Source organism: Vulgatibacter sp., from assembly GCF_041687135.1.
Classification (GTDB): Bacteria; Myxococcota; Myxococcia; order Myxococcales; family Vulgatibacteraceae; genus JAWLCN01.
On sequence record NZ_JAWLCN010000001.1, the window covers coordinates 732,662 to 788,798 of the forward strand.

Here is a 56,137-nt window from a genome sequence, read left to right on the forward strand (position 1 = left end):
CTCTCCTCAGCCCGGCGGCTGCGCCGCGTCCTGCTGCCGCTTCTCGATCCGCGGCAGCGCCGCCTGCCGGCGCAGCTCGGGCGGCGGCCCCACCTGGACGTGGGGCTGGAGCCGCAGCGCCAGGCCGGCCAGATCGAGGGGCTTGGAGAGCACCGCCGCCGCCCCTGCGGCTTCGCCCTCCGGCCTGGCGAGGGAGAGCGGCAGCGCGGTGGTGAGGAAGACCGGCACCGCCGCCTCCTGCCGCAGGACCCTGCAGATGGTGGGTCCGTCGAGCCAGGGCAGCGCCACGTCGAGGATGACGGCTGCAGGCCGTTGCCGCGCCGCAGCTGCCACCGCCGACATTCCGTCGCGAAATGCGCTGGTGGGGACGCCGCGGCTCTCCAGGTATTCCGCCAGCAGCTCCGCCTGATCGGTGTCGTCGTCCACCACGAAGACCCGGTTGCTGCGCATGCGCTCCACGCCGCCGCTTCGCGTGTGTCCTTCCCAGAGGACCAGCAGCCAGGCGAGAGCGAGGGCGAAGAAGGCCCGGATGGCGAGGAGGAGCCCGGCGCCGTCCTCGCCAGGTGCAGCGCTGGCGGCGAGGTTCTGCCGCACCGGCTGCCACGCAGGGGCCCGCGACGCCTCCCGCTCCACTGCCCGTTCGACCACGGCGGGGCTGCGCTGCTTCCAGCGCCGCTGGCGGCGCAGTGCGCGGCGGACCTGCGGCTCGAGGCGGAGGGCCTCGGTCCTGCAACAATCGAGCATCGCCTTCGGTCCGCCGTCGAAGAAGGCGGCTGCCATCGCCTGGGCGAGGCCTGCTGCGTGGGCGAGGCGCCACGGCTCGGGCGCGCCGCCCAGCGCGTCGCCGATCACCGGAAGCGCCGGGCGGGCCACCCCCGCAGGCAGGAAGATCCGGCGCGGGTTGCGCAGCCGCATCGGCGGCAGCCTGCCCGCCGCCACCGCCGCGAGCAGCCCCTCCGCCAGGGCGGCGGGGCCTGCGTCCTCGCCCACCGCCACCGCCTGCTCGTCGCCCTCCGCGGAGACGAGCCAGAGATCGGGGAGGCCGTTTCTGCCGTGGACCCGCGTGGCCCAGGGGCCGAGCCCCGGTTCCTCCGGGTCGACCTCGAGATCCGCGGCGCAGGCCCGCCAGACCGGCGGCGGCTGGTGGCCCTCGACCCTGGCGGCGAGGGGCGAGCCGGCGCCGCAGGCGAGGGCCACCGCCTCGGCGCGCAGCGAGGCGCCGGAGGCGCGCACGGTCCACCCGCCGTCGCCGGCAGGGCAGATCGCCTCCACCGCGCGGTTGTGGAGCTGGGCGCCGCGGGCGATCGCAGCCGCCCGCAGGTAGGCGACGAAGTCGCCGCTGCCGCCGTCGCCTCGGGGCGCCGCGAAGATGGGCAGCGAGGTCCGCGCCGAGGCAGCGCCGAAGACCGATTGCACGCCCTGCAGCGGGACGATCGCCGCGTCCGGCAGCGGCAGCCCCGCCGAGGCGAGGCGCGCCAGCGCCGCGGGGTCGACGAGCATGCGGCCGCGCCGCCCCTCGCCTCCGTCGAAGAGGACCACCTGCAGCGGTTGCCTCCGGGCCTTCGCCGCGTCGAGCAGCGCGATCGCGAGGAGGCAGCCCGCCGGGCCCGCGCCCACGATCGCCACCCGCGCTCCCTCCGGCAGCAACCGGAACCTGTCGTCCACTCCCACGCCGCCTCCCGTCCGTCGCCCTTGCATCTTGTCCATTCGGCCCCGCTGGGCGCCTGTATCTTGCCCACTCGGCCCCGCTGGCGCGGGACCAGCCGGGCAAGAGGCGCGCTGCGCGCGCAAATTGCTTTGGAGCGCCCTGGCGGGCGCTCAGGCCCCTTCGGTTGCCTCCATCCTCGTCCCCTCCTCGCCGGCGACGCAGACCCGGTCGCGCCCGGAGCGTTTGGCCCGGTAGAGCGCCGCGTCGGCTGCGCGGATGAGCGCGTCGGCGCTCGCCTCGGTGCCGGCGGCGAGGGCCGCGACGCCGAGGGAGGCGCGGAGCGGCATCTTCGTGCCGTCGACCTCCACCTTGCGGATCGCGCGGCGCAGGCGGTCTGCCAGGGCGCGCGCCTCCGCTGCGGTGGTGTGGGGGAGGAGGATGACGAATTCGTCGCCGCCGTAGCGGGCGGCGAAGTCGGTCTCGCGTAGCTGGGCCACCACCGTCTCCGCGAGGGCGACGATCGCGCGGTTGCCCGCAGCGTGGCCGAGCTGGTCGTTGATCGGTTTGAGGTTGTCGAGATCGATCATCACCGCCGCGAGCGGCGTCTGGTAGCGCCGGGCCCGCTTCAGCTCCTCGTCGAGGCGGAGGCGGAAGGCGCGGTAGTTGGGCAGGCCGGTGAGGGCGTCGGTCTGGGCGATGGCCCGCAGCTGCTCCTGCTGCCGCGCCGCCCGGAGGGTGCGGGCGATCCGCGCCCGGAGCTCCACCGCGGAGAAGGGCTTCACCACGAAGTCGGCGGCGCCCAGCTCGAGGCCGCGGACCCGGGTGGCTTCGTCGCGCTCGGCGGAGAGGAAGAGCACGGGGATCTCGGCGGTGCGGGGATCGCGCTTGAGCTCCTCCAGGGCTCCGAAGCCGTCGAGCTTCGGGAGGAAGAGATCCATCAACACCACGTCCGGCAGCTCCTCGCGGGCGAGGCGGACCCCTTCCTCGCCGTCCTCCGCCTCGATCACCTCGTGATCGTCCGAGAGCAGATCGGCCAGGAGCATCCGCACGTCGGGGTCGTCTTCGACGATGAGCACCCGGGGCTCGGTGCGCTCCGCAGGCGACGGTGCCTGCTGCGCCGGCGCTGCTGCAGGGGCGGTGGTGGCGGGGCGCTCCGCTGCAGCGGCGTGGCGGGGCAGCTCCACCACGAAGGTCGAGCCGTGGCCGACCTCGCTCTGGGCGTCGAGCCTGCCGCCGTGGAGCATGGTGATCTCGCGGGCGATGGCGAGCCCGAGGCCGCGGCTCCGGCCCCTGGCGTCGGTCCTGGCCTCGCTGCCCCGGGGAACGGGTGCGCCGCCGATGAGGTTGGCGAGCATCTCCGGCGGGATGCCCGGCCCGCGATCGCTGATGACCACGCGGCCGCCGCCGTCGCCCATCTCCTCCACCCGCACGCTCACCGTCTCGTTCGGCGCCGAGAATTTGATCGCGTTGCCGACGAGATTGGCGATCACCTCGCGGAGCTTCGAGCCGTCGCCGGCGATCCGGGGCCCGAGCTGCGGCGCCCGCACCTCGACCCGCAGGCCGCGCTCCGCCGCCTGGACCCGGAGCGCGTCGCAGACCTCGCGGGTGAGGAGGCCGAGGTCGAGGGGCTGCGCCTTGAGCTCGAGCCGCCCGGTCTCGAGGGCGTGGAGATCGAGGAGATCTTCGATCAGCTCCAGCATCCGCGCGCCCTGCGCGCGCATCGCCTCCACGCTCTCGCGGGCCGGGGCGCGGAGCTCGCCGCGGGATCCGTCGAGGAGCAGGCGCCCATGGCCGAGCAGCGCGTGGAGGGGGAGGCGGAGATCGTGGGCGACGATGCCGAGGAGCTCGTCCTTCTGGTGGGCGAGCTGCCGGAGGCGGTGGTTGGCGTCGAGGAGCTCGCGGTAGCGGTCCGCGTAGGCGCTCTCGAGGCGCTGCCGCTCCCGGGCGGTGGCGTCGTAGGTCCTGGCGTTGAGGAGCGCCCTGGCGGAGAGCGCCGCCGCTGCGCGGACCAGGGCGAGGTCGTCGGTCCGGAGGGGATGGCGGGAGCGGACGAGGAGGGCGCTGTGGGGCTCGCCGCCGTCCCGGAGGGAGAGGGCCACCGCGTCGGACCAGCCCGCGACGAGGAGCGCCTCGCGGCTGCGGAGGAGGGCGGGATCGCGGCTCGCGCGGAGGTGGAGGAAGCGCTCGCCCTCCAGCACCCGCTGGAGCTCGGGGCGCTCGCCCAACTCGGTATGCCCGAAGGCGAGGCTGCTCCCGGGGCCGGGACGGACCAGGCGGATCCTGCCGCCTGCCACCGGGGGCGTGACCACCACCTCGGGCTCGGAGCCGGGAAGGGCGCGCTGCAGCCAGCCGAGGATCGCGCGGAGCACCGCGGTGGGCTCGAGCGTCTCGCCTGCAGCGGCGGCGAGCTCCACCAGCGCGAGCTCGCCGCGCCGCTTCTCGTCGCTGTGCCGCCGCTGCTCGAGGAGCCGCTCGACCCGCAGCAGGAGCTCCTCCGCCGGTGGATCGATCGCCACGTCGGTGGCACCTGCGGCGGAGGCGGCCTGGAGCGCCGTCCACTCCTGCCGATCGGCGACCACGAGGACGGGGCCCGTCTCCGCAGCGAGGCGGGTGGCCTCCCCTGCTGCCTCGGGCCCCATCTCGCACACGTCGAGGACGGTGAGCGCGCAGCCGTGCTGCGGCGTCCCCGCCTCGTGCGGCCGTGCGTCCCAGCCTTCGTCCTGTAACGTGCGGGCCCACGCCTCCCGGCGGGATGGCAGCCCGGACAGCACGGCGATCGAGTCTTCCACGCGCTCCCTCTAAAGGAGGAAGGTACGCAGGAAGACCCCGCCCCGCAGCGGTGCCCCGCCCATCGAGGTCTGTAGGGCGGAGGCGCCGATCAGCGGCGCTGGTAGACCACGCGGCGCCCGCCGCCGGAGAACTCGGGGGGCGGCGCCTCGAGGTGGAACTGGTAGAACTGCGGCGCGAAGGCCCGCATCTTGAGCTTTTTGTTGTTCTGGAGCGCGGTGAGGTTGCTCTTCAGCCGCTCGTCGGACGGGTTCGCTTCCACGCCCCGCGCCAGCACCTGCATCGCCTCGTCCTTGCGGCCGAGCTTCTCGAGGCAGTAGGCGTAGACCGCCCAGACCAGGCCGTCCTTCTTGCCGTGCTTCACCGCGGTCTCGAACGCCTTCTTCATCTCCCCCACGTCCGCGCCCTTCTTGAACAGGTAGGCGCCGAGCATCGCCTTGGCGAGATAGTTGCGGGAGAAGCCCTGCTCGAGGTGGGGACGGGCCGCCTCGAAGTCGCGCTTCACGTAGAGCAGCGTGCCGACGTTGGCGTGGAGGATCGGGCCGACGAGGAACTGGCGCTTCGCCAGGGGGAAGCCCGAGCGGAAGGTATCGAGGGCCCTGTCGAGCTTCTGGGCCATCATCTCCTTCTGCGCCTGCTCGGAGATCCGGCCGATCTCCTTCATCGCCCGCTGCGCGAGCACGACGTAGGTCGCGGCGAAGGCGATCAGGCCCGGAAGGATGGCGGCGAGGGGGGAGAAGATCGCCGTGAAGATTCCGAAGACGCCGAGGCCGACGAGGAGGGAGATACCGAGGTTGATCATCGCGTTCCCGTAGATGGGCGCCGCGGGCGGGCGCCTTTGGCGCGCTTCTATATCTAGCGAACATAGGCATCGCAAGACGCGTCCCGCGGGCGGAAAGCCGTCGGTTCGCACGGGTAGGTGCTTGACGGGGCTGCGGGGGACCGTAGACTGCGCGCCTTCCCGGCCTTGGCCTGCTGGCGAAATTGGTAGACGCACTCGACTCAAAATCGAGCGGGGTAACCCCCCATCCCGGTTCGATTCCGGGGCGGGCCACCACCCATATCTCCCCTTCAGGGGGATTGTTCGATCGCACGAACGGCTTGCCGGCGGGTTGGCAACCGCCTGGCGCGACCCCTTATTGCCCCAAGGGAGGTCGTATGCCGGAACGCAAGACGATCGAGCGCGCGAAGCGCGACAAGAAGCAGGGCAAGGCGCCCACCACGCAGGCGGGCGAGTTCGTTCGCGAGGAGATGGACCACGTCAAGGAGGGCAAGCACGGCGTGCGCAGTCGCAAGCAGGCCGTGGCCATCGGGCTCTCCAAGGCGCGCAAGGCCGGGGTGGATCTGAAGCCCCCGAAGGCAGGCCAGGCGAAGAAGACCACGCGGCGGAGCGCGGCGAGCGCCTACGCCCGTGGGAAGAAGACGGGCGAGGTGGCGAAGGCGCCGAAGGGGCGCACGTCGTCGTCCTCGTCGCGGTCCTCGACCAGGAGCGGCACGGCAGCGCGGCGCGGCAGCACGGGCACTCGCTCGCGCACCGGCACCACCGCGAAGCGCAGCACCGCGGCGGGTCGCAGCTCGACCCGGAGCACCACCGCGAAGCGCACGTCCACGGCGAGCCGCAGCGCTCCGAAGCGCGGCACCGCCGCGAAGCGCAGCACCACGGCGAGCCGCGGCGCCCCGAAGCGCAGCACCGCCGCGAAGCGCACCACCACGGCGAGCCGCAGCGCCCCGAAGCGCAGCACCACCGCGAAGCGCACCACTGCGGCGGGCCGCAGCTCCACCAGGAGAACTGCAGCGAAGCGCAGCACCACTGCCAGCCGCAGCGCCGCGAAGCGCACCAGCCCGGCGAGCCGGAGCTCCACCCGGCGCACGACCGCGAAGCGCACCAGCCCGGCGGGCCGCAGCTCGACGCGGAGCAGCACCGCCAAGCGAAGCAGCACCACGAGCAGCCGCACGCCGCGGCGCACCGCCGCCACCGGCACCAGGCGCGCAACGGCGACCCGCGCGCCCCGCGCCGGCGTCCGCCGCGCCGCAGCAGCGAGCTCCGCCGCCCGCAGGGTCTCGGCGCCGAAGCGCAGCGGCAAGTCGACCACCGGCAGGTCCACGGCCCGCAAGTCGACGAGCAGGAGCACACGCTCCCGCAGCACCAGGCGCTGAAGCGGAGACCACGGGCGCGCCTCCTCCGTGGTAGAAGGCGCCCCGTGGAATCCCGCGAAAAACGCAGCCGCAAGGCAATCCGCGCCACGCTGCTGGCCCTCGACGGCGCCGCGGCGGGCAAGCCGCTCGCCGCCTCCCTCGCGGAGGCGCTGCGCGCCGATCGCGATCTCGGTCCGAAGGAGCGCCGCGCCGCAGCCCGCGCTGCCCGGGCGGCGCTCCGCGAGCTCCGCCGCATCGACGCCGCCCTGGGCGCGGCGTTGCCAGCTGCCGGGCTGAAGTGGCGGGATCTCATCCCGGGGGACCGGAGCCTGCTCCGCTACCTCGCCCTCCGCGTCGCCGTCGAGGGCGAGCCACCTGCGCGTGTGCTGCACGAGCTCGCGCTCCCGGGCCCGCGCAGGCCGCGGGCGATCGCCGACGTCCACCTCGCCGCGGTGGCGGCGGCGCTCCCCCACGTCGACGCGCTGCCGCTCCCCGAGGATCCCGTCCGCGCCGTGGCGCAGCGCCGCTCGGTCCCCGACTTCCTCGCGGCGCAGCTCGCCGAGCAGGAGGGGATCGATCGCGCCGACGCGATCCTCGCCGCCCTCTCCGCGGAGCCGCGCCTCGACCTGCGCGCCAACCGCCTCCTCGCCACGCGGGAGGAGGTGGCGAGGCGCCTCGAGAAGGCTGGCGTCGACGTCCGCCCCGCGCCGCTCGCCCCCGACGGCCTCGTCGCCGCGGATCGCACCGGCCTCTTCGGCGGCGTCCACGCCGCGGGCCTCTTCGAGGTGCAGGACGAGGGCTCGCAGATCCTCTCGCTCCTCTGCGGCGCGCAGCCCGGCGAGACGGCGATCGACTTCTGCGCCGGCAGCGGCGGCAAGAGCCTCGCCCTCGCCGCAGCGGTGGGCAGGACGGGCAGGGTGATCGCCTGCGACGCGGTGGAGAAGCGCCTCGCCGAGCTGCCGCGGCGGGCGCAGCGGGCGAAGGCCGGCGGCATCGTCGAGGTGGCGGGGCCGGAGCCTGCGCCCGGGACCGAGGCCGACGTGGTCCTGGTCGACGCGCCCTGCAGCGGCATCGGTGGCCTGCGCCGCGAGCCCGATCTGCGCTGGCGCCTCCGGCCCGAGAAGCTCGCGGAGCTGCCGGCGCTGCAGCTCTCGATCCTCCTTCGCGCCGCCACCTTCGTGCGCCCTGGCGGCAGGCTGGTCTACGCCACCTGCTCGCCCCTGCGGGCGGAGGACGAGGCGGTGGTCGACGCCTTCCTCGCCGAGGCGAGCGCCTTCCGGCTCGGCGACCCGGCTGCCGTCCTCGGCGAGGGCCTCGCGGGCCGGCTCGTCACCGCCGGCGGCCACGTGCGGCTCTGGCCGGACCTCCACGACACCGGCGCCTTCTACGCAGCGCTCCTCGTCCGCCGCGCCTGATCGCTTCGCCGGCGCCCGGTCGGCAGCAGGTACGACGGGCCAGCCCCCGTCGGTCGCAGGTTGGCGAGACCGTGGTCACGATTCCCCGCAGAGAGTCGAACCAATGGGCCCGGTGCAGCGACGGCCCCAAGCCGCACGCCACGCCGGGGAAGAAGGAGGCCGCATTGACTCCGATCGACACCGCGCTGCACGAGCTCGCAGGCATCCGCTCCGACCGCGACCCGGTCGTCACCCTCTACCTGAACACCCGCTGGGCGGACGAGCACCAGCGCGAACGGGTGCGCCTCTTCGTTCGCGAGCGGATCCGGTGGGCACGGGCGGAGGCCGGCAACGGTACGAACGACGACGCCCTCAACCGCACCCTCGACCGAGTGGAAGCCCACGTCGAGGAGCTCGTCCGGCAGGCCCGCGACACCGACGCCAACGGCGTGGCGGTCTTCGCCTGCGACGGACTCGGGCTCTTCCGCTCGATGACCTTCGGTCAGACCTTCCGGGAGCAGTTCACCGTCTCCGAATCGCCGGCGCTGCTGCAGCTCGCCCGCCTCGCGGACGAGTGGCAGTCGGTGATCGTCGCGATGGTGGACGGCGGCGGCGCCCGGATCTTCGAGAGCGCGTTGGGCGAGGTGATCGGCGAAGCGACGGTGCAGCACACCGCGCCCTCGCGCCACAAGATGGGCGGCTGGTCGCAGCTCCACTGGCAGCGCCACGTCCGCCGGCAGATCGACCGCAACCAGACCGAGGCGGTGGAGTTCGTCGCCTTCCTCTGGGACGAGGATCCGAAGAGCAAGGTGATCCTCGTGGGTCCCGACCGCGTGGTGGCGAGCTTCGAGAAGCTCCTGCCGGACCGCGTGCGCGCCTCGATCCTCTGCAAGCTCCCCAACCCGCGGGAGCGCAACGGCGACGGCCGCGTCCGGGACAAGGTGATGGACGCGGTCCTCGACGAGCTGATCGCCCTCGAGGAGCGGATGGAGAGCAAGGACGTGGAGACGGTGGTGGGCGACGCCCTCGCCGGCGGCCTCGCCGTGCTCGGCCCGCAGGACGTGGTCCTCGCCGCGAACGAGGGACGCGTCCACCGCCTCCTCATCGAGGACGGCTTCGATCAGAGCGGCTGGCGCTGCCGCAACTGCGACGCGATCGGCATGAACGCGATGGCCTCCTGTGGCTACTGCGGCCAGGAGACCACCACCGTGAACCTCGGCGAGGAACTCGCCCGCCGCGTCCTCGAGAGCGAGGGGGAGGTGGAGGTGCTGGAGCCGACGGCGCGGCTGCACCACTACCACGGCATCGCCGCGCAGCTGCGCCACCGCGGCACCCTCTCGGTGCAGCAGGGGATCGGCTACGCGATCGAGCAGCCGGTCTTCTGAGTTCGGCCCCGGCTGGGGTGCGGTCGACCAGCCGGGCCCTTCGAAAGCAGGCGATCGCTCCCTACCTTCCTCCTCGTGCACCTCCGACGGTGCGCGAGGAGGGCGACGATGGTGGTGGACCGGATCCTCGATTGGACCCGCGGGGGCTCCCCCCTGGGCCGGCAGCTCCGCCGGGCGGTGGTGGGCCTCTCCCAGTGGTCGATGCGGCCCGGCGGCCTGCACCGCGCGCTCCTGGTGGAGCGCAGCCTGCGCCGCCAGCTCGTCGACGAGCTGGCGCGGGCGCTCTACTGGCAGCCGATGTTCGCCGCGCAATGCGAGCAGACCGGCGCCAGCTTCCGCCTCGAGATCTGCCCCGACTCGAAGCTGCCCCCGGTGGTCCACTGCCGGCTGCGGCTCGGCGAGGGGGTCCGCCTCTCTGCCCGCACCACCTTCTCCGGCGCCCGCAACGCGCCGGCGCCGGCACCGATCACCATCGGCGACCATACCTACGTCGGCCACCGGGTGGTGATCCGCGCCGGGCTCTCCCTCTCCATCGGCAAGCACTGCTATTTCGCCAGCAACGTCTTCCTCTCCGGCGATCCCGGCCATCCCCTCGACGCTGCGGCGCGGCGGACGGAGCCGGCCCCCCGCGAGGATCTCGGCACCATCGAGATCGGCGACGACGTCTGGATCGCCGAGGGGGCCGCGGTGCTGGGCAACGTCCGGATCGGCGACGGCGCGGTGGTGGCGGCCCGGGCGGTGGTGACGAAGGACGTGCCGCCGCGGGCCCTGGTGGCCGGGGCGCCGGCGAAGGTGATCCGGATCCTCGACGCGCCGGAGCGGCAGAAGGGTCGGACCAACACCGCCGTCCGCCTCGGGCCCGCCGGCGCTTGAGGAGAATCCCGGCAAGTGTCGTATGGTGGGCGCGACCGGAGGTACGCCATGTCCCGCCAGCAGAGGACCATCGACGACGACGTGCGCACGCAGTTGGGGAGCATCTTCTCCCGGGCCCGGGAGGCGCTGGGCGAGGTGAAGGACGCGGTCGTCCGCAACTCGCAGATCGGCAAGATCAAGCTCGACGCGAGCTTCCTGCGCAGGGAGCGCGACGGCTTCGTCCAGGCCCTCGGCGCTGCGCTCTACGAGCGGTCGGAGCGGGGCGATATCGAGCTCCCGGCGGACCTGGGCGAGCTCGTCGGCAGGATCCGCGCCCTCGACGCGCGCCTCGAGGATCAGGAGGCGGAGCTCGCTGCGGTGGAGGCAGAGGCGGAGATGCAGCGGGAGGCAGCCCGCGCTGCTGCTCGCGCCGCCCGGGAGGCGGCGGTGGACCTGGCGCCGGACAAATACGAGCTCCACGCGGCTGCGGCGGAGGAGACCGCCCCGGCGGAAGCCGTGCCTGCTGCCGAGCCCGGGCCGGAGGAGCGTGCCGGGGCGAAGAAATCGTAGCCCCGCGAAAAAAGTTCTTCCCCCGGGGCCGAGTTGTGTTAGGAAAGGCACCACTTCGCGGCGCTGAACGGCGCAGCGAAACGAATGAGAATACGGGGCAGTAGCTCAGCTGGGAGAGCGCCGCAATGGCATTGCGGAGGTCAGGGGTTCGATCCCCCTCTGCTCCACCAAACGGTGGAAACGGGCTGGTCAAATCGACCAGCCCGTTTTCGTTTTAAGCCCCGGGATGCGCCGCCGCGTCCGCAGCGAGCCGCTCCAGCTCCCGCAGCTGGAAGGGGCGGGGCGGCGCCAGCTGCTCGAAGGTGCACGAGGCCGGGTCGCGATCCGGTCGCCAGCGCAGGAAGCGCGCCGCGTGGCGGAAGCGATTCCCCTGGAGCTGGTCGAAGCGCACCTCGCAGACGAGCTTCGCCTCCAGCGCGATCCAGCCGAGGTCGCGCCCCCGCGACCAGCGGCTCGGACCACCCGGCGTCCGTCCCGCGCCGAAGGAGTGCCCGCCCTCGAAGGGCCGCAGCCGCTCGAGCAGCGCCTTGCGCTCCCTTGCCGGGAACGCCGAGGTGTGGCCGACGTAGTGGAGCACGCCGCTCCCGTCGTAGAGACCGAGGAGGAGCGACGCGACCCCTTCGCCCTTCGTGCTCTTCCGGTAGCCCCCGACCACGCACTCGGCGGTGCGCTCGTGCTTGATCTTCCACATCACCCGCTCGCCGGCCACGTAGGGGAGCGAGCGCTTCTTCGCGATCACGCCGTCCAGGCCCGCGCCCTCGAAGCGGGAGAACCAGCGGGCGGCGAGGTGGGGGTCGGCGGTCTGCGGGGTGAGCAGGATGCGGGGGCCGGTGCGGAGCGCGGACGCGAGGCGGCGCCGGCGCTCCTCGAAGGGCAGGGCACGCAGGTCGCGCCCCTGCGCCGCGAGCAGATCGAAGGCGACGAAGGAGGCGGGCGTCTCCCGGGAGAGCTTCTCGATCCGCGAGGCGGCGGGGTGGATGCGCAGCAGCAGCGCGTCGAAATCGAGGGCGGTGGGGCCTCCCACCACGAGCTCGCCGTCGACGACGGCGCCGTCGGGGAGCGCGTCGAGGAGCGGCCCGTGGAGTTCGGGGAAGTAGCGCTCCATCGGCTGCCCGTTGCGCGATTGGAGATGGAGCCGCTCGCCGTCCCGGTAGACGAGGGTGCGGAAGCCGTCCCATTTCGGCTCGTAGACGAGGTCGTCGCCCCTGGGGATCTCCTCCGCCAGCCTGGCGAGCATCGGGTCGATCGGTGGCTGCAGCGCGAAAGCCATGGGCCAAGGATGGGCATCGGCGCCGTTTTCGGCGGGCTTCCACTCTGGGCTACCTCCGTTCGGCTGTGGGCGGGTGGCGCGATTTGCCCACGTTCGCTGCCGGTGAAGAAAAGCCGTGGGATCCCCCGTATTTGGTGGCGATCCGCGGGCGAAATGGCTGCTGCTGAACGGTAGCGCTGCAACTCGGCAGAAGCGCTGCCGATCCTCGGCGCGTTTTTCTAGACCGCCGGTTTCCGTGTGATAGGAGTCCGCTTCGCCGCCGCACAACTTCGCGGCCCGGCTGCGGGCCCCACTTCGGGGCCTTGATCCAGCTGGACGAACTCTTACGGAGGTTTGCTCAGATGCTTCGCATGCTCGCCGCTGCCGCCCTCGCGACCTCGGTCGTCGCCGTCGCCGCCCCTGCCGAGGCGCAGGAGAACACCCGCCGCCCGATGGGCCTTCGTTTCGAGCTCGGCTGGAACGAGAGCTTCAACCTCGCCACCTTCGGCAGCGGGGCGGAGGGCGTCGAGGGTTCCGGCGGCGCCAGCGCCCTCGGTGCTGGCCTCGACCCGACCGGCGACATCAAGATCGGCTACGACATCGGCCAGTTCACCCCGCTGATCGGCCTCTCCTTCCTCAACCGCAGCGTCGGTCCCGAGGACGAGGGCGCGTCGCTCACCGCCTTCGTGATCGACGTCGAGGGCCGCTTCTACCTGGCCCCGCACCGCAAGGGCCTGCAGCCCTTCATCTTCGGTGAGTTCAACACCGGCATCGTCTCCTACTCCACCGACGCCGATGACGACGACGAGCTCGAGGACGCCATCGGCGACGCCCTCGACTGGACCGAGATCAACGCGGGCCTCGGCATGGAGTACAAGTTCGACGGCGCCGCCTTCGCCATCGGCGGCAAGTGGGGCCTCGGTCTCGCCTTCCGCGGTCTCAGCGACGACACCGTGGAGCCGGACGGCTCGGGTGACACCACCATCGGCACCCTCGGCGCCATCTACGCCGCCTGGCGGATCTGATCGCCGGCTGCCGTAGCGCCTGAAACGAAGAGCGCCGTGCGCCTGCGAAGGGGCACGGCGCTTTTTTTGGGCTCAACTGCCATATCCGTGGGCGCACCGGGGGTCAGAACGCCGGCACGTTCTCCTGCATGCTCTCCTCGTAGCCGGCGGCCTCCTCCGGCTCCTCCGCGTGGAGCTCGGCGGCGGCGCCGACGGCGATCGCCATCTTGCCCATGTGTTTGTTCTCGGCCATGTCCTGGTGGGCCCGGGGCGTGTCGTCGAAGGCGTAGGTCGCGTCGAGGTAGGGAACGACCTTGCCCTCGATGATCAGCTGGTTCGCCCGGGTGGCCTCGTAGGCGTTGGCGAAGTGGCTGCCGAGGATCTGCTTCTGCCGCATCCAGAGGTGGCGCACGTCGAAGTCGAGGTGGTAGCCCGAGGTGGCGCCGCAGATGACGATCTTGCCGAAGCGCTTGGCGAGCAGCACCGAGGTGGGGAAGGTCTCCCGCCCCACGTGCTCGAAGACGATGTCGACGTCCTTGCCGCCGGTCATCTCGCGGATCGCCTTGCCGAGGCGCCTGGTCTCCGCGAGCCGGTGCTTCGTCTGCTCCGGCGTCTCGTTCTCCCGCCTGGCGAAGTCGTAGTCCTTCCGGTTGATCGTCCACTTCGCGCCGAGGGACTTCGCCAGCTCCGCCTTCGCCGGGCTCGAGACCACGGCGATGGCGTTGGCGCCCATCACCTTGCAGAGCTGCACCGCGAAGATCCCGAGGCCGCCGGAGGCGCCCCAGACCAGCACGTTGTCGCCGGCCTTCATCTCGGCCTGATCGACGAGCATGCGGTAGGCGGTGAAGTAGGTGAGGCCGTAGCTCGCCGCGTCCATCCAGGAGAGGTGCCTGGGCTTCGGCAGCAGCTGCTGCGCCTGCACCTTGGTGAACTGGGCGAACGATCCCCAATTGGTCTCGTAGCCCCAGATCTTCTGCTCGGCGCAGGCCATCGGATCGAGGCCGTTGCACTCGGGGCACTGGCCGCAGGACTGGTTGCAGTGGACGACCACCTCGTCGCCGACCTTCCAGCGCTTCACGTTGGAGCCGACCTTCCAGACGATGCCGGAGGCGTCGGAGCCGGCGATGTGGAAGTCGTCGCCGGTGCTCTTCATGATCGAGACCGGCTTGCCCCGGGCTGCCCAGACGCCGTTGAAGTTGACGCCGGCGCCCATCACGTAGACCAGCACCTCGTTCGGTCCGATCGCCGGGACGGGCATCTGCTCGTGCTGCATCGCCGTCTGTGGCTCGCCCTCGCGATCCTTGCGGATCACGATGGCGTGCATCGCTTTCGGCACGTGGCCCAGCGGCGGCATTTCGCCGACGTCGTAGATCGCCTTCTCCCTCATGCACCCTCCTGTTGCAGCGCCGCAGGGGTCTGCGGCGCCGCCCACGCCTTCGGCTCCACGAGCCACTGGACGAACTGCACCACCTCCTCGAGGGGCGACTCGGGCCCGAAGACCCGCTTCACCCCGAGCTCTGCGAGGAGGGGCCAATCGGACTGCGGGATCACGCCCCCGAGCAGCACCGGGAGATCCTGCGCGCCGCGCTTCGTCAGCTCCTCGCGAAGCTGCTTGCAGATGGAGAGGTGGGCGCCGGAGAGGATCGAGAGGCCGACGAGATCCACGCCCTCCTGCACCGCAGCCGCAGCGATGGCGGGGACGCTGGCGCGCAGGCCGGTGTAGATCACCTCCATGCCCGCGTCGCGCAGGGCGGAGGCGATCACCTTCGCGCCACGGTCGTGGCCGTCGAGGCCCGGCTTGGCCACGAGGATGCGGGGGGTGTAGCCCAACTCGGTCGCTGCGTGCATGGCTGCTCTCCTAGAAGCGGGACGGGGGCTGGTACTCCCCGAATACCTGCTTGATGCTCTGGGTGATTTCGCCGACGGTCGCGTAGGCGAGCACCGCCTCGCGGATCGAAGGCATCAGGTTCTCCCTGCTGCGTGCGGTCTCCTCCACCCGGCGCAGCGCCTGCCGCACCTGCGCCGGATCGCGCGCCCCGCGCACCCGGGCGAGGGAGCTGCGCTGCCGCTCCTGCGCCTCGGTGGAGAGCGCCTGCTGCTCGATCGCCTGCTCTTCGGCCTCGCTGCGGTGGACGTTGACGCCCACCACCGGGATCTCCCCACTGTCGACGCCGCGCTGCCATTCGTAGGCGCGGCGGCCGATCTGCATCTGGAGCCAGCCGGTCTCGAGGGCCTTCTCCATGCCGCCCTGCGCGTCGATGCGATCGAGCACCGCGCGGATCGCGCCTTCCATCTGGTCGGTGAGGGCCTCTACGAAATAGGAGCCGCCGAGGGGATCGGCGACCTTCGCCACCTCGGTCTCCTTCTCGAGGATCTGCTGCACGCGCAGCGAGGTCCTGGCGGAGAGCTCGGTGGGGATGGCGAAGGCTTCGTCGTAGGCTGCGGTGAAGACCGACTGCAGCCCGGCGCAGGTGACGGCGAAGGCCTCGAGGGTGATCCGGGCGACGTTGTTCAGGGGCTCGGCGCGGGTGAGCGACTGGCCGCCGCAGACGCAGGCGGCCCGGAGCCGCTGGGCGTTCTCGCCGGCGCCGACCTCCTTCATGAAGCGGGCCCAGATCCGCCTGCCCGCGCGGTACTTGGCCACCTCCTCGAAGAAGTTCACGTAGGTGTAGAAGAAGAAGGAGAGGCGCTTGCCGAAGGCGTCTGGATCGAGGCCGCGGTCGAGGAGCCCGCGCACGTAGGCCATGCCGGCGGCGAGGGTGTAGGCCATCTCCTCGGCAGGGTTGGCGCCTGCGTCGCGGTAGTGGCTGGCGATCGAGATCGGGTTGAAGCGGGGCAGCCGCTGCACCGTGTCCTCGATCACGTCGAGGGCGAGCCGCATCGAGGGCTCGATCGGGAAGACCCAGGCGCCGCGGGCGCCGAACTCCTTGAGCAGATCGTTCTGGACGGTGCCGCTGATCCGCTCGGGCGCCACGCCCTGCTGCCGCGCCACGGCTTCGTACATCGCCAGCAGGATCGCGGCGGTGGCGTTGATGGTCATCGAGGTGGAGACGCGGTCGAGGGGGATCTGCGCGAAGACCGTCTCCATGTCCGCCAGCGAGTCGATGGCCACGCCGACCTTGCCCACCTCGCCGGCTGCCATCGGATCGTCCGAGTCGAGGCCGAGCTGGGTGGGCAGATCGAGCGCCAGGGAGAGGCCGGTCTGGCCCGCCTCGAGGAGGAAGCGGAAGCGCTCGTTGGTCTCCTCCGGCGTGCCGAAACCGGCGTATTGGCGCATCGTCCAGACCTTGCCCCGGTACATGTCGGGGAAGATCCCGCGGGTGAAGGGGAACTGGCCCGGCGGGGGCGCGGCCTCGCTCCGCACGTCCTCCGGGCCGTAGAAGGGCTGCAGGGGGATGCCGGAGCGGGTCTCGTAGCGGGGCGCGTGGCGCACGCGCGCCGAGGTGGCGGGACGGGGCGCGCGGATGGCGCCCTCGTCGCGCGCCGGGGCCTCGCCGGTCGAGAGCTCCCGTTCGTCGGCGCCGCGATCGCTCACGCCCGCGCCCCCGCCTGCTGCGTGCCGGCGCCGTCCTTGCGCTCGACGATCCGGTTGTTCTCGTCGAGGATCCCGGCGCGTTTCGCCACCGCGATCTTCTTCCACTCCACCCGCAGTGTGGCGGCGTCGACCATCTCGTCGCCGAAGACGATGGCGCCGACGCCCTGGTCGGTGTCGGCCTTCTGGTAGGCCTCCATGATCGCCAGCGCCCGCTCCAGCTCCTCTCTGGAGGGCGTGTAGACCGAGTTGATGATGTCGATGTGCGAGGGGTGGATCGCCCACTTGCCGTCGAAGCCCATCTTCGCGCCGTATTCCGCGTCCTTGCGGACCTGCTCGAGGTCGCGGAATTGGAGGGTGACGTTGTCGACGACGTCGATGCCGGCTGCGCGGGCGGCGGCGATGGTGTGGGCCTTGGGGTAGTGGTGCACCTGGAACTGCTCGGTGGTCATCTCCTTGGAGCCGATGTCGCCGGCGTAATCGGCGATGCCGAAGATGAGCGAGGCCATGCGCGGCGTGCAGGCGGCGATCTCCTCGGCGTGGAGCATCGCGCGGGCGCTCTCGATCAGCACCTCGAGCTTGATCCGGCCCATCTCGAGGCCCGCGTTCTCCTCGATCTGCGTGATCAGGCGGTCGACGAAGAGCACGTCCTCCGCCCCGTAGACTTTGGGGATCACCACCACGTCGACGTTGCGGCCGGCGGCCTCGAGCACCTCGATCAGATCGCGGTAGAAATACTTCGTGCGGATGTTGTTGGGCCGGATCGCGCGGATCTTGCCCTTGAAGTCGAGGGTGGTGAGCGCCTCCACCAGCGTGCCGCGGGCGGCGATCTTCTGCGAAACGGCGCAGGAATCCTCGAGGTCGAGGATCACCTCGTCGGCGCCGGAATCCGCCGCCTTGCTCATCATCTTGAGCGAGTGGGCGGGGCAGGTGAGCTCGGTGCGCCGCACGTTGAACTCGCGGGCGATGACGAGCTGGTCCCAGGGCCGTGCGTCCTTCTTCTGCTGCGCTGCCTGCTTCTGCATCGGATCTCTCCCGTGGCGGCAGTGGCGGCCGCCGCCGCTTTCGTTTCAGGCCCCGGTGGACCAGTGGCTCTTGCGCTTCACCAGCACCTCGCGGGTGATCTCGAGCACGGTCTGGCCCCGCTGGTTCTTGCCGACGAGGAGGAATTTGACGACGCCGGCGTCCTCGCGTTCGGGGCTCGCGCGCTTCTCCAGCACCGTCGACTCGGCGAAGAGCGTGTCGCCGGCGAAGACCGGGCTCTTGTGGCGGCCCTCGTCGTAGGAGAGCTCGGCCAGCGCGTTCTCGCTGGTCTCCTCGGAGGCGAGCCCCACCAGGAAGGCGAAGACGATCCCGCCGTAGACCACGCGGCGCCCTTCGAAATAGGTGCCGGGCTGCTCGTCGCACATCGCCTGGTTGAAGTGCAGCTGCGCGGTGTTGAGCACGATGTTGGTCAGCGCCATGTGCTCGGTGTCGGCGATGGTGCGGCCGCGCGGGTGGACGATGGTCTCGCCGACCTCGAAGTCCTCCCAGTAGTTGTCGTCGCGGGTGAGCCTGCGTCCCTCGAGGGCCCGGGCCGCGACCCGCTGCAGGAGCGCGCCCTCCTTCAGCTCCTTCTCCTTCATGACCATGCCTCTCTCCCTCAGTCGGCGAGGAGCCGCTTGGCGATGACCTCGTATTGGATCTCGGAGGTGCCTTCGAAGATCCGGAAGACCCGGGCGTCGCGCCAATAGCGCTGCGCCGGGTATTCGCGGCTGTAGCCGTAGCCGCCGAAGACCTGCAGGCATTCGCTGGTGACCCGCTCCGCCATCTCGGCGGCGAAGGCCTTGGCCATGCCCGCCTCGAGGTCGCAGCGCTTGCCCGTGTCCTTCATCTGGCAGGCGTAGTGGGTCAGCTGCCGCGCCGCCTCGATCTCGGTGGCCGCGTGGGCGAGCTTGTGCCGGATGATCTGGAACTCGGCGATCGGCTTGCCGAATTGCTCGCGCTCCTTCGCGTATTGGATCGCGGCGTCGAGGGCTGCCTGCGCCACGCCCACCGCCCGCGCGGCGGTCTGGATCCGCGCGTACTCGTAGGTGGCCATGAGCTGGTAGAAGCCCTTGCCCTCCTCGCCGCCGAGGAGGTTCTCCGCAGGGACCTCGTAGTTGTCGAAGGCGACGTTGTACGAGTTCATCCCCTTGTAGCCGATGGTGGGGATGGGGCTGCCGGAGAGGCGGGGCGGATCGAAGCCGTCGCCGGGCTCCTTCTCGATCAGCAGCATCGAGAGGCCCTTGTGTTTGGGGCGGTCGGGGTTGGTGCGCACCAGCGTGCAGAGGACGTGGGCGCGGTTGGCGAAGGTGCACCAGGCCTTCTCGCCGTTGACCACGTATTTGTCGCCCTGCCGCACCGCGCGGGTCTTCACCCCGGCTGCGTCGGAGCCGACGTCGGGCTCGGTGAAGGCCGCAGCGGCGAGCATCTCGCCGGAGCAGATCTTCGGGAGCCACAGCCGCTTCTGCTCCTCGGTGCCGTTGGCGTGGATGAGCGAGCCGGTGATGATCATCCGGGTCATCACCGAGCCCACCGAAAGCCATGCCCGGGAGAGCTCCTCGGTGACCAGGGCCATCGAGAGGGTGTCGAGACCGCTGCCGCCGTATTCCGCCGGGAAGATCAGGCCGAAGTAGCCGAGCTCCGCCATCTTGCGGATGAGCGGCATCGGGATCTCGGCTGCCTGGTTGTCGAGCTCGCTCGCGATCGGATCGACCTCGGCCCTGGCGAAGTCGCGCACCGACTCCTGGATCATCCGGTGGTCGGCGGAGATCATGCGACCTCCATGGCACCGGGGGCCTTGGTGGGCGCCTCGTAGCTGCTGCGCTTCTTCACCAGGATCTTCCGCTCGTAGCTGATCACCTCTTCGCCGTGCTGGTTGGTCCCCACCGTGCGCACGTGGACGATCCCCCTGTCGTCCTTCGATTCCGAGGCGCGCTTGTCGAGGACGGTGGACTCGGCGAAGAGCGTGTCCCCCGGGTAGACGGGGCGGGCGAAGTGCATCCGCCAATAGCCGAGGTGGGCGAGGGCCTGCTCCGAGAGGTCCTCGACGGTCATCCCGAAGACCACGTTCATCACCAGGAGCGGATTTACAGGCGTGTCGGGATGGCCGAGGGCGCGGGCGTAGACCTTGTTGAAGTAGAGTGGGTTGGCGTTCATGGTCCAGGTCGTAAAGAGCGAGCACTCGCCCTCGCCGACGGTGCGGCCCCAGTGGTGGCGGTAGGTGTCTCCCACCTGGAAGTCCTCGAAATACCGCCCGTACTGGACCACCCTGCGCTTGCTCATCGAGAGCCCTCCCCAGGAGCTTTGCCCTCCACGGGTAAGCACCCACTGCGCGGTGCGTCAACCCGTGGGTTGCAAATCTGTAAATTGACAGGGCGAGGGGGAATCCCTTTACTCGCCAGGTAGCCGGTAAAGGGAAGACTCGCCCGGGGCTTGCCGCGGGAATGTGGCGACGCGCTGCGCAGAGGGGAACGGGAGCGCACCCGACCCGGATGGGCCGGCCCCCGCGCCGTTCCACCAGACGAGAGGGAGCCGCCGATGAACGACACCCGTCTCAACGCCAACGTGGGGCTGAAGATCCGCGCCCTCCGTCTCGAGCGGGGCCTGAAGCAGGCCGACGTGGCCCGGGAGATCGGCGTCTCGCCGGCCTATCTCAACCTGATCGAGAAGGGGAAGCGGGTGATCCCCTTCCCGCTGCTCTGGAAATGCCTGCGGCTCTACCAGCAGGATCCCGAGGCCTTCATGTCCAGCCTCGGGGAGGGGACGGTCGACGAGGCGCTGGCCCGGCTGATCGAGGACCCGCTGCTCCGCTCCCTCGACTTCGACGCGGCGTCGCTGGAGCGCCTCTCCGCGGAGCCGAAGCTGATCGGGACCGTCGCCGCGCTCTTCCAGCTCTACAAGAACACCCGCAGCCAGCTCGACAACCTGCTCACGCGGATCTCGACCGAGGGGCCCGGGGCGCCAGGCGACCCGGCGCTCGGCCGCGACTACTCGCCCTTCGACGAGGTGGTCGATTTCCTCGAGGCCCACCAGAACCATTTCCCCGAGCTGGAGGCCGCGGCGGAGGAGGTGCGGATCGACGGCAGGCTCGGGCGGCAGGCCACCTCCGAGGATCTACGCCGCGTCCTCGGGGAACGCTTCGGCGTGCGGGTCGAGTCGAAGAGCTTCAGCCGCTCCTCCGTGGTGCGCCACCTCGATCCCGACGAGGCCGTGCTCCAGCTCTCGCCTTCGCTCACCGAGCAGCCCCTGAAATTCCAGCTCGCCGCGGCGATGGGGATCCTGGTGGTGGATCGGAGCGGCCTCGCCGAGCGGATCACCGCCGGCGCGCGGATCCGCCACGTGGAGACGGCGAAGCTGATCAAGGTGAACCTCGGCAACTACTTCGCCGGGGCGCTGCTCCTTCCCTATGGCGAATTCTTCCGGGAGGCGCAGCGGACGCGCTACGACGTGGACGCCCTCGCGGCGATCTTCGGCGTGACGTACGAGACCGTCGCCCACCGCCTCTGCAATCTCTCGGATCCGAGGCGCCGCGGCGTTCCCTTCCACTTCCTCCGTGCGGACGCAGCAGGGAACATCTCCAAGCGCTACAGCGCCACCGGGCTGCGCTTCGCGGTGCAGGGGGGCTCCTGCCCGAAGTGGGCGGTGCACGTGGCCTTCCTCACCCCCTCGATCCTGCGGCGGCAATTCTCCGTGCTCCCCGACGGCACCATGTATTTCTGTTTCGCCAAGGCGATGGTGAACCCCATCGAGGGATCGGTGGAGCGGGGCACGGCCTGGTCGATCGGCATGGGCACCGTCGCAGACGACGCGAAATTCCTCTCCTACGCCAACGGCCTTCCCACCAGCCAGGCGGAGATCAAGCGCCACGCCGTTCCTGCAGGGGTGAGCTGCCGCTTCTGCGAGCGCACCGACTGCAACCAGCGGGCTGCGCCCTCCTACCGCTTCGCGTTCTCCTTCGACGAGTACACGAAGAAGGAGAGCTTCTTCTCGCCGCTGATGCACAAGGATCAGAAGACTGCGCCGGCGACGAAGGGCAGGAACAGGAGCGCGGGCCAGCAGCCGTAGCGCTCCTGCTCTCCGTACGGCCCCTTGCCCACCACCGCACACACTGTGTGCTCCCAGTCGTTGCGCGGGGTTGCAAATCCCCTCTTGCGCCTTCTCCCCCCATGGGTAGGCTTTCGCTGCAAATCGTTCAAATTGCAGCAAAGAACCCTACCCCATGCGGGCAGCGATCCCAGGAGACGCTCCCCGCCAGGAGCGTGTGATGGCTTCGTTCGGGAAGTCGCTTGCGCCTCATCTCCAGCTGGGAGCCCTGCTCCTCGGCCTGCTCCCCACCGCCGCCCTCGCCAGCAACGATCCGGTCGGCATCGCCCTCGAGATCGAGGACGGCCACGGCGTGCCCCTCGAGCTCCAGGCGGGCGGGCGCTACTACGTCGACCAGATCGATCTGCGGGCGGCCCTCGCCGCGTCGGTAGACGCAGGCGTCGACGATCTCGCCGCCGAAGGCGACTTCGCCGATCTCGACTGGAGCGGCGTGCGCCTGGCCGACGAGGAGTTCGTGCTCCTCGCCAACGCCGACGGCACCTTCACCCGCCGCCGCTTCTTCCGCGACGCAGCGTGGATGGAGCAGGCGAGCTCCTTCGTGGTGCAGCAGCTCGACTGCAGCGGCGTTCCGGTGGGCAGGCCGCTGGTGCTGGAGGCTGGGACCGACGACGCGCGCCAGCCCGGCGACGATTTCTTCGTGCGGCGCCTGCGCGCGATCCAGTGGACCCACGACTGCGCCGCCCTCGACGACTGCTCCACCGCCAGCCGCTTCGAGGAGGAGGCGCTGGTGGAGCTGCGGCACGCCCGCGGCACGCCGCAGTCCTTCCTCCTCCACCCCCACGCGGCGGCGCTGCAGGTGGAGTGGAGCCTCAAGCCCTGGCAGCGTTACGAGGTGCCGCTGCGCCAGGTCGTGCAGCCGGGATGGGACTACGGCTTCGCGATCGCCCTCGCGCCCCTCACCGCGCCCCGCGCCGACGGCACCTACGCACCCGGCACCGACATCACCTTCCGGATGACGCTGCAGGACGGCAGCGGCACGCCCCTCCATCCGCAGGGCGTGCTCCCGACCTACAACGACGTGGTCTTCGCCGGCGACCCCGCCGGCATCCAGTACTACCGGGCCTTCTTCGATCCGAGCGCCACCTACTACCGCCGCAAGCACCGCGAGCGGATGCTGATGGCGCAGATCATCGGGCCCGCCCAGGACATCCGTCCGATCCGCAGCGTGGTCGATCTCTCGCTCTTCTTCGCTCCGGGCGCCCAGGTGATCGGCACGCCCGCCCGCGACGGCGTCTACGCCGAGTTCACCACCATCCCCCAGGCCTCGGATCTCTTCGGCGGCGCCTTCGATCCCACGCACGCGGGCTGGGCCGCCCCGGTGAGCGACGAGTTCACCTTCCACATCCCGGCGGATGCCGCACCCGGCACCTATCTCGTCACCACCAAGGGCCGGCGCGTCTACCAGGGCGAGGATCGCCCCGCCAGCACCACCATCGAGATCCAGGTGGGCCAGCAGGAGCGGACCGTCGCCCACCTCGCCACCGGCAATTGCGAGAGCTGCCACCAGAACGGCGGCGAGCTCTCCCGGGTGCTCCACGCCAACGCCAACCGCGCCGCCTGCAACGGCTGCCACGCGCCGCTCAGCTTCGAGCTCGAGGGGCCGATCTACGTGCGCACCCACTTCGTCCACTCGCGCTCCGACCGATTCGACGCACCGCTGGAGCGCTGCACCACCTGCCACCTCGACCAGCAGACCACGCAGCGGGTGAGCAAGAGCGCCTGCCTCTCCTGCCACACCGAGTACCCGGCGTGGCACGAGCAGGCCTTCGGCCCGGTCGAGAGCATCTACGTCGGCGGCGGCGCGGAGTCCTTCGCCTCCTGCACCGACGGCTGCCACCAGACGCATCCCGGCAGCGGCTTCTAGAATCCAGAGGGGGAGTAGAGAAATGGCCAGGGTAGAGCTCCATTCCGCACGCACGAGCGAGCGGGATCCCGTCCGCGCAGCAGAAGCACTCGTCTCCCAGCTCGGCGGCGCCACGCCGAAGCTGGTGAACCTCTTCCACTCCCGCGATCGCGACGCGGGGGCCCTCAACCGGGCCCTGCGCGAGCGGTTGCCGAAGAGCTGCCGGCTCGTCGGCGCCACCACCGCCGGCGAGATCGATCGCGACGGGATCCACGAGGGCACCGCCGTGATCGGCGCGCTCTCCGGGGATTTCGAGGTGGGGCTCGGTCTCGGCGCCGGCCTCTCCGTCGATGCGGTGGGGGCAGGCAACCGCGCCATCGAGCGGGCAGCGGCGGAGCTGGGGACGAGGCCCGCCGATCTGGACCCGCGCAAATACGTGGCGATGGTCATCGACGACGGCTTCCGCTACCGCAAGGAGGAGCTCCTCCTCGGCGTGCTGGAGCGCAACCAGGCGCTCATCGTGGTGGGCGGCGGCGCCGCCGATCACGAGGGCGATCCGGAGAAGCAGTCGGCGCTGCTCCACCTCGACGGCGAGGTGGTCACCGACGCGGTGATCACCACCCTGGTGCGCACCGACGCCCCGTGGGCGGCGCTGCGCTCCCATTGGTACGAGCCCACCGGCCAGATGATCCGGGTCACGAAGACCGACGCCACCTGCAAGCGGGTCCTCGAGATCGACGGCAAGCCCGCCGCCGCGCGCTACGCCGAGCTCCTCGACGTGCCCGTGGAGGAGCTCGAATTCGGCTCGCCCACCGGCTTCGGCGTGCGGCCCACGGCGATGAAGGTGGGCCGCGAGTATTTCATGCGGGCGCCGTGGAAGCCGCTGCCGGACGGCTCGATCCTCTTCGCCAACCTGATGCACGAAGACACCGAGCTCGAGCTGATGCGGCTCGGCGACATGGTGGGGCTCACCCGCCGCTTCTTCGAGCAGGAGCTGCCGGCGCGCGTTCCGAACCCGCAGGCGGCGATCCACTTCCACTGCAGCGGCCGGATGTGGATGGCGGGGGCGATGGGGCAGGTGGGCGCGCTCTCCGAGGCATTCCGCGCGGCGCCGCCCAGCGCCGGTTTCAACTGCCACTTCGAGCTCTACTCGGGCTTCCACATCAACACCACGCTCACCATGCTGGCCTTCGGATCGAACGAATGAAGAATGAAACGAGCCCCGGGCGGCGGATCGTCGTCGTCGCCAACCCCGCTGGCGCGGAAGCGCTCAAGCAAGCCCTCTCCATCGCCGGCGTCGTGGCGCAGGTCGACTGCGCCGCGAGCCGGGCGGAGCTGGAGTCGGCGCTCCGCCAGCCCGCCGACGTGGTTGTCGCCGCCGAACTCCCCGGCCTCGACGCAGGGGTGATCCTCGGGATCCCCGCAGAGCCGATGCGGCTGGTGATCTTCGCGGAGGCCTGGTCCGAGGAGGCGATGCAGGCGGCGATGGCCGCAGGCGCCAGCGACTTCGTCTGGCGCGAGGCGATCGCCCGCCTCGGCCCCGTCGTCGAGCGCGAGCTCCGCGCCTCGGTGGAGGATCGACGCCGCCGGGCGGAGGAGGCGGTCCTGCGCGAGCAGAACATGCTGCTCGAGCGGATCATCGACAGCATCCCGTTCGTGCTCTTCGTGAAGGACGCGGAGGAGCTCCGGCTCCGGGTGGTCAACAAGACCTTCGCCGACGCCTTCGGCACCACCAAGGAATGGCTCCTCGGCAAGCTCGACGAGGATTACTTCCCGCAGGAGCAGGCGGCGTCCTTCATCGAGAGCGACCGCGGCGTGCTCGCGTCGAAGGAGATGCGCTCCTTCGAGGAGGTCGCCCGCACCGGCGTCGAGGGCGAGGACCGGGTCTACGCCACGCGCAAGATCCCCCTCCTCGACGAGAAGGGCGAAGCCCGCTGGCTCCTCGGCGTCACCGAGGACGTCACCGATCGCAAGCGCGCCGAGTCGCAGCTGCAGGCGCAGCACCGCATGCTCGAGGAGGCGAACCAGCAGCTCGAGGCGAGCCTGCGCGAGGTGGAGCGCAGCCAGGCGATCTCCGCCCGCTCCCTGGCGAGCTACCAGCAGCGCGCGCTGCAGATGGAGATCATCCGGCAGCAGAACGAAGACCTCGATCGCTTCGCCACCGCGCTGGCGCAGGCCAAGCGTACCGCCGAGGAGAAGAGCCGCGCGCTGGAGACGGAAGCGCGGCTGCGCAGCGAATTCCTCGCCAACTTCTCCCACGAGATCCGCACGCCGCTCAACGCGGTGATCGGCTACGCCGATCTGCTCGGCCGCGAGGAGGGGCAGCGGCTCACGCCCCACGGCAGGCGCGACCTCGGCGTGATCAAGGCCAACGCCCGCACGCTGCTCGCCCTGATCAACGACATTCTCGACCTCTCCAAGATCGAGTCGGGGGTGGTCGACGTGGTGGTGGAGGACGTGGAGCTGGGTACCCTCGTCGAGGAGTGCACCGCCACCGTCCGCGAGTACCTCAAGGGCAAGCCGGTGGAGCTCGTCACCCAGGTGGAGCCTGCCGTCGAGCTGGTGCGGACCGACGGCCTCAAGCTGCGCCAGGTCCTGCTCAACCTGCTCTCCAACGCAGCGAAGTTCACCGAGAGCGGCGAGGTGGTGCTGCAGATCGGCGCGGAGGCCGACGGCATCCGGATCGTGGTGGAGGACACCGGCGTCGGCATTCCGGCGGACCAGCTCCCCTTCGTCTTCGAGAAGTTCCGGCAGGTGGACGGCTCCAGCACCCGCAAGGTCGGCGGCACCGGCCTCGGCCTCGCCATCGTGCGCGAGCTCTCCCGGCTCCTCGGCGGCGCCGTCGAGGTGGCCTCGACCCTCGGCCGCGGCTCGACCTTCACCGTGCGCCTGCCGGGCGTGGTGCAGGGCGCGATGAGCAAGCCAACCCCGGCGCCGGTGGCACGCACGGGCGAGGAGACGCCGCTGGTCCTCGTGGTGGACGACGATCCGCTCATCCACCAGCTCCTCCGTGGCGAGCTGGAGGGCGAGGGGTTCGAGGTGATCGGCGCTGCCGACGGGATCGAGGCGCTGGAACTGGCCCGGGAGGCCCGTCCGTCCGCAGTGGTGCTCGATCTCCACCTCCCGCGCCTCGACGGCTGGAGTGTGCTGGCGGAGCTCAAGTCGGATCCCGTCCTCGCCTCGGTGCCGGTGATCCTCCTCTCGGTGGAGGAGCACCGCGCGAAGGGCTTCTCCCTCGGCGCCTGCGAATACCTGGTGAAGCCGGTGGAGCCGCAGCGCCTCGTCTCGGTGGTGGGGCGCTTCACCGCGCAGGGCAAGGGCGAGGTCCTCGTTGTCGACGACGACGCGGACACCCGCTCGCTGGTGGCGCGCAGCCTCGAGGCGGCGGGCTTCCCCGTGGCGCTGGCGCAGAACGGCGACGAGGCCCTGCTGCGTCTGCGGGTGGCGCCGCCTTCGCTGGTGATCCTCGACCTGGTGATGCCGGGGCGGGACGGCTTCGAGGTGCTCCAGCAGGTGCGGGCCGAGGGGTCGCAGGTGCCGGTGGTGGTCCTCACCGGCAAGCGCCTCACCACAGCGGAGGAGCAGGTGCTGCGGGAGGGGATGGCGAACGTGGTGCAGAAGGGCGGTCGCTCCCTCGAGGAGATCGTGGCGGAGGCCCGGCGCACCGTGGTCGAGAACCGCCGCGAGGCCCTCGCCCAGCTGCCCCGGATCCTCTACGTGGAGGACTCTCCGCAGAACCGCGACGTGGTCCGTCGTTACCTGCAGGGCGTCTTCGAGGTGATCGAGGCGGAGGACGGCGAGCACGGCGTCGCGCGCACGCGCCTCGATCGGCCCGCCCTCGTCCTCATGGATCTCTCGCTGCCGCGGATGGACGGCTGGGAGGCGACGCGGCGGATCAAGGCGGACGAAGCGCTCCGCCACGTCCCCGTGATCGCGCTCACCGCCCACGCCAGCCGCGAGGATCAGGCCCGCGCCAGGGAGGCGGGCTGCGACGACTACCTCACCAAGCCGGTGGATCGGGAGGCGCTGATCGCGGCGATTCGCAACCACCTCGAAGGGAGAAGCCATGGCTGAACCGCTCCGCGTCCTCGTTGTCGACGACGACGCGCTCCACCTCTCGATGGTGCAGCGCCTCCTCGGCGGCTACGGCATCGAGGTCCAGACCAGCAGCTCCGCGCTCGGCGTCTCCAATACGGTGCGCCACAACAGGCCCGACGTGGTGCTCCTCGACGTCAACATGGCGCAGCTCTCCGGCGACCGGGTGCTCGGCGTCGCCAGGCGCCACGCGCCGCCGGGCACGCAATTCCTCCTCTACTCGGCCAACGACGAGAGCACGCTCCGCAACCTCGCCAGGGACGTGGAGGCGGACGGCTGGATCTCCAAGAGCGCCGATCCCGAGGAGCTGGTCCGCAAGCTCGAGGAGCACGGCAGGCGGCGGAAGGCGCAGGGATGAACCGCCGGGCCGACACCGCTGGATCGGAGCTCCGAGGGCTGGCGCAGCGCCACCGCAAGGCGCTCGTCGACCACGCGGCGGAGCTGCAGTCGATGGCGGCGACGATGCGGGAGCTCGACGCCGCCTCCCACGAGATCGCCCAGGGCGCAGGTCGCGTGGCGGGCGCCGCGGAGCGGAGCCTCGTGCAGGTCCGCGCCGGCGAGGAGGCGACCGCCGGGATGGTCCAGCGCCTCGAGGCGATCCACGACAACGCCGCGTCGGTCCACGGGGCCCTCGGGGCGCTGGCGGAGAAGATCGCCGCGATCGGCAGCGCGGTGGAGGTGATCGACGATCTCTCCGACCGCGTCGATCTCCTCGCCCTCAACGCCGCCCTCGAGGGCGCGCGGGCAGGGGAGGCGGGCCGCGGTCTCCAGGTGATCGCCGCGGAGATGCGGCGGATGGCGGAGAACGTGGCGGCGCGCACCAGGGGGATCCGCGAGCTCCTCGAGCAGACCCACGAGGCGAGCGAGGCGGCGCTGCAGGCCTCGGAGCGCAACCGCGACGTGGCCATCGACGCGGAGGAACTCGGCCTCGCCGCCACCGCCAGCCTCGGGGAGATCCTCACCTGCGCGGAGGAGACGGCGTCCGCCGCCAGGGAGATCGGGATCGCCACGCTGCAGCAGCAGGAGGCCTCCGAGGGAGCGCTCCGCGGCGTGGTCGCCCTCACCGAGACCGGCGTCTCGCTCCGGGGGATCGCGGCGGAGCTCGAGGAGCGGATCGAGTAGCCGCCTGCCCGGCCGCTTCGAGGCGCGAGGGCCTTTTCCCCCGCGCCGACGTCCGGTATCTCTCCTCCTTCGACGGAGGTGGACGATGGCGGGGCCCCGGCTTTCTGCAGTGGTGATGTGCTTCAACGAGAAGCGGGTGATCGGCCGCTGCCTCGACGCGCTCGCCTTCTGCGACGAGATCGTGGTGGTGGACGACTGCTCCACCGACGGCACCTGGGAGCTGCTCCAGCAGCGCGCCGACGTCCGGCCCTTCCAGCACCGGCACACCACCTTCGCCGCCCAGCGCCAGTACGGAAAGGATCGCGCCACCGGCGACTGGATCCTCACCATGGACGCGGACGAGACGGTGACCCCGGCGCTCGCGCGCCGGATCCGCGAGACCATCGCCCGCGCCGACGCCGCCGACGTCTACGAGATCCGCCGAATCAATCCCTACCCGCGGACCCTCGACGGCCACTTCTGGACGAAGCATCCGCGCCTGGTGCGGGCGGAGAAATGCCGCTGGGTGGTGACCGACGACCCCCACTCGCCCCTCGACACGCAGGGGCTGCGGGTGGCGATCCTCGAGGGCGCCCACCTCGACCACGAGCCGCTCCCCGACGTGGCAACGATGCTGCGCAAGAACATCAACCGCAGCCTGATCGTGGCGGCGCTCGATCGTTCGAAGGGGCGCGAGGGCGGGTTGCTCTCGCTGCTCGGCTCCTCGCTCGGGCGCTTCTTCAAATATTACGTGCGCGAGGGCGCGTGGCGCTTCGGCGCCGACGGGCTGATCTTCGCCGCGGCGTGCGGCTTCGAGGCCTTCGCGAAGCAGGCCTTCCTCGTCGAGCGACAGGACAGGCCCCTCGAGCAGATGCAGGACGGCGGCCCCGGCTCCTATCCGGCGGGCACCACCTTCGTCTCCGGCAAGGGCGAGAAGGCCGCCTAGGCAGCGGGCCTGCCTGCGGCGATCGCCTCGTCCAGGCCGGCGACCACCGCCTCCACCGTGGCCCGGTCCACCTTCGCCCCGGCGCCCCGCGCCTCCACCTCGTCGAGGGTCTTCGCCGCGAGGAGCACCGGCAGGGCGCAGAAGGCGATCACGCCTGCGGAGGCGCCGGCGGCCTGGAGCGCCCGCACGTAGCCGCGGGCAGCGCCGAGATCGGCCCGGGCCCTGGCGAAGACCACCGCCAGGTCGAGATCCGGTGGGAGGAAGCTGCGCCCCTCGCTCGCGTCGTCCGCCGCGTCCTTGAGGATGTTGACGAGCTGGAGCGCCTCCCCGAAGGCCACCGCCCTGGCGCGGAGCGCCTCCTCCGCCACCTCGAGGTCCTCGGCGAGGAGGAGGAGATCGGTGAGGAGCTCGCCGACGATCCCCGCCACCACATAACAATAGGCCACCAGATCGCCGAGATCGCGCAGCTGCAGCCGCCCTTCCTCGCTCGCCCGGGCCACGAAGGCGCGCATGCCCTCGGTGGTGCGGAGCGCGTGGTGGGCGATCACGCCGCGGGCGGCGGGCTCGATCGCGGCGAAGGCGGCGAGGAGCGCGGGCAGGGCTTCGAGGAGCTCGAGGTAGCCCTCGTGATCGCAGGGCGGGGCACCTCGCCAGGTGGCGACCAGCGCCGCGGGATCTGCCTCGCCCCGCAGCACCGCCGCGAAGCCGTCCAGGGCCTCGACCCGAAGGGCCCGGTCCCAGCGGAAGGCGTCCTCGAGGGTGTCGGCGACGCGGAAGAGGAGGTAGGCCACCGCCACCTGATCGCGCAGCGGCCGGGGCAGGCGCGGGATCGAGAGGGCGAAGGTGCGGCTGGTGCGCAGGAGCAGCTTCTCGAGATCCGCCATCGCGGCGCACGCTACCTGCGGTCGCCGGGTAGGCGGAAGCGCATTTTCTGCGCCTCAGGGGCGCTGCGGTCGCACCGGCTGCTGCCGCCGCGCCGAGATCCGCACGATCCGGGGCCCCTTCATCTCCTCCACGGTGAGCTCGACGCCGCTCACCGCCAACTTGTCGCCGGCGACGGGAACGCGGTCGAGGCGCACCATGATCAGGCCGCCCACGGTGGAGACCTCGTCCTCGTCGATCTCGAGGCCGAAGTGCCGGTTGAAGTCCTCGAGGGGCGTGGTCGGATCCACGGCGAAGACGCCGGTGGGCAGCGCCACGATCGACGGCCCCCAGGTGGCGAACTCGTCCTGGAGCTCGCCGAGGACCGCTGCGACCACGTCCTCCACCGTGACCAGGCCAGCGGTGCCGCCGTACTCGTCGACGACGATCGCCATGTGCTGGCGCTTGCGGCGGAACTCGCGGAGGAGCACGTCGGCGCGCATCGTCTCCGGCACGTAGAGCGGCTCCCTCAGGACCTCGCGGAGCTGCGGCCCCGTGCGAGGCACCTCGCCGCCCCGGAGGAAGAGATCCTTGAGGTTGAGGATGCCGAGCACCGTGTCGAGATCCTCCTCCACCACCGGATAGCGGGTGTGGCCGGTCTGCATCGCCAGCTCCCGCCGCTCCTCGCCGGTCATGTCGGTGCGAAAGAAGATCACGTCGCCGCGGGCCACCATCAGGTCCCGGGCGGAGCGCTGCGGCAGGCGGATGGTGCGCTCGAGCATGTCGAGGCGCTCGCGGGGAATGCCGCCGGTGGCGCGCATCGCCGAGACGATGAGGCGCAGCTCCTCCTCGCTGTGGCCGAGCTCGGTTTCGCTCGCCGGGTGGAGCCCCACGAGCCGCAGGGCCTTCGCCGCGATGCCGTTGAGCGCCCAGATGAAGGGGTAGAAGAGCACCCGGAAGAGCTTCATCGGCGCGGCCACCGCCAGCGAGACGCCCTCGGGGCGCTGGATGGCGAGGCTCTTCGGCGCGAGCTCGCCGAAGACGATGTGGAGGAAGGTGATGATGGTGAAGGCCACCGCGATGGCGATCGGGTGGGCGCTCGCTGCGGGCAGGCCGAGGGAGAGGACCACCGGCTCGATCAGGTGGGCGAACGCGGGCTCGCCGAGCCAACCGAGTCCGAGGGAGGCGAGGGTGATGCCGAGCTGGGTGGCGGAGAGGTATTCGTCGAGGTGCTCGACGACGTTGCGTGCGGCGGCGGCACGGCGCTCCCCGGCCTTCACCATCTCGTCGAGACGGGTGGCGCGGACCTTGACGATGGCGAATTCGGTCGCGACGAAGAAGCCGTTGGCGATGACGAGCACGATCGCCGCAGCGAGGCCGAGCCAGGATGCATCCATCGGGCCTCACCTTGCATCAAGGCGGGCGCGCTCGCCAGCGAACGATTCTAAAGCGGCCCGGTGGCGAGGGGCAGGAGCCAGGCCTCCCTGGGCGCCGCGCCCGGCAGCTGCGGCGGCAGGGCCAGGGCCACCGGCGGCGGGGGAAGGTGGGCAGGCGCCCGCGGTGACGCGCGGGTGGCGAGGAGGCCGACCAGCTCCCCCGCCACCGGAAAGGCCGTCACCGAGAGGACCGCCACCGCAGGGCTGTCGGTGGCCACGGCGAGGCCGAAGCCGAGGAGCTGCCCCGCTGCGCCCCCTGCCAGGGTCCATGGCAGGGAGGCAGGGGCCTTCTCGTCGTCCCCCAGCGCCCAGAAGACCGCCCCCGAGGCGAGCGGGGGCAGGGTGGCGAGGAGCAGCCAGGTCGCCGTCCGCGCGCCGGCATCGCCCTCGATCGTCTCGCCGCAGCTCGCGCCGATCACCTCACCCGAGCAGGCGAAGGCGAGGACTGCCGCGGTGGCGGCGAGGTGGGTGGGCATCGCCACCGCCGCAGCGAACGAGGTCCGCCCGAGATCGAGCCCCGCCGGCGCCGGGGCGCCGCCGACCGCTTCCCGCGGGGCGGCATCGCCCAGCAGGGCAGCAACGAGGACCAGGGAAGCGAGGGCGCTCATACCCCCTAGGCTGCGCATCGGGCAACGGGGCGCCACCCCTGCCCGTCGTGCCTACCGTTGGCGGGTGAAGCAGCGCCGCTCCCTTCCTCTGCTCCTCCTCCTTCTCCTCGCCGGCTGCGCCGGCAGGGAGCCTGCCGTGCCGCAGGGGCTGACGGCAATCCGGGAGGTGGGCCCGCCGCCCCCTGCAGCAGCGGTGGCGGAGGCGCAGCGAAGGCTCGCCGGGATGGAGCTCTACCAGGGGCCGATCACCGGGGACCTGACCCCCGCGGTGCGGGTGGCCCTGGCCCAATACCAGCGGACCCGGTCGCTGGAGGTGACCGGCCTCCTCGACGAGGCCACCGCCACCGCCCTCGGGCTGGGGGCTCTCGCCGACTGGCCCGAGGCCGGCGACGGACGCCCCGAGGACGCGGCGCCCACCGGCCCCAGCGCCGCCGAGATCCTCGAGCAGGCGGAGCTGCCGGAGCTGCCGCAGCCACCCCCCGGGGCGCTGGCGGAGGCCCGGGCCGCTGCTGCGGCGCTCCTCGCCAGCGGGACGGCGAAGGCCGATGGAGCGGTGGCCGAGGCGCTCCGGCGCCTCCCGGGCGAGGCGCTGGCGAACGGGGCAGGGGAAGGCGACGAGGTCCGGGCGGCGCAGGAGGACGCGGGGGCCGCGGAGGCCACGGGCACCGATCTCCGCGGCGCGGAGGAGGCGGCGGATCGCGCGCAGGGCTCCCTCGGAGCAGCGAGGCGGGAGGCCTTCGCCCTGCTCCTGGAGGCCCGCAGGGACGGTGGCTGGGCGCTGCTGCCGCCGGAGATCCTGGCGAGGCTGGAGAACGAGCTGCAGCAGCGCTCGCTGCTCCTCCGGGGGCCCGACCGCAAGCTCGGCCCCGACGACGAGGCGGCGATCCGCTGGGTGCAGCGCTCCAACGGCCTCGAGCCCACCGGCGTCCCCACCCTCCAGCTCCTCGAAGTCCTGGGCATCGATCCGAGCCCGATGTTCGAGCTGCCTTGATCAGGGCAGGCAGGCCCCGGCCGGCCCGGCTCTCCCTTGTCGGGGGACGGGCCGCGACCCCAGCGTTCTCGCCAGAGGAGGTGTGCCCGATGAGCGAGATGACCTACGGGATCCTGCAGGACGAGGTGGCCTGGCCCGCGGGCAAGGACGGCGAGGTGGAGCGCCACATCGCCTCCGGCACCGGCTGGGACTACGAGCCGGGGGAGCGGGGCGGCGGCTTCGTGCCCGACCGGAATCCCTGGAAGGAGGACCCGCCCTACGAGAACCCGGCGCAGGACGGGACCGGACTCCTGCCCTACCGCGGCCCGGGGATCCACGGGCCGGACCGGGGCTGAGTCCGGTCTCCCGCGATGGAATCGAAGAAGCGCCGGCTCCCGCACCGGGACCGGCGCTTCTGCGTCGGAGGGGCCGCTCTATTCTTCCTCGCTGAAGAAGAAGCGGGCGCTCACGTTCCCGAGCTCCATCGAGTCCACGATCTGGACGAGCATCTCCCGGAGCTTGTGGACGTCGTCCGGCGCCATCCCCTGCAGGGCGGCGACGAGCTGGCCCTGCGCCGGATGCGGCGCCCGCTCGAGGAGCTTCTTGCCGTTCGGGGTGAGGGTCAGCACCACCGCGCGGCGGTCCTCGGCCCGCTTCTGGCGGTCGATGAGGCGCTTCTCCTCGAGGCGCTGGATCACGCCGGTGACGGTGCTCGGATGGACGCAGAGCCGCGCTGCGAGGTCGCCTGCGGAGCAGCCGCCCAATTCGTTGATGGTGCGCATCGCCCAGAGCTGCGGGCCGGTGATGCCGAACTCGCGGTCGACGGCCTTGGAAAACTCGTGGATGGCCTTGGTGATGCGCCGCAGGGCCTGAACCACCCCGTGGATGTCTTCGAGAGACGAAGGGCTGGACACGCGAGACCTCGAACGCTGCAAGTGATGGTTGGAGCAGCGAATGAACCCGTCATAATGTACATCAGATGACGGCCCGCGTGGATGGGATGCGCGACGCGTCCGGATGGACGCAACGCTTCGCTTTGGTATAGAGGCGGTTGGCCAAGAGTGCAGGAGGTCGAGTTGGTGCCCGAGCGCGAAACCGAGGTGGAGATCATCCCGGTCGACGGACCCGGTGATTTCGCCGCCGCCCTTGCGATCCGCGAGGTGGTCTTCATCGAGGAGCAGCAGGTTCCCCGGGAGATCGAGCGGGACGACGAGGACCCCACCGCCTACCACGTGCTCGCCCAGGTGGGTGGTCATGCCATCGGCACGGGCCGCCTCGTCGAGCTGCGCGAGCCGCCGCCCGGCGAGAAGGGGCGTTGGGGCCAGATCGGCCGCATGGCGGTCCTCGTCTCCAACCGCCGCGGCAAGGTGGGCTCGAAGATCCTCGCCGCCCTGGAGGCGGAGGCCAGCAAGCGCGGCCTCGACGGCATCGTCCTCCACGCACAGGTCTACGCCCACGACTTCTACGTGCACGTGGGCTACGCCGACGCCAGCCCGATCTTCGAAGAGGCCGGGATCCCGCACGTGGAGATGCGCAAGCGCCTCGCCCCGTAGCCGGACGGGCGAGCTTGCTCCCGCCGCCTGCCCGACCCACCTTCGTCCGAACAGGAGGTGGGGTTTGGGCGTGCAGGTGGTGGTCGAGCTCTTCGTCGATGCGTTGTGTCCCTTCAGCCTGATCGCCGCCCGGCGGGTCCGGGAGGCGGTGGCCGAATACGAGGGCGCCGCGCGCCTGCGCCTGCGGGCGCTCCCCCTCGTTCCCGACCCCAGCAGGCTGGAGAAGGCGGCAGGTTCCCGCGAGGGGGCCCGGCTGGTGCTGGCGCGGCGCCTCGAGGAGGCTGCAGGCCTCACCGGCGGCGAGAACCTCGACGTGGGCGTCGAGGCCTTCCGCGAGGGTCGGCTGCGGGTGGTCTCCTCGCTCGTTCCCCTCGCTGCGGTGAAGTGGGCGCAGATCGAGGTGGGCGACGTGGGCGCATGGCGCCTCTACGTGGAGGTGGCTTCGCGCTACCTCGAGCACGGGGAGGACGTGGGCGATCCGATGGTCCTCGCCGACGCCGCCCGGGAGCACGGGCTGCCCTGGCTCGATCTGATCAAGGCGCTCGAGGCCGGCGTGCACGGCCGCGACGTGGCCCGGGATCGCCAGCACGCCCGGGTGCTCGGGATCCGGGCGACCCCCGCTGCGGTGCTCGACGGCAGGGTTCGTCTCGAGGGGCTATCGGCGCTGGACGAATACCGCGAGGCGATCGCGCAGCGGCTGCTCTGGCAGAGCAAGCCGCGCGAGGCCCAGACGCACTGATCGCGTTTCAGAAGTCGACGCCCGGCTGCAGGGGCGGGAGGGTGGCGCGGAGCTGCACCGCGTCGCCGCCGTGGACCAGCCGGTAGATCTGCATGTTGCCGATCACCCGCTTCACGTAGTGGCGGGTCTCGCGGTAGGGGATCGACTCGACGAATTCGTCGAGCGGCAGATCCTTGCGGGCGGGCTCGGCCATCCAGCGCGCCACCGCCGGCGGGCCCGCGTTGTAGGCGGCAGCGGCCAGCGCCACCGAGCCGCCGAAGCGCTCGAGCAGCGCCGCCAGGTACCAGGTGCCGAAGGTGACGTTGACCGCCGGATCCTCGAGGCGCTTCGCCTCCGCGGCGGGACGCTGGAGGAGGCCCGCGATCCGCTCCGCGGTCACCGGCAGGAGCTGCATCAGCCCCACCGCTGCGGCGGGTGAGCGCACCCGGGGACGGAAGCCGCTCTCCTGCCGCATGATCGACCAGACGAAGTGGGGGTCGACCTCGAAGCGCGCCGCTGCGCTGCGGACCTCCGCGGGAAAGGCCTCGGGGAAGGCGATGTCCGCCGCGCCCCGGAGACCGCCGAGGCGGAAGAGGCCGAGGCGGAAGGCCCGGTGGTGATCACCCGCCTCGTGGGCGAGCTGCGCCGCCGCCGCGAGGAGCGATGCATCGCGCCTGCCCTCGATCGCCGCCTCCAGCTCCGCGCCGCCCTCGTCGAGGAGGCCCGCTGCGTAGAGCGCAGCCGCCCGGTCGAGGCGGGCGCCGGTCTCCTGCGGCTGCTTCGGCAGCGCTGCCGGCACGGCGAGGGGCCTCGCCTCCAGCGCGAGCGGCGGCGCCTTCTCGCCGAGGCGCTCCCTGGCGAGGAGGGCGTACCAGCCGCCGGGATCCCGGGCGATCGAGGCGCGGTAGCGGGCCGCCGCTTCGGCCTTCCTGCCGGCGCGCTCCAGGGCGCGGCCCTGCCAGTAGATCGCCTGATCGACCAGCGAGCTTCTGCGCCACCGGCGCTCCAGCGCAGCGAGCTCCCTGGCCGCTGCCAAGTTCTTGCCCTGCTTGTAGAGGCTCCAGGCGGTGTACCAGGCAGCCTCGTCGCCACGGGCCTGCCGCCCGTGCTTCTTTCCGTAGGCGCGGAAGGCCGCCTCCGCCTCGGCGAAGCGGCCCGCGTCGTAGAGGAAGAAGGCGGCGAGGAAGGCGGCGGAGCGGGCGGTGGCGCCACCGGCCTCCTGCTCGAGCCGGCGGAGATGTCCCAGGGATTCGTCCACCGCCATCCGCCGCATCGTGAGCCGGGCCGCGAGCTCGAGGGCCTCGAGGCGCACCTGCCGCGGCGCCGTCGCCGCGAGGCAGGGGCCGAGGATCGCTTCCGCCTCGGGCTTGCGGTCGGCGGCGCCCAGGGCCTTCGCCCGGAGCAGGGTGAGCTCCAGCTCGCGCCCCTCGATCCGCAGCGCCTCGAGCTCCGCGAGGGCGGCGGTGGCGTGGCCTCGCTCGAGAAGACGCTCGATCCGCACCACCCGATCGTCGCCGGAGGGGGTGGGGATCGGGGTCCCCCCGGCGCGGAGGGCGGCGAGGCGCTCCTCGGCCCGGGTCGCCTCGGGGAGGTCGGGATGTTCGCGCCAGATCCGCTGGAAGAGGGCCACCGCCTCCGCCTTCTCGCCAGCAGCTTCGAGGGCCCTGGCGAGGGCGAGGCGCAGCTCGGCGGTGGGGCCGCGGCGGGCGGCGAGCAGGGCCTCGAGGCGCTGCCGCGCCGGCTCGAGCTTGCCGGCGTGGGCGAGGGCGAGGGCGGCCGGCACCTCGGCGCGCCTGCCCAGGGGGCCATCGGGATCCGCCGCAGCCGCTTCGTCGAGGAGGGCAAGGGCCCGATCGGAGGCCCCCGTGCCGGCGAGGGCCTCGCCGAGGAAGAGGGCGCCCCAGGGCTCCAGCGCCCCGAGGGAGCCGCGGGCCGGCGCGAGGACCGCGGCGGCCTCCTCCCACTCGTGCCGCTCGAGATGGGCGGCGGCGGTGATCAACCTGCAGCCGTGCTGCGCCGGGCCCGCCACCGCGAGGGCAGGGGCGCAGCTGGCGACGGCGCTCGCTGCATCACCCGCCGCGAGGCGGGCGGCAGCTTCCGACCGTGCGAGGGCCGCTGCTAGATAGCGGGCGCCGGGATGATTCGGCGCCGCAGCGGTGTTGTCCTCGCTGGTCGGAATTGCCCTGGCTGGAGAGGCGACGAGGGCCCCTGCGGCGAGGGCGCTGCAGAGACTGCGGGTAAATGCGGAGGGGATGTGCACGACGGGCCATCCTAAGCGCGCGGAATCTGGGGCTCAAGCACGCCCCTACAAGGGCCTGCTCGCCCAGCAGGGGGGCAAGTTGACACTTGTGGGCCCCTCTCTTAGATTCCGCCGCGTTTTGTCGGCCGCCCTCTGTACCGGGCCCGTCGGGGCTGCCGAGAAGCCAGGGCAAACATCGCCATGGCCCCAACACCGCCGGGGTGAAGCTCACCGTAGCTTCGCCGACGAGGTACGAACTTTTATGAACAACACTCTGAAGCCGTTCCCCACCGAGCTCTCCGGCCCGATCAACCCGGAGGCCAGCACCAAGGGCGCCGGGGTCGAGAACCACCGGAACCTCTTCTGCGCCCACTACGACGATTGCCTCGACGAAGCAGTCAAGCGGGGTTGGAACAGCTTCACCTGCACCCGTTGCCCCCTCTTCCACCAGGCAGGCGATTACGAAGGCGGAGTGGAAGCGTACGCCACGCAGCGCCGCTTCGCGTAGAAAAAATTTCCAGCGCCTCCTCTCGCACGCCGGGTCGCTCCCAAGCACCCGGCGTTCGTGTTCCTGCGCATCGTGCGTCGGGCTTCGTGCTCAGCGCCTGGGCGCGGCGAAGAGCTGCACCAGCACCACCGTGGGCTGGCCGCCGGCGGTCTTGCCCCGGGCGAGACCGAAGCCCGCCTCGGTCCATCCCGGCTCCACCAGGTTGGCGAGGTGGCCGGGGCTGCGGACCGTCGACGCGTGGGCCTCGCGCACCGTGGGCGCCTGGGCGAGGTTCTCGCCGGCGCGCAGGTAGGGGTAGCCCGCAGCCCGCAGGCGATCCTGCAGATCCCCGGAGATTGGCGAGCGGTGGGCGAAGCGGCCGGTGCGCAGCAGCTCCTCCGCGTAGGCGCGCGCCGTCCGCTGGAGCATCGGATCGATCCGCAGGGGCCGCAGGCCGCGGCTCCGGCGCAGCTCGTTGGCGAGCTCCGCAGCGAGCAGCTCCTTGCCGTCCACCGACATCGGCTCGGCCTGCGGCGCCTCCTCCCCGGCGCCATCGGGGATCGGCCCACCGGCCCAGACGTCGAGGAGTACCGCGACCTGCGGGCCCGCAGGGCCGTCGCCGATCACCTCGAGGATGTAGTGGCCCGCCCTCGGGAAGTGGACCACCGAGGCGAAGCGCCCGCCTTCCCCTGCGCGCCGCAGCTTCGCCGGGGCGCCGCCGGGGCTGGTGAGGTAGAGCGACGGAGACCCGAGCGGCGGGCGGAGCGTGCCGGCGAGGCGGTGGCTCGAACCCACCGCCACCTGCGCCGGGAAGGGTTGGACCGCGGCGCGATCCGGGGCCCGGAGCACCACCACCGCGTAGCGGCCGTCCCGCGCAGCGGCGCCGACCCCGACCTGCTCCGGCGGCGGCTGCGTGCCCTCCTGTCCGAGGCGCTCGCGGAGGCGCTGCAGCGCGAGCTCCATCGAGCTGGCGCGCACCAGATGCGGCTGCACCTCCGGCGCCACCGCGCCGGCCCGGGCCACGGCGAGGCGGAGCCGCTCGCTCCGTGCAGCCGATTCGAGGGAGGCGCCCGCTGCAACCGCGGCGGCGAGCTCCCGTGCAGCGAGGGAGAGGGCGCGGTCGACGCCAATCTCCGCTGCGGGCCAGCTCTCGCGCACGATGGCGGCGAGGCGCTTCTCGGTGGCGTCGAGGCGGGCGGTGCGATCGAGGGCGCCGTAGGACGGGACCCGCTGCGCCGCAGGGGGCGGGGTGGCGGCGGCGAGGAGGAGGAGCAGGGGCAGGAGAAGCAGGCGCATCACCCACGACGGTAGGGGGCGCCGCAGGGGGCGGTCAAACCCGTTGTGCGGGGGCGCCTTTGGCGCGAACCTGCCTGCGGAGGGACGACGTGGCGATCGCACGAGAAGCAGCCGAATTGCTGGTGGCCCACAAGCCCGCCACGGTCCTCACCGGCGCCGGGGTGAGCGTCGACTCCGGCGTCCCCGATTTCCGCTCGCCCGGCGGGATCTGGGAGGAGTTCGAGCCGGACGAATACGCCACCGCGGAGGCGCTCGCCTTCGACCCGGACAAATCCTGGGCCTTCTTCGCGGCGCTCTTCGATCTCCTCCGCACCATCCGGCCCAACGAGGCCCACCGTGCCATCGCCGACCTCGAGGGGCTCGGCGTGGTGCGGTCGGTGGTGACGCAGAACATCGACGGCCTCCACCAGGCGGCGGGCAACCGCGACGTGATCGAGTACCACGGCGGGCCGGCGCTCCTCTGCATCGGCTGCGGCGCCGCGGTGGCGGGCCTCACGCCGACGCAGCTCGAGGCGGCCCGCCTCGGCACGGCGCCGCGCCATTCCTGCGGCGCCGTGATCCGGCCGGCGGTCGTCCTCTTCGGCGAGGAGATCCCCCCGGAGGCGATGCGCCGCAGCCTCGAGGCCGTGCAGGCCTCGCACAGCCTGCTGGTGGTCGGAACCTCCGCCCAGGTCTGGCCCGCTGCGGGACTGCCGCAGCTGGCGGCGCAGCAGGGATCGCCGGTGATCGAGATCAACCTGGAGGAGACGCCGATCTCCCGCTACGCGGCGCTCTCGATCCGCGGCAGGGCGGGGGAGGTCCTCCCCGAGATCGTCTGGCAGGTGCGGCGGATGCTCGGGCGCTGACGCGGCGCCGCGTGCTCCTGTGCAGACCGCGCACGCGCCCTCCCGGAACGTTCACGGCCGACGTCCCACATGCAGGGGACCGCTGCCCCCGGGCGATCGCCGTTCGCACCTTCCGCTGCATGGAGGTGCGGATGATGGTCGCTGCTCTCGGGGGGCGGGTTTGGTGGATCGTCGCGGTGCTGCTCGGCCTCGTCGCCTGCGGCACCAGCGAGGAGAAGGTGGAGAAGCGGGACGACGGTCTCGCCCCGTATTGTGACCTCGACGGCGTGACCGCCTGCAGGAACGCGGACGTCTGCGGCGCCGGCATGACGTGCAGCCAGAATTGCTGTCTGCCCTCGTGCGGCAGCGCCAGCGATTGCGACGCATCGGCGTGTGGGCCGCTCGGCTGCGTCTGCGACGCGGGCGCCTGCCGCGATCGGGTCTGCTCCGCCGATGTCGAATGCAGCGGCGGCAGGGTCTGCGAGGCGGGCAGCTGCGCCGAGCCGCCGGACCCGGGCGCCGCCGCCTCCTGCTCGGTTGCGCCGCGCTACGCCGCGGTGCACGAGGGCGGCGCGCTCAACCTCGAGGTGAAGGCCTACGACGCTGCGGGCAGGCCGCTGCCGCTCTCCGCCGGCTTCACCTTCACCTCCGACGCGACCGATCGGGTCGCGGTGGACGAGGCCGGCAGGGTGGTGGGCGGCGCCGTCTCCGGTGAGGCGACCGTCACCGCGTCGATCGGCGATGCCAGCTGCGAGGCGCTGCTCTGGAACCACGCGGCCCTCGCGGACGGCGGCCTGCGGGTGGTGGTCACCGACGAGCTCACCGGCCTGCCGCTCCCCGGTGCGCTGGTGCAGCTCGAGACCGGCGCCACGCCGCTCTCTGGCACCACCGATGCGAGCGGCGCCGCGCGCTTCGAGGCGGCGGCGCTCCCCGCCGGCGCCCGGACGATCAGCGTCTTCCACGAGGCGTACACCTACGTCACGGTGGCAGGGACGGAGGCGCTCGATCTCCACCTGCCGGTGCGGCGTCTCGTGCAGGCGGATCGCGCCGGCGGCTTCCGCGGCACCTTCGGCCCCGACGAGATCTTCCACCCCGATCACGTGCTCGCCGGTGTGGCGGGCACGTCGATCCCGGGCAACGTGATCGATCTCTCCTTCTCGATCCTCGTCGGTCCCTCGCAGCTCACCACGGTGACCATCGGCAGCGAGCGCAAGGTGAAGATCCCCTCGGGTGTGGTCCTCGGACTGGGCAACACCTGGTTCAAGCAGGAGTACATGGCCCTCGGCGTCGCCGGCCTCTGCGCCGATCGGGCGCGGACCGAGGCGGGGAGCTGCGGCACCCGCACGGCGTGGGGCGTCGCCGGTGGCGTGCCGCTCCTCGACCTGCCCATCGACGAGATCACCGAGGGCGGCGAGGAGCTCGAGGTGGGGGCGCTGCTCGCGCAGCTGCTGCCGCATTTCCAGCGCTTCAAGAGCGCGGTGGCCCGCGACGTCACCTTCGATCTCCACCCGACTATCGTCGACGGGGAGAAGCGTGTGCCCGATTGGTCGCGCTTCACCCCGCTCGATCTCGAGGCGACGCAGCGGATGGCGTTGCGGAGCACGGTGGCGCTGCCCGAGCTGCCGCGCCTCGGGGACGGCTGGCTCGACGGGGCGATCGTCTTCGGCGGCGCCCACACGCCCGATCGCGGCGTGGTGCCCCTCGGCCTCACCGCCGGCGTCGACGCCGACACCGCCGCAGGCGGAGCACCCGACGGCGTGATCGACGATCTCGAGGGGCGGTCGGTGGGCGAGCTGCCGCTGCGGATCGCGCCGCTCCACGGCGGCCTCGAGGGGAGCGACTATGTGGTCCTCGCCCTCGCCGCCAACTTCGCCGGGATGTCCTCGGAGAGCGCCAGCTGCAGCGACGACGATCGGCGCGGCTGCGCCGCGATCGCGGGGCTTCTGGATCGGTCGGCGAGCTTCCCCTTCGACCGCCGGGTCGACTTCGGCGGCGGCGATTTCGTCCCGCCGCTCGAGGCGGCGAGCTGGTCGGCGGCGAGCCGCACCTTCACCCGCGGCGCCGCGCCGGCGGGCGGGGCGAACGTGGTGCGGGTCAAGCTCTCCGCAGGCGACGGCAGGGTCTGGCACGTCTGGATGCCGGCGGATGCCACCGAGGTGGTGGTGCCGCAGCCCGCAGGCGTCGCCGATCGCGCCGGGAGCGCCCGCGCCTCGGTGCAGGCGCTGCGCCTCGAGGTCGGGCTCGAGGAGCTCGTGGGCTTCGGTGGAAGCGATCTCGCCGATCTGGTGGAGGAACTCTCCGCCTTCTCGACGATCGATCTGCCGTGACGTGCCTTGCGTCAGCCGCCGAAGATCGAGCGGCGGCTGGCGAGGCGCTCGTCGAGCATCGCCTGGATCGTGGTGCGCACGTGCTCCGAGAGGCGCAGCACCAGCGGATCGTCCTTCGCCGAGTCGGCGCCGTGGCCGGCGAGGTCGATCGGATCGCCGATGTCGATGTGCCATTTGGCAGGCAGCGGCACCAGGCCGGCGAGGCCGAGCCAGGGGAAGGTCGGGGTCACCGGCAGGAAGGGGAGCCCCAGGTTCCTGCCGGGCACGCGGCCGAGCAGCGGGTGGATCTCCTCCGAGCCCACGATCGAGACCGGCACGATCCGGGCGCCGGTGCGCAGGGCGAGCTTGGCGAAGCCGCCGCGGCCGAAGCGCTGCAGCCGGTAGCGCTCGCGGAAGGGCTTGCCGAAACCGGTGGCGCCCTCCGGGAAGACGGCGATGGCGCCGCCCTGTCCGAGGATCCGCTCGGCGTTCTCGGGGCAGGCGCGCACCGCGCCGAGGCGGTTGATCACCACACCCAGCGCGGGGAAGTGGAAGACGTCGTCCTCCACCAGCGGCCGCACCTCGCGGCCGAGGCGCCTGCAGGCGAGGGCGAGCATCGCCGAATCCCAGGGGATGGCGCCGGCGCGGTTGGCGACGAGGATCACCGGGCCGCTCTGCGGGAGCCTGTCGCCGCCGTGGAGCTCGACCCGGAACCAGCGGTCGTAGACCCAGTCGAGCAGGGGGCGGACCTGCTCCTCGAAGTTGGGATCGAAGCCGAGCTCGTCCACGTCGAAGGAGGGCGCGGTGCCGGGGAGGCCGAGGAGCTGGCGGAGCGCCACCAGCGCCGCGTTGGCGGCGTCCGCCGGACGGTGGGGCTCGCGCTGCTGCTCGAGCGGCGCAGCCGGCTCGCGGGGCGGGGAGGGCGGCACCGCCGGCACCGCCACCACCGCGGGCCCGCGGCTCGCGGCGAGGTCGGAGGGGAGGAGGCCCGCGTCGCCGGCGATCGGCTCCTCTTCGTGGCGGGCGGGGGGCGGCTCGGGGACCACGGCGACCTTGCGGCCCGCTGGCGGCGAGGGCCTGCGGCGCCTGGGGCGCGAGGCGGGCTGCGCCGGCTCGGGGACCACCGCCTCGGTGGGGAGCTCTGCCTCGGCGTGGGCCGCGGCTTCGGCGGGGGGCTCGGCCTCCACGTGTGCCGCTGCTTCGCCGGCTTCGGGAGCAGCGACCGGCTGCGCCGCCTCCGCGCCAACGGGCTCGCGGACCGCAGCGCCCCTGCGGAAGGGATCGTTGCCCAGCGCCCTGGGCTTCTTCGCCTTCGCCATGATGCGTCCCTTCACGCCACCCGGCGTGCGCGCTCGGCGAGGGCGACGATCGCCTCCCGCGTGCTGTAACGAGGTGTGAATCCGAGCTCGCGCTCGTAGCGGGTGCCGTCCGCCACCCAGACGTAGCGCAGGTAATCGAGCATCGACGCCGGCGTCGGCGTCACGCCACTCGCCCGCAGCCCCTGCAGCGCCGCTGCTGCCAGCGGACCGGGGAGCGGCAGCGGCTGCGCCCCGCAGAGCCGGAGCGCGGTGGAGAGCGGCATCACGCCGTGGGGCGCCACGTTGAAGACGCCGCGGGGGCCCTTGCGCACCGCAAGCTCCAGCGCGTCGAGGGCGTCGCTCTCGTGGAGCGCCTGGATCAGGGGATCGTAGCCCGCCACCGTCGGCGCCACGGGCCTCGTCAGGTAGCGCTCGAAGAGGTTCTTCGCCGTGGGGCCCACCACCGGCGCGAAGCGCAGCACCGAGACCGCCACCTCCTCGTGCTCCCGGGCCCAGCGCATCGCCTGCCGCTCCGCCTCGACCTTGTCGTTGACGAAGCGCGAGTGGGGCGACCCCCGCACCGCGTGATCCTCGGTGAGGAGGTTCGGGTTCTTGGGGTGGGCGCCGTAGACGGTGGTGGTCGACTGCACCACCACCCGCTCCACCTGCGCCGCCGCAGCAGCGGTGAGCACGTGGAGCGTGCCGATCGCCTCCAGCTCGTGGGCGTAGGTGGCGTTGTGGATCGGGCTGGCGAAGAAGGCGAGGTGGACCACCGTGTCCACGCCCTCGACCTCGAGCACGTCGGCGAGCTCCTGATCCGCCGAAGGCCTGGTGAGGTCGACCCGCCGGAAGATCATCCGCTGCGGCACCTGCCGGGGCGGCCGGAGATCGATCGCCACCACGCGCTCGATCGAGGGATCGCTCGCGAGCCGCTCCGCGAGGCCGACCCCGAGGACGCTCTGCGAACCGACGATTGCCACGACCCGCGGCAGCGCCCTCTCGGTGCGCCGCGCCTTCCGCTTCTTCCCCGCCATGGGCGGGTTGTACGGTCCGCCCGAAAGCCCCGTCAAGCAACACCGGTTGCCTGCGGGAGCGGTCCTACGTACCCTCCGCCGCCGTGTCCCGCATCCGTGTCCTCTCCGCCGACGTCGTCAACAAGATCGCTGCAGGCGAGGTGGTCGAGCGGCCCTCTTCCGTCGTGAAGGAGATGGTCGAGAACGCCCTCGACGCAGGCGCCACCCGCGTCGACGTCGAGCTCGCAGACGGCGGCCGCCAGCTGATCAAGGTGGCGGACGACGGCCACGGCATGAGCCGGGAGGAGGCGCTGCTCTCGCTGGAGCGCCACGCCACCTCCAAGCTCCGCGATGCCGAAGGGCTCTTCTCCATCGCCTCCTTCGGCTTCCGCGGCGAGGCGGTCCCGGCGATCGCCTCGGTCTCGCGCCTCACCCTGATCACCCGGGAGCCCGACGCGCTCGAGGGCACGCGGATCGAGATCGAGGGCGGCACCCTGCAGCTCTGCGAGCCCGCCGGCGCGCCGCGGGGCACCTCCTTCACCATCCGCGACCTCTTCTACGCGGTGCCCGCCCGGCGGAAGTTCCTGAAGCGCGCCGAGACGGAGTCCGGCCACGCCACGGAGGCGCTGATCCGCCTGGCGCTGGCGCGGCCCGACGTGGGCTTCTCCCTGCGCTCCGGCGGGCGGATGGTCTTCCAGTCGCCAGCCTCCACCGACGTGCGGGAGCGGATCGCCGCTGCGATCGGCAAGGAGGTCTTCCCCCACCTGCTGCCGGTGGAACACGAGCACGGCTTCTTCGCGGTGCGCGGCCACGTCGCCTCGCCGGAGTGGTCGGCGCCCACCAACCGCGCCATCTACACCTACGTGAACGGCCGCTTCGTGCGGGATCGGCAGCTCCTCCACGCGGTGGGGCGGGCCTTCGCCGAGGTGCTGCCCGACGGCCGCTTCCCCAGCGCGGTGATCTTCCTCGACATGCCGCCGGGCCAGGTCGACGTGAACGTGCACCCGCAGAAGATGGAGGTGCGCTTCTCCGATCCGCGCGGGGCCTACGAGGCGATCTACCGCGCGATTTCCGAGACGGTGCGCACCGCCGATTGGCTCGAGGCGAAGGGCGCGCGAAACTCGTCGGCTCCGGCGCCGCGGCACTACGAGGTGCCCGCCTCGCCGCAGCCCGTCCTCGACTGGCACGCCAGGGCCCGGGCCGGCGCCTCCTCCGCGCTGCAGGCGGGCGAGGGCGTGCGCGAGGCGGCTGCTGCGCTCTGGCCCCGGGCCGGCGACGCGGAAGCTGCAGGCGCCACGGAGCCGGCGGGCTTCTTCGCCTCCCTGCGCGCCATCGGCCAGCTCGCCCGCGGCTACCTCGTCTGTGAATCGCCGGCGGGGGATCTGGTGGTGCTCGATCGCCACGCCGCCCACGAGCGGATCACCTTCCAGCGCCTGCGGGAGGCGTGGGCGAAGGGGGAGAGCGCGGGCCAGCCCTTCCTCTTTCCCGCCACCCTGGAGCTCGGGATCGCGGACGCGCGGGTGCTCATCGAGTGGCTGCCGCAGCTGGCGCAGCTCGGCTTCGAGCTCGAGCCCTTCGGCGGCACCACCTTCGCGCTCAAGGCGGTGCCGTCGGCGCTGGTGGGGAGCGAATACCCGCGGGTCCTCGGCGATCTGGCCCGGGAGCTCGCCGGGGCCGAGCGCTTCGACGACGTGGTGCAGCGCCTCCTCGCCCTGGTGGCCTGCCACGGCAGCTCGCGGATCGAGCAGGCGCTGACCCAGGACGAGGCGAAGGCGCTCCTCGGGGCCCTCGACGCGGCGGTCGCCTCGGGGAGCTGCCCCCACGGCAGGCCGGTGGTGGCGGAGATGTCGCTGGCGGAGCTGGAGAAGCGGGCGGGCAGGCGTTAATCGCGGGGCAGGGGCGCCAGCGCCGCCTGCACCGCCGGGCGCTTCGTCCAGCGGTGGGCCCAGCCGTAGAAGACGAGCTGGGCCAGGAAGAAGCCCGCCCAGAGCATCGCCACCAGCACGTGGGAGACCAGGGCGGCGAGGGCGAACTCGCGCACCGTCCCCGTCTGCTGCAGCTGCTCCGCGAAGCCGGTGCGGTAGGCGCCGTAGAGCTGCAGCTGCACCCAGCCGTGGACCAGCACCGCGAGGAAGGCGTAGGCCTGCGAGAGCACGAGCCCCGTGCGCAGCAGCTGCAGGCCCGAGGCGGTGCGGAGCCTGGCGGCGAGGGCGCCGGCGAAGAGCCCCGCCGAGGCGACGACGTTGACCGCGCCCAGGGCGTTGAGCACCGGCCGGGCCCGGCGCATCACCTCTTCCTGCACGCGCCCGAGCCGCTCGAAGATCGCCTTGATCTCCTCCCACGCCGCCTCCTCGCCGGGAGGGGCCTCGGGGAAGAAGGCGGGCAGGCCCGCCTCGGGGATCGGCTCGCGCCAGGAGAGGACCATCCCCAATCCGAGCGAGAAGCCGATCGCGCCGAGGACGGCGCAGATGCCGAGGACGAGCGTGATACGCGGGGCGCGGGCGGTCGGGCGGCTCTCCATCGGGAGTGGGTCATACTCCATCGGGCGGCAAAGGACAGCGGCTTTGGCGATCCGGCCGGGCAGGCAGGGGCCCGCCGGCTCCTCCTTGACCGGCGCCGGTCGCGAGGGCACCCTCCGCCGCCTATGGCCGACAAGCTCCACGACGACGAGGTTCGCGCTCTCGACCGGCCCGCAGCAGCAGCCGGGCGCGAGGCGATGGTCCCCTCCTCCTACGCGGAAAAGGCGATGAGCTCCCTGCTCCGCCTCCACGAGGATCTCGTGGAGGAGAAGGAGCGGCGCATCGATCTCTACCGCCGGCTGATGGAGCGCGAGCAGTCGCTGGCGGAGATGCGGGCCTACGTGAAGCTGCTCGAGGTGGAGCTGGCGCGGCGGGGCTTCGATCCCACCGCCTATGCCATCGATCCCGCCTCGGCCCCGCCCAGCGCCGAGCAGCGCCACGCCGTGGCCACCGCCGCCGCCGCCGCTGCCTCGACGGCGCCGCGGGCCGAGCCGCCCCCGCCGGCACCGCCGCAGCAGCCCCCGGCAGCCTCCAGGCCGCCGAGCGCCCCGCAGCCGGCGCCGGCCAGCTCCCGCGGCGAGCCCCACGGCGCCCCGGTCCTCGCCTGGACCCCTGCCAGCGGCAAGGGCTGGGAGATCCGTTGAAGCGCCTCCTCCTCGCAGCGGCGCTCCTCACGCTTCCCGGCCTGGCGGGCGCCCGCTCGCTGGCCCGCGAGGGCACGGTGGCGATCCTGCCCACCGCCCGCTTCGCCCCGGCGCCGAAGGGCTTCGACGGCGCCCCGGTGGCGCCGGCCCTCGGCCTCTCCTTCGGCTTCAAGCCGGAGGCGAATTTCGAGATCGGCATCGACATCGGCGGCTCGCTCTCCGAGGCGAAGGGGGCGAGCGGCACCTGGGATCTGCTCGGCGCGCCGCTCCTCCTGCGCTTCAGCTGGACCCCGCTGCCGCACCTCGATCTCCGCCCCGTGCTCCACGCCGGCGTGGGCAAGGCCCTCGTCACCGTGGACGGACCGAGCTACCGCGAGCACACGCCCTACGCGCTGCAGGCGACCGCCGGGCTGCAGGCCGACCTCTCCGACACGGTCGGCCTCTGGCTGGACGGCGGCTACCTCTACGCCCGGGCGGAGGACCCGGCCCTCGGCACGGTAGACGCCGGCGGCATCCTCGCCCGCGCGGGCCTCTACTTCCGCTGGGAGCCGATCCCGAAGCGCGGCTTCTGAAGGCCCAGCGCCCTCAGCGCTCGCCGCGGGAAGAAACGCTTGCTTTCCGAGCGTTTGCGCGGTGAACTTCAAATTCTCAACACCGCAGCGAACTGCCGGAGAGGTCGATGGAGAAGGAGCTCGCGGAGATCCGCAAAGAGATCGTCGAGGCCCGCAACCTCGTGATCAAGAACGACAACCTGCTCAAGAACCTCGGCTCCGACCTCAAGGTCATGGCCAAGAAGCAGGAGTCCTTCGAGCGCAAGCAGTGGGTCTCCTCCGGCGTGGCCTACCTCGCCTTCGCCGCCCTCGCCGCCACCGTCGGCATCCTCGGCGCCCAGGGCTACGTGGCCCAGGCCCGCAGCGAGATCGAGACCCTGACCGTCACCGCCGCCGAGGCGACCGCTGCGGCCACCGCGGCCAAGGCCGAGCTCGACGCCAGCCGCGAGGGCTCCAAGGCGGCGCTGGCCGCCTACCTGAAGCTCGACGCCGGCACCGCGGAGGAGCGCGAGCAGGCGGCGATGCAGCTGGCGCAGGTCGACAAGACCAGGCTCTCCCGCCTCGAGGCCCGGGCCCTCGACGATCGGGGCCGCGCCATCATCCAGTCCCTGGCCGACGAGAAGTACGCCGCCGGCCGCACCGCCTACCTGCGCCGCAACTACAAGGAATCGGCTGCGGAGATCGGCAAGGCGATGGCCCTCTGGCCCGAGCACCCGGAGGCGGACGACTACGCCTTCTACCTGGGCTCCGCCGCGATCGAGAACCAGACCTACGACGTGGCCGCAGCGAACCTGCAGCGCTTCGTCGACAAGGCCAAGGGGCGCAAGAACAAGGACTACGCCTACCTCCTCCTCGGCCAGGCGTACGAGATGCTCGGCCAGAAGGACAAGGCCGAGGCCGCGCTCCGCGAGGGGATCCAGAACTACCCCGCCAGCGATTTCTACCGGCCGATGCGCGGCAGGCTCTCGCGGCTGCGCAAGGCGGCGGCGGAGTGATCCGCCCCGCCGGGCCCCGCCCAGGCCCCCTGGGCGGGAAAGGCGGGGAAGTCGGGGAAGTCGTTGACCACCGGACCCATTGCCTTCTAGGTTGCGCGCCGTGAGCGCCGAGACCAAGCCGAAGCAGTTCCGGATCTACCGCCGCGTCTTCACCGGCATCCACATGGTGGTGGCGGTGGTCTTCGGTTCGCTCCTCGCCGCAGGGGTGTGGGGCGGCATCTCCGAGATCCGCCCGGCCCGCAAGCTCGCGCCCCTCTCCGCTGCAGCCTGCGTCGAGCGGGCGGCGGCGCTCCACGACGAGCTCCTCGCCAGGCTCGGCTCCTTCCCCCACGCGGACTCCGCTGCGGCGGAGGGCGCCGCCTTCGAGCAGTGGTCGGTCGCCTACCGCGCGCGGCTCCTCGAGGCCCGGGCCCGCTGCAAGAAGCCGGAGGGCGGCAGCCCCGACCAGGCCCGGGCGGCACAAAAGGCGTTCGGCGCGGTGATCCGCACCCTCGACCTCTCCGCCATCACCGCCACCCACTGGGCCCGGCATCTCGGCCCCTCCCTCGACGACGCCGCCGGCGCCATCGAGGAGGCCCGCCAGATCCGCTAGCCAGCCGAAGGCGTCCCGGCCCAGCTCGAGCGCCTTGCGCTGGAGCGCGGCATACGTGGCCTGCTCCGCCTCCCGCTCCGTGCGCAGCCTGGCGTTTGCCTGCTGCAGCGTGAGCTCGCCGAGCTTCTCGTTCAGGTAATCGGTCACGTATTGCGCGAGGCGCTCTTCGCCTCGCTCAGCGCTTTCGCGCATCACTCGCCCACGCGTTTTCGTCGTGCTACCCGGCGAGGACGACGCGTGCCTCCAGGTTGGGTTGACGGCTGTGGCGCCGCTGTAGCGAAGCGCTGCGGTACGACGCGGGCTGTAGGAAGCGCGAGCGCTTATGCATACCGTGAGAGCCCCCTTGACAAAATTTGCCGAGGACCCCGAGGCTTAGCAGGCAGTCGAAGCACGGATTGACGAGGTGCCTCCTGACGAGGTGCCTCCTGAGCTACTGCGATGCCGACTCCATCTCGATTGCCCTCCGCCAACTCGCCTCTGCAATCTGCTCTGCGGTTGGCCGGCATGCGAGCGTGCCGGCTGCTTTTCAGGATCGAAGCCCGCGTGGCCGGCGGTAGCAGTGGCTTCTGGGCGGCGTCTGTTTCGGCAACCGGCCCAGTCGTTCGGCTCTACTCCGGTACGTCGCTATTGGGGGAGTGGTCGGTCGCAGCGCCCTTCCTACCGGTCGATTATTCGATTCGAGGCAACCTGGTCCGGGTGGCCCTTCCGATCAGCAGCGGCTCAATCGGGAGCATTGAGCTGATCCGATCGCCGTTCGATACGGCTCCGAGCTCGTTGGTCGACTACGACGGTGACACCATTCCTGATGCATTTGATAACTGCACCTGTACCGCCAATGCTCAGCAGCTCGACTCGAATCGAGACGGCATCGGCAACGCTTGTGATCCGGACTTCGACGAAAGCGGCAGCGTGGACTCGGCGGACGCGACGTTCATGCAGGCTTGCATCGGCTTTGCCTTGTACGCGAACGAGGTCTCGCCATACCACAATCCGTCGCGAGACGAGTCGTGCGCGGTTGGCGATCTCGATGAGGACGGCCTGGTCACCGCGGGCGATCAGGCGATGCTGACTGCTCGCCTTGGTGCCGAAGCGGGACCGAGCGCGTTCGCGGAGCGTGCGGGAGGCAACTCATGTCCCTGAGCCGAGTGAACACGCGGTTGTCGGTTTCGTTGGGTCTCCTCCTCGTCAACGCTGCTTGCATCAACGACGAGCCGCCGGCGCGTTGTGGCCGCTCGGGCACCGTGCGGCTCGCGACGTCGGCTTTCCTCTCGGTCGAACTCGAGCTGTCCCGGGATTTCGTCTACGCGCTGCAGGGGGCCTACCGTGAGGACGGTGCACCCTACATGTCGGTCGCCCGCTATTCCGTCGACGATCTCTCCGTCGAGCGATTCGTGCCGGAGTCGGGCACGGTGACGGAGATCACTTCGAGCGGCTCGGGCTTGTACTTCAACGTGGGTGACCGCATCTGGGGAGACCAGCCGCGGGATGGCGGCCCTCGTCCGATCGTCGGTCAGTGGTCGGAAGTCTGGTACTGGCCGGATGGAGGTAAACCGTCACGGTTGTCGGAGCAGGACTGGTTGATCTTCAGCCTCGAGGCCTGGGGCGATGGCGTTCTTGCCCAATACCTGCGTGACGACGATACGGTGATTGCTTCGCTGTCTCGGGAAGGGACGTGGACCGAGTTTCACGCGTTTCCCGAAACGAAGGCAGATGTGAACATGCTCGGTGACGGAGAGCAGCTCTACGTCTATCTCCAGAGTTGGGGGCGTGATGCTCTGTACCGCTTCGATCGCAAGGGTAAGGTGCTCGATCTCCACGAGGCCGTGAGCACCAATCCCGAACTGAAGGCTCAGTCCATCTTCTCGGTGGACGGGTATCTGTATGTCGATTTGCGGGGGCCCATCCGCACCGACCTTTACATCCCGGCCTACGGAGATTTGCTCGAGATTGCGCCGGACGGAACGGCCACGACGCTGGTGGGGTGGGAGAATCGGGGGCGAGCATCGCTGGCGGCCGACTCGTCCACGGTCTTCTACGCGATGCAACCGGCTGTCGAGAAAGAGCCCGCCGACGCGGGCCAGATTCGGATGCAGGTGCGGAGGGGGGAGGAATTGCAGGTCTTTCGCGAGGGGCTCGTGGGACCGACCGCGCTGGCTGCCGATGACTGGCGGCTCGTGGTGGAGCAGCCGAGCGCGGAAGAGCAGCGGGTGTACCACCTCGACCTGACGATGCGTCGCACCGGCTCCGAGGTCCCCGGCTGCGGGTAGACCCCGGCTGCGCCCAGCCGATTCGCAGCGTGGTCGGTCGCACCGCCCTCCGACCACGACTGCGCGTGGCGCGACCACGCCCAGAAGGTCGAGCATGAGCTCGAGACGCTGCAGGCGCAGATCGCTGCCCTGCACGGCTCGTACGCACCCGGCAATTTCTCGCGCTCTCCCCTCGTCGCTCTGACTGGCGAATCGGCTCAATCGTCTGCGGGGAGCGCGAGGCCGAAGCGGCCCGCTGCGTCGGTGAGCGATTCGCCGACCACCTTCGCCTCGTCGCCGTCGACCCGCCAGGCGCGGACCACCGCCCGGGGCAGGGGCACCGCCGCTCCGTCGGAGGTGCCGACCACGGTGCCCACGACCCGCGCCGGCTCCGGCAGCTGCAGGTCGAGGGTGCCGCTCTGGAGCAGCGGGCTCTCCTGCTCGAAGCGCCGCCACGCCGCTGCGGGGTCTGCCGGGATCACGAGCAGCTCGTAGCGGCCCGGATCGAGCTGGAGCTCGTAGCGCCCCGAGGGCGCGCTCACCGTCTCCGCCCACCTGCCGCCTTCGACAGGCAGCGCGCGGATCCGCGCGCCGCCGAGGCTGGTGCGATCCGGCGCTGCGACGCGGCCGGTGAGGACGAGCTGCTGCTGCAGATCGATCCGGTAGCTGGCGGGGGCGCCGCTCTCGACGATCGCCACCTCGTCGCAGGGCCCGCCCTCGGGCGGCGCGAGGCAGCGGCCGGTCGCCGCGGCGACGAAGGGCGGCGGCTCCGCCTCGATCCGGTAGCTGCCGGGGAGCAGCCAGAGCTCGTAGCGTCCGGTGGCGATCTCCGCTGCTGGCGGCGGCTCGAAGCGATCTGCGCCCGGCTCGACGAGCGGGATCGCGCGGACCGTGGCGGCGGCGACCGGCGCGCCGTCGGGCCCCGCCACCTCCACGGTGATCCGCTCGAGCACAGCCGCCTCCCCGACGCCGACCTCGTGGATCACGTCGTCGTCGGGCGCGGGCAGGAGCACCGCCCTCTCGGCGACGGTGGGGTAGGCGCCTGCAGCGGGGACGAGGCGCAGCTCGATCTCGCCGCCGCTCGGCGCGGCGAAGGGGAGCGCCCAGCCACCTGCAGGCGTGGTGCAGGGCGCGCCCTCCTCGTGCTCGATCGCGAGGGTCTGGGAGAGGGCCGCGCCGGTGAGGGGATCGTGGATCCGGGCGAGCAGACCGCAGCGGGGCCGCGGATCGCGCACCGGATCGACGAGCACGGCAAAACGCGCGAGCCCCGCTGCCGCCGCCGTCGCGACGAGGCCGAGGGGCTCGGTCTCGCAGCGGGCGAGCTGCACCGCGCGGCGCTCTGGCGGCGGGGGAGGGCCGTCTTCGCCGGGGGCGAGGAGGAATTCGAGGGTCCAGGTGCCGGGGGGTAGGCCTAGGGTGAAGTCGCCGTCCACCTGCTGCTGGAAGTGGCGCACCTGCCCCGGCAGGCCCGCGGGGGTGCCATGGATCAGCACCGTCGCCTCCGCCTCGACGGTGCCCGCGATCGCCTCCGGGGCGCAGAAGCCGAAGCGCAGGGGCTGCCTGCCCATGGCGAAGGTGGCGGCGTGCAGGCCCGTGCCCGGCTGCGGCACCACCTCGAAGGTGAGCGTGCCCCCGGGCTCGCCGAGCTGCTGGCAGGTCTGCGCGAAGCAGGTGAGCCCTTCGGCGCATTCCTCGTCGAGCTCGCACTCCGAGCCCACCGCGCCGGCGCAGGCGCTCGAGGCGAGCAGGAGCAGGACGAGAAGCGTTCTCATAGGAGCGGGCAGCTCTCGTCGGTGACGATCAGGTCCCAGCTGGCCAGGTCCCAATCCTTGCCGGCGAGCACCGCGCGGTTGGCGGGCTCCGCCTCGGGATCGGGATCGAAGCCGTCGGAGACCACCGCCTCGATCCGCACGTGGCCGTATTGCACCCAGTTGTTGGGGCGGACGACGAACGCCTCCGCGGGCCCCGGCCGGATCCCGTCGACCATCTCCGGCGAGGCGGGGATGGTGGCCACCCGCGACGGCACGGTGCGGTCGGGGCCGTAGTCGACGAACCAGCGGATCTCGAGGCTGTCCTCCCGGTCGAAATCCTCGATCCCCTCCAGCGCGAAGGTCACCGTGGGGCAGTGGCGCGAGATCACCACGCGGGTCGAGTCGGGGGAGAGCAGGACGATCCGCGGCGCGGCGTTGCCGACCCGCGGCGGCTCCATCTCCTCGATCTCCTGGGGCACGAGGCAGCCGGAGGCGAGCAGCGCCGAAGCGAGGAGCGGCAGCGCGAGGCGTCTCATCGATCGTCCCCGTCCTCGTCGCCCTGCCGCTCGGATTCGAGGTGGCGGAAGATGGTGCGCGGATCGACGCCGAGGTCCCTGGCGGTCTTGGTGCGGTTGCCGCCGTTCCGCTCGAGGACCTCGTTGATGTAGCGCTTCTGGAACTCTTCCTTCGCCTGCTGCAGGGGCATGATCGGGTCGAGGTTCTCGGGGCGCAGCTCCAGATCGTCGGCGGAGACCAGCGCCCGGTCGGCGAGGACCACCGCCTTCTTCACCCGGTTCTCCAGCTCGCGCACGTTGCCCGGCCACGCGTATTTCTTCATCGCGATGGTGGCGTTGGGGGTGAAGCCGCGGGTCTTCGCGCCGAACTCCCGGGAGAAGAGCGAGAGGAAGAAGCGGGCGAGCACCACCACGTCCTCGCCGCGCTCGCGCAGCGGGGGCAGGTGGAGGTTCACCACGTTGAGCCGGTAGTAGAGATCCTCGCGGAAATTGCCCCGCTTGATCTCCTCCTCGAGGTTCTTGTTGGTGGCTGCCACCACCCGGATGTCCACCGGCTCGGCGCGGTTGTCGCCGACGCGGGTGACGGTGCGCTCCTGCAGCGCCCGGAGGATCTTCACCTGGAGGTGGACCGGCATCTCGCCGATCTCGTCGAGGAAGAGGGTGCCGCCGTTCGCCGCCTGGAAGCGGCCGACCCGGGACGCGACGGCGCCGGTGAAGGCGCCCTTCACGTGGCCGAAGAGCTCGCTCTCCAGCAGGTTCTCGGGGATGGCGCCGCAGTTGATCGCGACGAAGGGGCCGTTCTTGCGGGTGGAGCGCCGGTGGATCTCGCGGGCGAGCATCTCCTTGCCGGTGCCGGTCTCGCCGGTGACCAGCACCGAGATGTCGGTGCCGGCGATCTTGTCGATCTTCCGGTAGACGTCCCGCATCGCCGCGCAGGCGCCGAGGATCTCGCCGTAGCGCGAATCGTCGAGGGCCTTGCGCAGCTCGCGGTTGTCGAGCTTGAGCTCGTTGACGAGGAGGGCGTTGCGCAGGAGCAGCGAGGCCTG

General features: G+C 71.8%; 50 protein-coding genes, 2 tRNA genes and 1 pseudogene (1 of these 53 only partly in view). 29 read left to right on the top strand and 24 right to left on the bottom strand.

Annotated elements, in window-relative coordinates:
- Positions 1-6: 6 nt before the first annotated feature.
- The 3 genes from ACESMR_RS03355 to ACESMR_RS03365 form a co-directional block, all read right to left on the bottom strand.
- Positions 7-1,665 (bottom strand): response regulator, encoded by a 1,659-nt coding sequence (locus tag ACESMR_RS03355; RefSeq protein ID WP_373045036.1) that lies wholly within the window; start codon positions 1,663-1,665, stop codon positions 7-9.
- Positions 1,666-1,818: 153 nt separating this feature from the next.
- Complete coding sequence (locus ACESMR_RS03360; protein ID WP_373045038.1) at positions 1,819-4,437, bottom strand: diguanylate cyclase; 2,619 nt, start codon at positions 4,435-4,437, stop codon at positions 1,819-1,821.
- Between the two features lie 89 nt (positions 4,438-4,526).
- The gene (locus ACESMR_RS03365; RefSeq protein WP_373045039.1) at positions 4,527-5,237 is read right to left on the bottom strand and encodes a tetratricopeptide repeat protein; all 711 of its coding nucleotides are present in this window, start codon (positions 5,235-5,237) and stop codon (positions 4,527-4,529) included.
- 167 nt (positions 5,238-5,404) lie between these two features.
- Here ACESMR_RS03365 and ACESMR_RS03370 point away from each other — a divergent pair.
- Both ACESMR_RS03370 and ACESMR_RS03375 read left to right on the top strand, forming a co-directional pair.
- Positions 5,405-5,492, top strand: a tRNA-Leu gene (locus tag ACESMR_RS03370).
- A gap of 194 nt (positions 5,493-5,686) precedes the next feature.
- Positions 5,687-5,770: pseudogene (locus ACESMR_RS03375) on the top strand (DUF6496 domain-containing protein); the annotation flags it as partial.
- Between the two features lie 68 nt (positions 5,771-5,838).
- On the opposite strand, the gene ACESMR_RS03380 reads toward ACESMR_RS03375, so the two are convergent.
- Entirely contained in the window at positions 5,839-6,582 is a 744-nt protein-coding gene (locus ACESMR_RS03380) for a hypothetical protein (RefSeq protein ID WP_373045236.1), read from the bottom strand.
- A 54-nt stretch (positions 6,583-6,636) separates the two neighbouring features.
- On the opposite strand from ACESMR_RS03380, the gene ACESMR_RS03385 reads away from it, so the two are divergent.
- The 5 genes from ACESMR_RS03385 (at position 6,637) to ACESMR_RS03405 (ending at position 10,942) form a co-directional block, all read left to right on the top strand.
- Entirely contained in the window at positions 6,637-7,986 is a 1,350-nt protein-coding gene (locus ACESMR_RS03385) for an RsmB/NOP family class I SAM-dependent RNA methyltransferase (protein WP_373045041.1), read from the top strand.
- Between the two features lie 164 nt (positions 7,987-8,150).
- Positions 8,151-9,350 (top strand): Vms1/Ankzf1 family peptidyl-tRNA hydrolase, encoded by a 1,200-nt coding sequence (locus ACESMR_RS03390; protein WP_373045042.1) that lies wholly within the window; start codon positions 8,151-8,153, stop codon positions 9,348-9,350.
- A gap of 108 nt (positions 9,351-9,458) precedes the next feature.
- Complete coding sequence (locus tag ACESMR_RS03395) at positions 9,459-10,223, top strand: acyltransferase (protein ID WP_373045044.1); 765 nt, start codon at positions 9,459-9,461, stop codon at positions 10,221-10,223.
- A 48-nt stretch (positions 10,224-10,271) separates the two neighbouring features.
- The gene (locus tag ACESMR_RS03400; RefSeq protein WP_373045046.1) at positions 10,272-10,772 is read left to right on the top strand and encodes a hypothetical protein; all 501 of its coding nucleotides are present in this window, start codon (positions 10,272-10,274) and stop codon (positions 10,770-10,772) included.
- Between the two features lie 94 nt (positions 10,773-10,866).
- Positions 10,867-10,942, top strand: a tRNA-Ala gene (locus ACESMR_RS03405).
- Positions 10,943-10,986: 44 nt separating this feature from the next.
- Here the strand turns inward: ACESMR_RS03405 and ACESMR_RS03410 are convergent.
- Entirely contained in the window at positions 10,987-12,042 is a 1,056-nt protein-coding gene (locus tag ACESMR_RS03410; protein ID WP_373045048.1) for an ATP-dependent DNA ligase, read from the bottom strand.
- 341 nt (positions 12,043-12,383) lie between these two features.
- Here ACESMR_RS03410 and ACESMR_RS03415 point away from each other — a divergent pair, with 341 nt between their 5' ends.
- A complete protein-coding gene (locus ACESMR_RS03415; protein WP_373045050.1) occupies positions 12,384-13,046 on the top strand; it encodes a hypothetical protein in 663 nt (220 codons plus the stop codon).
- 103 nt (positions 13,047-13,149) lie between these two features.
- Here the strand turns inward: ACESMR_RS03415 and ccrA are convergent, their stop codons facing one another.
- From ccrA to ACESMR_RS03450, 7 genes are read right to left on the bottom strand one after another with little or no spacing between them, the layout of a single operon-like run.
- Positions 13,150-14,412 carry a crotonyl-CoA carboxylase/reductase gene (ccrA, locus tag ACESMR_RS03420; RefSeq protein WP_373045052.1) on the bottom strand — a complete coding sequence of 421 codons (1,263 nt, stop codon included), beginning with the start codon at positions 14,410-14,412 and terminating at the stop codon, positions 13,150-13,152.
- Complete coding sequence (locus tag ACESMR_RS03425; protein WP_373045054.1) at positions 14,409-14,873, bottom strand: cobalamin B12-binding domain-containing protein; 465 nt, start codon at positions 14,871-14,873, stop codon at positions 14,409-14,411. The genes ccrA and ACESMR_RS03425 overlap by 4 nt, the downstream gene beginning before the upstream one ends.
- 10 nt (positions 14,874-14,883) lie before the next feature.
- Positions 14,884-16,560 (bottom strand): methylmalonyl-CoA mutase, encoded by a 1,677-nt coding sequence (locus ACESMR_RS03430; RefSeq protein ID WP_373045056.1) that lies wholly within the window; start codon positions 16,558-16,560, stop codon positions 14,884-14,886.
- Positions 16,557-17,582, bottom strand: coding sequence for an HpcH/HpaI aldolase/citrate lyase family protein (locus ACESMR_RS03435; protein ID WP_373045058.1), 1,026 nt, complete (start codon positions 17,580-17,582; stop codon positions 16,557-16,559). Before ACESMR_RS03435 ends, ACESMR_RS03430 begins: the two co-directional genes overlap by 4 nt.
- A gap of 45 nt (positions 17,583-17,627) precedes the next feature.
- Positions 17,628-18,188, bottom strand: a complete 561-nt coding sequence (locus ACESMR_RS03440; RefSeq protein ID WP_373045060.1) for a MaoC family dehydratase — start codon at positions 18,186-18,188, stop codon at positions 17,628-17,630.
- An 11-nt stretch (positions 18,189-18,199) separates the two neighbouring features.
- Positions 18,200-19,354: an acyl-CoA dehydrogenase family protein gene (locus ACESMR_RS03445; protein WP_373045062.1), complete on the bottom strand. Its 1,155-nt coding sequence runs from the start codon at positions 19,352-19,354 to the stop codon at positions 18,200-18,202.
- A complete protein-coding gene (locus ACESMR_RS03450) occupies positions 19,351-19,863 on the bottom strand; it encodes a MaoC family dehydratase (RefSeq protein WP_373045064.1) in 513 nt (170 codons plus the stop codon). The genes ACESMR_RS03445 and ACESMR_RS03450 overlap by 4 nt, the downstream gene beginning before the upstream one ends.
- A gap of 255 nt (positions 19,864-20,118) precedes the next feature.
- Here ACESMR_RS03450 and ACESMR_RS03455 point away from each other — a divergent pair, with 255 nt between their 5' ends.
- From ACESMR_RS03455 to ACESMR_RS03485, 7 genes are all read left to right on the top strand, one after another.
- Positions 20,119-21,645: a short-chain fatty acyl-CoA regulator family protein gene (locus ACESMR_RS03455; protein ID WP_373045066.1), complete on the top strand. Its 1,527-nt coding sequence runs from the start codon at positions 20,119-20,121 to the stop codon at positions 21,643-21,645.
- Between the two features lie 199 nt (positions 21,646-21,844).
- Positions 21,845-23,548, top strand: a complete 1,704-nt coding sequence (locus ACESMR_RS03460; RefSeq protein ID WP_373045068.1) for a cytochrome C — start codon at positions 21,845-21,847, stop codon at positions 23,546-23,548.
- Positions 23,549-23,570: 22 nt separating this feature from the next.
- Positions 23,571-24,734: an FIST signal transduction protein gene (locus tag ACESMR_RS03465; protein ID WP_373045070.1), complete on the top strand. Its 1,164-nt coding sequence runs from the start codon at positions 23,571-23,573 to the stop codon at positions 24,732-24,734.
- The gene (locus ACESMR_RS03470; RefSeq protein WP_373045072.1) at positions 24,731-27,601 is read left to right on the top strand and encodes a DUF3053 family protein; all 2,871 of its coding nucleotides are present in this window, start codon (positions 24,731-24,733) and stop codon (positions 27,599-27,601) included. Before ACESMR_RS03465 ends, ACESMR_RS03470 begins: the two co-directional genes overlap by 4 nt.
- Entirely contained in the window at positions 27,594-27,980 is a 387-nt protein-coding gene (locus ACESMR_RS03475; RefSeq protein WP_373045073.1) for a response regulator, read from the top strand. Before ACESMR_RS03470 ends, ACESMR_RS03475 begins: the two co-directional genes overlap by 8 nt.
- Positions 27,977-28,744: a methyl-accepting chemotaxis protein gene (locus tag ACESMR_RS03480; protein ID WP_373045075.1), complete on the top strand. Its 768-nt coding sequence runs from the start codon at positions 27,977-27,979 to the stop codon at positions 28,742-28,744. The genes ACESMR_RS03475 and ACESMR_RS03480 overlap by 4 nt, the downstream gene beginning before the upstream one ends.
- A gap of 85 nt (positions 28,745-28,829) precedes the next feature.
- A complete protein-coding gene (locus tag ACESMR_RS03485) occupies positions 28,830-29,669 on the top strand; it encodes a glycosyltransferase family 2 protein (protein WP_373045076.1) in 840 nt (279 codons plus the stop codon).
- Here the strand turns inward: ACESMR_RS03485 and ACESMR_RS03490 are convergent.
- The 3 genes from ACESMR_RS03490 to ACESMR_RS03500 are packed head-to-tail and all read right to left on the bottom strand — an operon-like array spanning position 29,666 to position 32,574.
- Complete coding sequence (locus ACESMR_RS03490) at positions 29,666-30,553, bottom strand: squalene/phytoene synthase family protein (RefSeq protein WP_373045078.1); 888 nt, start codon at positions 30,551-30,553, stop codon at positions 29,666-29,668. The genes ACESMR_RS03485 and ACESMR_RS03490 overlap by 4 nt on opposite strands.
- Before the next feature lie 54 nt (positions 30,554-30,607).
- Positions 30,608-31,927: a hemolysin family protein gene (locus tag ACESMR_RS03495; protein ID WP_373045079.1), complete on the bottom strand. Its 1,320-nt coding sequence runs from the start codon at positions 31,925-31,927 to the stop codon at positions 30,608-30,610.
- Positions 31,928-31,974: 47 nt separating this feature from the next.
- The gene (locus tag ACESMR_RS03500) at positions 31,975-32,574 is read right to left on the bottom strand and encodes a hypothetical protein (RefSeq protein WP_373045081.1); all 600 of its coding nucleotides are present in this window, start codon (positions 32,572-32,574) and stop codon (positions 31,975-31,977) included.
- 64 nt (positions 32,575-32,638) lie between these two features.
- On the opposite strand from ACESMR_RS03500, the gene ACESMR_RS03505 reads away from it, so the two are divergent.
- A complete protein-coding gene (locus tag ACESMR_RS03505) occupies positions 32,639-33,565 on the top strand; it encodes a peptidoglycan-binding domain-containing protein (RefSeq protein ID WP_373045082.1) in 927 nt (308 codons plus the stop codon).
- 89 nt (positions 33,566-33,654) lie between these two features.
- Positions 33,655-33,900 (top strand): hypothetical protein, encoded by a 246-nt coding sequence (locus tag ACESMR_RS03510; RefSeq protein ID WP_373045084.1) that lies wholly within the window; start codon positions 33,655-33,657, stop codon positions 33,898-33,900.
- Between the two features lie 78 nt (positions 33,901-33,978).
- On the opposite strand, the gene ACESMR_RS03515 is transcribed toward ACESMR_RS03510, so the two are convergent.
- Entirely contained in the window at positions 33,979-34,458 is a 480-nt protein-coding gene (locus ACESMR_RS03515; protein WP_373045085.1) for a MarR family winged helix-turn-helix transcriptional regulator, read from the bottom strand.
- A 165-nt stretch (positions 34,459-34,623) separates the two neighbouring features.
- Here ACESMR_RS03515 and ACESMR_RS03520 point away from each other — a divergent pair, with 165 nt between their 5' ends.
- Positions 34,624-35,097 (top strand): GNAT family N-acetyltransferase, encoded by a 474-nt coding sequence (locus ACESMR_RS03520; RefSeq protein WP_373045087.1) that lies wholly within the window; start codon positions 34,624-34,626, stop codon positions 35,095-35,097.
- Positions 35,098-35,167: 70 nt separating this feature from the next.
- Complete coding sequence (locus tag ACESMR_RS03525) at positions 35,168-35,836, top strand: DsbA family protein (protein ID WP_373045221.1); 669 nt, start codon at positions 35,168-35,170, stop codon at positions 35,834-35,836.
- Between the two features lie 7 nt (positions 35,837-35,843).
- Here ACESMR_RS03525 and ACESMR_RS03530 read toward each other — a convergent pair whose 3' ends face one another.
- Positions 35,844-38,075 (bottom strand): transglycosylase SLT domain-containing protein, encoded by a 2,232-nt coding sequence (locus ACESMR_RS03530; protein WP_373045088.1) that lies wholly within the window; start codon positions 38,073-38,075, stop codon positions 35,844-35,846.
- Between the two features lie 241 nt (positions 38,076-38,316).
- Here ACESMR_RS03530 and ACESMR_RS03535 point away from each other — a divergent pair, with 241 nt between their 5' ends.
- Positions 38,317-38,562 (top strand): hypothetical protein, encoded by a 246-nt coding sequence (locus tag ACESMR_RS03535; protein ID WP_373045090.1) that lies wholly within the window; start codon positions 38,317-38,319, stop codon positions 38,560-38,562.
- A gap of 90 nt (positions 38,563-38,652) precedes the next feature.
- Here ACESMR_RS03535 and ACESMR_RS03540 read toward each other — a convergent pair whose 3' ends face one another.
- Positions 38,653-39,837: a CAP domain-containing protein gene (locus ACESMR_RS03540; RefSeq protein WP_373045091.1), complete on the bottom strand. Its 1,185-nt coding sequence runs from the start codon at positions 39,835-39,837 to the stop codon at positions 38,653-38,655.
- A gap of 89 nt (positions 39,838-39,926) precedes the next feature.
- Here ACESMR_RS03540 and ACESMR_RS03545 point away from each other — a divergent pair, with 89 nt between their 5' ends.
- Both ACESMR_RS03545 and ACESMR_RS03550 read left to right on the top strand, forming a co-directional pair.
- Positions 39,927-40,682: an SIR2 family NAD-dependent protein deacylase gene (locus ACESMR_RS03545; RefSeq protein ID WP_373045093.1), complete on the top strand. Its 756-nt coding sequence runs from the start codon at positions 39,927-39,929 to the stop codon at positions 40,680-40,682.
- Between the two features lie 131 nt (positions 40,683-40,813).
- Positions 40,814-42,988: a hypothetical protein gene (locus tag ACESMR_RS03550; RefSeq protein ID WP_373045094.1), complete on the top strand. Its 2,175-nt coding sequence runs from the start codon at positions 40,814-40,816 to the stop codon at positions 42,986-42,988.
- Positions 42,989-42,999: 11 nt separating this feature from the next.
- Here the strand turns inward: ACESMR_RS03550 and ACESMR_RS03555 are convergent, their stop codons facing one another.
- Both ACESMR_RS03555 and ACESMR_RS03560 read right to left on the bottom strand, forming a co-directional pair.
- Positions 43,000-44,286: a lysophospholipid acyltransferase family protein gene (locus ACESMR_RS03555; protein ID WP_373045096.1), complete on the bottom strand. Its 1,287-nt coding sequence runs from the start codon at positions 44,284-44,286 to the stop codon at positions 43,000-43,002.
- 11 nt (positions 44,287-44,297) lie between these two features.
- Positions 44,298-45,299 carry an NAD-dependent epimerase/dehydratase family protein gene (locus ACESMR_RS03560; RefSeq protein ID WP_373045098.1) on the bottom strand — a complete coding sequence of 334 codons (1,002 nt, stop codon included), beginning with the start codon at positions 45,297-45,299 and terminating at the stop codon, positions 44,298-44,300.
- An 83-nt stretch (positions 45,300-45,382) separates the two neighbouring features.
- On the opposite strand from ACESMR_RS03560, the gene mutL reads away from it, so the two are divergent.
- Positions 45,383-47,164, top strand: a complete 1,782-nt coding sequence (gene mutL, locus ACESMR_RS03565; RefSeq protein ID WP_373045099.1) for a DNA mismatch repair endonuclease MutL — start codon at positions 45,383-45,385, stop codon at positions 47,162-47,164.
- Here mutL and ACESMR_RS03570 read toward each other — a convergent pair.
- Positions 47,161-47,799, bottom strand: coding sequence for a hypothetical protein (locus tag ACESMR_RS03570; protein WP_373045101.1), 639 nt, complete (start codon positions 47,797-47,799; stop codon positions 47,161-47,163). The two genes, mutL and ACESMR_RS03570, sit on opposite strands and share 4 nt — an antisense overlap.
- Positions 47,800-47,922: 123 nt before the next feature.
- Here ACESMR_RS03570 and ACESMR_RS03575 point away from each other — a divergent pair, with 123 nt between their 5' ends.
- The 6 genes from ACESMR_RS03575 to ACESMR_RS03600 all read left to right on the top strand — a co-directional run bounded on the left by ACESMR_RS03575 (position 47,923) and on the right by ACESMR_RS03600 (position 52,846).
- A complete protein-coding gene (locus tag ACESMR_RS03575; RefSeq protein ID WP_373045102.1) occupies positions 47,923-48,441 on the top strand; it encodes a hypothetical protein in 519 nt (172 codons plus the stop codon).
- Positions 48,438-49,013 carry a hypothetical protein gene (locus ACESMR_RS03580; RefSeq protein ID WP_373045104.1) on the top strand — a complete coding sequence of 192 codons (576 nt, stop codon included), beginning with the start codon at positions 48,438-48,440 and terminating at the stop codon, positions 49,011-49,013. The genes ACESMR_RS03575 and ACESMR_RS03580 overlap by 4 nt, the downstream gene beginning before the upstream one ends.
- A gap of 107 nt (positions 49,014-49,120) precedes the next feature.
- Positions 49,121-49,987: a tetratricopeptide repeat protein gene (locus ACESMR_RS03585; RefSeq protein WP_373045106.1), complete on the top strand. Its 867-nt coding sequence runs from the start codon at positions 49,121-49,123 to the stop codon at positions 49,985-49,987.
- Between the two features lie 100 nt (positions 49,988-50,087).
- Positions 50,088-50,579, top strand: a complete 492-nt coding sequence (locus tag ACESMR_RS03590; RefSeq protein WP_373045107.1) for a hypothetical protein — start codon at positions 50,088-50,090, stop codon at positions 50,577-50,579.
- 543 nt (positions 50,580-51,122) lie between these two features.
- The gene (locus ACESMR_RS03595; protein ID WP_373045109.1) at positions 51,123-51,719 is read left to right on the top strand and encodes a thrombospondin type 3 repeat-containing protein; all 597 of its coding nucleotides are present in this window, start codon (positions 51,123-51,125) and stop codon (positions 51,717-51,719) included.
- Positions 51,710-52,846 (top strand): hypothetical protein, encoded by a 1,137-nt coding sequence (locus tag ACESMR_RS03600; RefSeq protein ID WP_373045110.1) that lies wholly within the window; start codon positions 51,710-51,712, stop codon positions 52,844-52,846. Before ACESMR_RS03595 ends, ACESMR_RS03600 begins: the two co-directional genes overlap by 10 nt.
- Positions 52,847-53,043: 197 nt before the next feature.
- On the opposite strand, the gene ACESMR_RS03605 is transcribed toward ACESMR_RS03600, so the two are convergent.
- The 3 genes in view from ACESMR_RS03605 to ACESMR_RS03615 are tightly spaced (each overlapping or abutting the next) and all read right to left on the bottom strand, a layout consistent with a single transcriptional unit that may run on beyond the window.
- Positions 53,044-54,597 (bottom strand): carboxypeptidase-like regulatory domain-containing protein, encoded by a 1,554-nt coding sequence (locus ACESMR_RS03605; protein WP_373045112.1) that lies wholly within the window; start codon positions 54,595-54,597, stop codon positions 53,044-53,046.
- On the bottom strand, positions 54,594-55,112 hold the full coding sequence (locus ACESMR_RS03610; RefSeq protein WP_373045113.1) for a hypothetical protein: 519 nt from the start codon (positions 55,110-55,112) through the stop codon (positions 54,594-54,596). Before ACESMR_RS03610 ends, ACESMR_RS03605 begins: the two co-directional genes overlap by 4 nt.
- Positions 55,109-56,137, bottom strand: the 3' portion of a protein-coding gene (locus tag ACESMR_RS03615; RefSeq protein WP_373045115.1) for a sigma 54-interacting transcriptional regulator. It continues 771 nt past the right edge of the window; only the last 1,029 of its 1,800 coding nucleotides appear in the window; the start codon falls outside the window, past its right edge — the gene reads right to left on this strand; the stop codon is at positions 55,109-55,111. The genes ACESMR_RS03610 and ACESMR_RS03615 overlap by 4 nt, the downstream gene beginning before the upstream one ends.

Coding starts and splice junctions, on each gene's coding strand:
- ACESMR_RS03365 (WP_373045039.1), bottom strand. CDS start 5,237: ATGATCAACCTCGGTATCTCCCTCCTCGTCGGCCTCGGCGTCTTCGGA.
- ACESMR_RS03395 (WP_373045044.1), top strand. CDS start 9,459: ATGGTGGTGGACCGGATCCTCGATTGGACCCGCGGGGGCTCCCCCCTG.
- ACESMR_RS03400 (WP_373045046.1), top strand. CDS start 10,272: ATGTCCCGCCAGCAGAGGACCATCGACGACGACGTGCGCACGCAGTTG.
- ACESMR_RS03410 (WP_373045048.1), bottom strand. CDS start 12,042: ATGGCTTTCGCGCTGCAGCCACCGATCGACCCGATGCTCGCCAGGCTG.
- ACESMR_RS03415 (WP_373045050.1), top strand. CDS start 12,384: ATGCTTCGCATGCTCGCCGCTGCCGCCCTCGCGACCTCGGTCGTCGCC.
- ccrA (WP_373045052.1), bottom strand. CDS start 14,412: ATGAGGGAGAAGGCGATCTACGACGTCGGCGAAATGCCGCCGCTGGGC.
- ACESMR_RS03425 (WP_373045054.1), bottom strand. CDS start 14,873: ATGCACGCAGCGACCGAGTTGGGCTACACCCCCCGCATCCTCGTGGCC.
- ACESMR_RS03435 (WP_373045058.1), bottom strand. CDS start 17,582: ATGCAGAAGCAGGCAGCGCAGCAGAAGAAGGACGCACGGCCCTGGGAC.
- ACESMR_RS03440 (WP_373045060.1), bottom strand. CDS start 18,188: ATGGTCATGAAGGAGAAGGAGCTGAAGGAGGGCGCGCTCCTGCAGCGG.
- ACESMR_RS03445 (WP_373045062.1), bottom strand. CDS start 19,354: ATGATCTCCGCCGACCACCGGATGATCCAGGAGTCGGTGCGCGACTTC.
- ACESMR_RS03450 (WP_373045064.1), bottom strand. CDS start 19,863: ATGAGCAAGCGCAGGGTGGTCCAGTACGGGCGGTATTTCGAGGACTTC.
- ACESMR_RS03455 (WP_373045066.1), top strand. CDS start 20,119: ATGAACGACACCCGTCTCAACGCCAACGTGGGGCTGAAGATCCGCGCC.
- ACESMR_RS03460 (WP_373045068.1), top strand. CDS start 21,845: ATGGCTTCGTTCGGGAAGTCGCTTGCGCCTCATCTCCAGCTGGGAGCC.
- ACESMR_RS03465 (WP_373045070.1), top strand. CDS start 23,571: ATGGCCAGGGTAGAGCTCCATTCCGCACGCACGAGCGAGCGGGATCCC.
- ACESMR_RS03470 (WP_373045072.1), top strand. CDS start 24,731: ATGAAGAATGAAACGAGCCCCGGGCGGCGGATCGTCGTCGTCGCCAAC.
- ACESMR_RS03475 (WP_373045073.1), top strand. CDS start 27,594: ATGGCTGAACCGCTCCGCGTCCTCGTTGTCGACGACGACGCGCTCCAC.
- ACESMR_RS03480 (WP_373045075.1), top strand. CDS start 27,977: ATGAACCGCCGGGCCGACACCGCTGGATCGGAGCTCCGAGGGCTGGCG.
- ACESMR_RS03485 (WP_373045076.1), top strand. CDS start 28,830: ATGGCGGGGCCCCGGCTTTCTGCAGTGGTGATGTGCTTCAACGAGAAG.
- ACESMR_RS03490 (WP_373045078.1), bottom strand. CDS start 30,553: ATGGCGGATCTCGAGAAGCTGCTCCTGCGCACCAGCCGCACCTTCGCC.
- ACESMR_RS03495 (WP_373045079.1), bottom strand. CDS start 31,927: ATGGATGCATCCTGGCTCGGCCTCGCTGCGGCGATCGTGCTCGTCATC.
- ACESMR_RS03500 (WP_373045081.1), bottom strand. CDS start 32,574: ATGAGCGCCCTCGCTTCCCTGGTCCTCGTTGCTGCCCTGCTGGGCGAT.
- ACESMR_RS03510 (WP_373045084.1), top strand. CDS start 33,655: ATGAGCGAGATGACCTACGGGATCCTGCAGGACGAGGTGGCCTGGCCC.
- ACESMR_RS03535 (WP_373045090.1), top strand. CDS start 38,317: ATGAACAACACTCTGAAGCCGTTCCCCACCGAGCTCTCCGGCCCGATC.
- ACESMR_RS03540 (WP_373045091.1), bottom strand. CDS start 39,837: ATGCGCCTGCTTCTCCTGCCCCTGCTCCTCCTCCTCGCCGCCGCCACC.
- ACESMR_RS03550 (WP_373045094.1), top strand. CDS start 40,814: ATGATGGTCGCTGCTCTCGGGGGGCGGGTTTGGTGGATCGTCGCGGTG.
- ACESMR_RS03555 (WP_373045096.1), bottom strand. CDS start 44,286: ATGGCGAAGGCGAAGAAGCCCAGGGCGCTGGGCAACGATCCCTTCCGC.
- ACESMR_RS03560 (WP_373045098.1), bottom strand. CDS start 45,299: ATGGCGGGGAAGAAGCGGAAGGCGCGGCGCACCGAGAGGGCGCTGCCG.
- ACESMR_RS03570 (WP_373045101.1), bottom strand. CDS start 47,799: ATGGAGAGCCGCCCGACCGCCCGCGCCCCGCGTATCACGCTCGTCCTC.
- ACESMR_RS03575 (WP_373045102.1), top strand. CDS start 47,923: ATGGCCGACAAGCTCCACGACGACGAGGTTCGCGCTCTCGACCGGCCC.
- ACESMR_RS03585 (WP_373045106.1), top strand. CDS start 49,121: ATGGAGAAGGAGCTCGCGGAGATCCGCAAAGAGATCGTCGAGGCCCGC.
- ACESMR_RS03600 (WP_373045110.1), top strand. CDS start 51,710: ATGTCCCTGAGCCGAGTGAACACGCGGTTGTCGGTTTCGTTGGGTCTC.
- ACESMR_RS03605 (WP_373045112.1), bottom strand. CDS start 54,597: ATGAGAACGCTTCTCGTCCTGCTCCTGCTCGCCTCGAGCGCCTGCGCC.
- ACESMR_RS03610 (WP_373045113.1), bottom strand. CDS start 55,112: ATGAGACGCCTCGCGCTGCCGCTCCTCGCTTCGGCGCTGCTCGCCTCC.